The sequence below is a fragment of the Pilimelia columellifera subsp. columellifera genome (genome assembly GCF_039532605.1).
GTDB lineage: Bacteria > Actinomycetota > Actinomycetes > Mycobacteriales > Micromonosporaceae > Pilimelia > Pilimelia columellifera.
This window is the reverse complement of record NZ_BAAARY010000009.1, coordinates 1-56,026: the sequence shown is the minus strand read 5'-3', so window position 1 is coordinate 56,026 and position 56,026 is coordinate 1. Positions and strand designations below refer to the sequence as shown.

General features: G+C 71.4%; 53 protein-coding genes, 4 tRNA genes, 1 other RNA gene and 1 pseudogene (1 of these 59 cut by a window edge). 35 read left to right on the top strand and 24 right to left on the bottom strand.

Annotated features, from left to right (window positions below):
• A protein-coding gene (locus ABD287_RS11355; RefSeq protein ID WP_344172039.1) for a hypothetical protein crosses the window boundary here: on the bottom strand, positions 1-613 show its 5' portion. The gene continues 260 nt to the left of window position 1, outside the view; only the first 613 of its 873 coding nucleotides appear in the window; the start codon lies at positions 611-613; its stop codon lies beyond the left edge, outside the window.
• Between the two features lie 215 nt (positions 614-828).
• On the opposite strand from ABD287_RS11355, the gene pruA reads away from it, so the two are divergent.
• The 9 genes and pseudogenes from pruA to ABD287_RS18540 form a co-directional block, all read left to right on the top strand.
• Positions 829-2,457 carry an L-glutamate gamma-semialdehyde dehydrogenase gene (gene pruA, locus ABD287_RS11350; RefSeq protein ID WP_344172037.1) on the top strand — a complete coding sequence of 543 codons (1,629 nt, stop codon included), beginning with the start codon at positions 829-831 and terminating at the stop codon, positions 2,455-2,457.
• Between the two features lie 119 nt (positions 2,458-2,576).
• Complete coding sequence (locus ABD287_RS11345) at positions 2,577-3,386, top strand: tryptophan 2,3-dioxygenase family protein (RefSeq protein WP_344172035.1); 810 nt, start codon at positions 2,577-2,579, stop codon at positions 3,384-3,386.
• Between the two features lie 162 nt (positions 3,387-3,548).
• Positions 3,549-4,055 carry a PadR family transcriptional regulator gene (locus ABD287_RS11340; protein ID WP_344172033.1) on the top strand — a complete coding sequence of 169 codons (507 nt, stop codon included), beginning with the start codon at positions 3,549-3,551 and terminating at the stop codon, positions 4,053-4,055.
• Positions 4,056-4,128: 73 nt separating this feature from the next.
• On the top strand, positions 4,129-5,250 hold the full coding sequence (gene prfB, locus ABD287_RS11335) for a peptide chain release factor 2 (protein WP_344172031.1): 1,122 nt from the start codon (positions 4,129-4,131) through the stop codon (positions 5,248-5,250).
• Positions 5,251-5,310: 60 nt separating this feature from the next.
• Complete coding sequence (gene ftsE / locus ABD287_RS11330) at positions 5,311-5,991, top strand: cell division ATP-binding protein FtsE (RefSeq protein ID WP_344172029.1); 681 nt, start codon at positions 5,311-5,313, stop codon at positions 5,989-5,991.
• Between the two features lie 111 nt (positions 5,992-6,102).
• Positions 6,103-6,978, top strand: coding sequence for a permease-like cell division protein FtsX (gene ftsX / locus ABD287_RS11325; RefSeq protein ID WP_344172027.1), 876 nt, complete (start codon positions 6,103-6,105; stop codon positions 6,976-6,978).
• A 95-nt stretch (positions 6,979-7,073) separates the two neighbouring features.
• Positions 7,074-8,333, top strand: a complete 1,260-nt coding sequence (locus ABD287_RS11320; protein WP_344172025.1) for a M23 family metallopeptidase — start codon at positions 7,074-7,076, stop codon at positions 8,331-8,333.
• Between the two features lie 100 nt (positions 8,334-8,433).
• Positions 8,434-8,910 carry an SsrA-binding protein SmpB gene (gene smpB, locus ABD287_RS11315; RefSeq protein WP_344172023.1) on the top strand — a complete coding sequence of 159 codons (477 nt, stop codon included), beginning with the start codon at positions 8,434-8,436 and terminating at the stop codon, positions 8,908-8,910.
• Positions 8,911-8,927: 17 nt separating this feature from the next.
• Positions 8,928-9,230 (top strand): annotated as a pseudogene (locus ABD287_RS18540) (SRPBCC domain-containing protein); the annotation flags it as partial.
• A gap of 197 nt (positions 9,231-9,427) precedes the next feature.
• Here ABD287_RS18540 and ABD287_RS11310 read toward each other — a convergent pair.
• Entirely contained in the window at positions 9,428-9,928 is a 501-nt protein-coding gene (locus ABD287_RS11310; protein WP_344172021.1) for a hypothetical protein, read from the bottom strand.
• Between the two features lie 403 nt (positions 9,929-10,331).
• Here ABD287_RS11310 and ssrA point away from each other — a divergent pair.
• From ssrA to ctaD, 5 genes are all read left to right on the top strand, one after another.
• Positions 10,332-10,715: a transfer-messenger RNA gene (gene ssrA, locus ABD287_RS11305) on the top strand.
• A 123-nt stretch (positions 10,716-10,838) separates the two neighbouring features.
• Positions 10,839-11,951, top strand: coding sequence for a hypothetical protein (locus tag ABD287_RS11300; protein WP_344172019.1), 1,113 nt, complete (start codon positions 10,839-10,841; stop codon positions 11,949-11,951).
• Positions 11,952-12,137: 186 nt separating this feature from the next.
• A complete protein-coding gene (locus tag ABD287_RS11295; RefSeq protein WP_344172017.1) occupies positions 12,138-12,692 on the top strand; it encodes a YqgE/AlgH family protein in 555 nt (184 codons plus the stop codon).
• A gap of 116 nt (positions 12,693-12,808) precedes the next feature.
• Positions 12,809-12,881, top strand: a tRNA-Ala gene (locus ABD287_RS11290).
• A gap of 351 nt (positions 12,882-13,232) precedes the next feature.
• Complete coding sequence (gene ctaD / locus ABD287_RS11285; RefSeq protein ID WP_344172015.1) at positions 13,233-14,972, top strand: aa3-type cytochrome oxidase subunit I; 1,740 nt, start codon at positions 13,233-13,235, stop codon at positions 14,970-14,972.
• A 73-nt stretch (positions 14,973-15,045) separates the two neighbouring features.
• Here the strand turns inward: ctaD and ABD287_RS11280 are convergent, their stop codons facing one another.
• From ABD287_RS11280 to ABD287_RS11265, 4 genes are all read right to left on the bottom strand, one after another.
• On the bottom strand, positions 15,046-15,462 hold the full coding sequence (locus ABD287_RS11280; RefSeq protein WP_344172013.1) for a hypothetical protein: 417 nt from the start codon (positions 15,460-15,462) through the stop codon (positions 15,046-15,048).
• Positions 15,463-15,582: 120 nt separating this feature from the next.
• Positions 15,583-17,730, bottom strand: coding sequence for a hypothetical protein (locus ABD287_RS11275; protein ID WP_344172011.1), 2,148 nt, complete (start codon positions 17,728-17,730; stop codon positions 15,583-15,585).
• A gap of 57 nt (positions 17,731-17,787) precedes the next feature.
• On the bottom strand, positions 17,788-18,363 hold the full coding sequence (locus ABD287_RS11270) for an isochorismatase family protein (protein WP_344172009.1): 576 nt from the start codon (positions 18,361-18,363) through the stop codon (positions 17,788-17,790).
• Positions 18,364-18,374: 11 nt separating this feature from the next.
• Entirely contained in the window at positions 18,375-19,649 is a 1,275-nt protein-coding gene (locus ABD287_RS11265) for a nicotinate phosphoribosyltransferase (protein WP_344172007.1), read from the bottom strand.
• An 80-nt stretch (positions 19,650-19,729) separates the two neighbouring features.
• On the opposite strand from ABD287_RS11265, the gene clpS reads away from it, so the two are divergent.
• The 6 genes from clpS (at position 19,730) to rdgB (ending at position 23,562) form a co-directional block, all read left to right on the top strand.
• The gene (gene clpS, locus ABD287_RS11260; RefSeq protein ID WP_344172005.1) at positions 19,730-20,026 is read left to right on the top strand and encodes an ATP-dependent Clp protease adapter ClpS; all 297 of its coding nucleotides are present in this window, start codon (positions 19,730-19,732) and stop codon (positions 20,024-20,026) included.
• Positions 20,002-20,550, top strand: a complete 549-nt coding sequence (locus ABD287_RS11255) for a DUF2017 domain-containing protein (protein WP_344172003.1) — start codon at positions 20,002-20,004, stop codon at positions 20,548-20,550. The genes clpS and ABD287_RS11255 overlap by 25 nt, the downstream gene beginning before the upstream one ends.
• Positions 20,551-20,644: 94 nt before the next feature.
• Positions 20,645-21,457: a glutamate racemase gene (murI, locus tag ABD287_RS11250; RefSeq protein ID WP_344172001.1), complete on the top strand. Its 813-nt coding sequence runs from the start codon at positions 20,645-20,647 to the stop codon at positions 21,455-21,457.
• On the top strand, positions 21,454-22,200 hold the full coding sequence (locus ABD287_RS11245; protein WP_344171999.1) for an MBL fold metallo-hydrolase: 747 nt from the start codon (positions 21,454-21,456) through the stop codon (positions 22,198-22,200). Before murI ends, ABD287_RS11245 begins: the two co-directional genes overlap by 4 nt.
• A 19-nt stretch (positions 22,201-22,219) precedes the next feature.
• Positions 22,220-22,954: a ribonuclease PH gene (gene rph / locus ABD287_RS11240; protein ID WP_344171997.1), complete on the top strand. Its 735-nt coding sequence runs from the start codon at positions 22,220-22,222 to the stop codon at positions 22,952-22,954.
• Positions 22,951-23,562 carry an RdgB/HAM1 family non-canonical purine NTP pyrophosphatase gene (rdgB, locus tag ABD287_RS11235; protein WP_344171995.1) on the top strand — a complete coding sequence of 204 codons (612 nt, stop codon included), beginning with the start codon at positions 22,951-22,953 and terminating at the stop codon, positions 23,560-23,562. Before rph ends, rdgB begins: the two co-directional genes overlap by 4 nt.
• A 1-nt stretch (position 23,563) precedes the next feature.
• Here the strand turns inward: rdgB and ABD287_RS11230 are convergent, their stop codons facing one another.
• Positions 23,564-24,970 carry a nitronate monooxygenase gene (locus ABD287_RS11230; protein ID WP_344172193.1) on the bottom strand — a complete coding sequence of 469 codons (1,407 nt, stop codon included), beginning with the start codon at positions 24,968-24,970 and terminating at the stop codon, positions 23,564-23,566.
• 249 nt (positions 24,971-25,219) lie between these two features.
• Here ABD287_RS11230 and ABD287_RS11225 point away from each other — a divergent pair, with 249 nt between their 5' ends.
• From ABD287_RS11225 to ABD287_RS11215, 3 genes are all read left to right on the top strand, one after another.
• On the top strand, positions 25,220-26,248 hold the full coding sequence (locus ABD287_RS11225) for a M20/M25/M40 family metallo-hydrolase (RefSeq protein ID WP_344171993.1): 1,029 nt from the start codon (positions 25,220-25,222) through the stop codon (positions 26,246-26,248).
• A 194-nt stretch (positions 26,249-26,442) separates the two neighbouring features.
• Positions 26,443-27,369 carry an ABC transporter ATP-binding protein gene (locus ABD287_RS11220; protein WP_425565600.1) on the top strand — a complete coding sequence of 309 codons (927 nt, stop codon included), beginning with the start codon at positions 26,443-26,445 and terminating at the stop codon, positions 27,367-27,369.
• Positions 27,366-28,157: an ABC transporter permease gene (locus ABD287_RS11215; RefSeq protein WP_344171989.1), complete on the top strand. Its 792-nt coding sequence runs from the start codon at positions 27,366-27,368 to the stop codon at positions 28,155-28,157. The genes ABD287_RS11220 and ABD287_RS11215 overlap by 4 nt, the downstream gene beginning before the upstream one ends.
• Before the next feature lie 14 nt (positions 28,158-28,171).
• On the opposite strand, the gene hutH is transcribed toward ABD287_RS11215, so the two are convergent.
• The 6 genes from hutH to ABD287_RS11185 are packed head-to-tail and all read right to left on the bottom strand — an operon-like array spanning position 28,172 to position 36,058.
• On the bottom strand, positions 28,172-29,710 hold the full coding sequence (hutH, locus tag ABD287_RS11210; RefSeq protein WP_344171987.1) for a histidine ammonia-lyase: 1,539 nt from the start codon (positions 29,708-29,710) through the stop codon (positions 28,172-28,174).
• Positions 29,707-30,870, bottom strand: a complete 1,164-nt coding sequence (gene hutI / locus ABD287_RS11205; protein WP_344171985.1) for an imidazolonepropionase — start codon at positions 30,868-30,870, stop codon at positions 29,707-29,709. Before hutI ends, hutH begins: the two co-directional genes overlap by 4 nt.
• Positions 30,867-32,285: a formimidoylglutamate deiminase gene (locus ABD287_RS11200; protein ID WP_344171983.1), complete on the bottom strand. Its 1,419-nt coding sequence runs from the start codon at positions 32,283-32,285 to the stop codon at positions 30,867-30,869. The genes hutI and ABD287_RS11200 overlap by 4 nt, the downstream gene beginning before the upstream one ends.
• Complete coding sequence (locus ABD287_RS11195) at positions 32,282-33,502, bottom strand: allantoate amidohydrolase (protein ID WP_344171981.1); 1,221 nt, start codon at positions 33,500-33,502, stop codon at positions 32,282-32,284. The genes ABD287_RS11200 and ABD287_RS11195 overlap by 4 nt, the downstream gene beginning before the upstream one ends.
• Positions 33,499-35,202, bottom strand: a complete 1,704-nt coding sequence (hutU, locus tag ABD287_RS11190; RefSeq protein WP_344171979.1) for a urocanate hydratase — start codon at positions 35,200-35,202, stop codon at positions 33,499-33,501. The genes ABD287_RS11195 and hutU overlap by 4 nt, the downstream gene beginning before the upstream one ends.
• A 10-nt stretch (positions 35,203-35,212) precedes the next feature.
• A complete protein-coding gene (locus ABD287_RS11185) occupies positions 35,213-36,058 on the bottom strand; it encodes a MurR/RpiR family transcriptional regulator (RefSeq protein ID WP_344171977.1) in 846 nt (281 codons plus the stop codon).
• Positions 36,059-36,115: 57 nt separating this feature from the next.
• Here ABD287_RS11185 and ABD287_RS11180 point away from each other — a divergent pair, with 57 nt between their 5' ends.
• Positions 36,116-36,928 carry an MOSC domain-containing protein gene (locus ABD287_RS11180; RefSeq protein ID WP_344171975.1) on the top strand — a complete coding sequence of 271 codons (813 nt, stop codon included), beginning with the start codon at positions 36,116-36,118 and terminating at the stop codon, positions 36,926-36,928.
• A 44-nt stretch (positions 36,929-36,972) separates the two neighbouring features.
• Here ABD287_RS11180 and ABD287_RS11175 read toward each other — a convergent pair.
• The 3 genes from ABD287_RS11175 to bcp all read right to left on the bottom strand — a co-directional run bounded on the left by ABD287_RS11175 (position 36,973) and on the right by bcp (position 38,452).
• A tRNA-Leu gene (locus ABD287_RS11175) sits at positions 36,973-37,056 on the bottom strand.
• 14 nt (positions 37,057-37,070) lie between these two features.
• Entirely contained in the window at positions 37,071-37,946 is an 876-nt protein-coding gene (locus tag ABD287_RS11170; protein WP_344171973.1) for an HNH endonuclease signature motif containing protein, read from the bottom strand.
• A 29-nt stretch (positions 37,947-37,975) separates the two neighbouring features.
• Positions 37,976-38,452: a thioredoxin-dependent thiol peroxidase gene (gene bcp, locus ABD287_RS11165; RefSeq protein ID WP_344171971.1), complete on the bottom strand. Its 477-nt coding sequence runs from the start codon at positions 38,450-38,452 to the stop codon at positions 37,976-37,978.
• Positions 38,453-38,545: 93 nt separating this feature from the next.
• On the opposite strand from bcp, the gene ABD287_RS11160 reads away from it, so the two are divergent.
• From ABD287_RS11160 to ABD287_RS11145, 4 genes are read left to right on the top strand one after another with little or no spacing between them, the layout of a single operon-like run.
• The gene (locus tag ABD287_RS11160; protein WP_344171970.1) at positions 38,546-39,262 is read left to right on the top strand and encodes an energy-coupling factor ABC transporter permease; all 717 of its coding nucleotides are present in this window, start codon (positions 38,546-38,548) and stop codon (positions 39,260-39,262) included.
• Positions 39,259-39,627 (top strand): PDGLE domain-containing protein, encoded by a 369-nt coding sequence (locus ABD287_RS11155; RefSeq protein ID WP_344171968.1) that lies wholly within the window; start codon positions 39,259-39,261, stop codon positions 39,625-39,627. The genes ABD287_RS11160 and ABD287_RS11155 overlap by 4 nt, the downstream gene beginning before the upstream one ends.
• Positions 39,627-40,388 (top strand): cobalt ECF transporter T component CbiQ, encoded by a 762-nt coding sequence (cbiQ, locus tag ABD287_RS11150; protein ID WP_344171966.1) that lies wholly within the window; start codon positions 39,627-39,629, stop codon positions 40,386-40,388. Before ABD287_RS11155 ends, cbiQ begins: the two co-directional genes overlap by 1 nt.
• 15 nt (positions 40,389-40,403) lie before the next feature.
• The gene (locus ABD287_RS11145) at positions 40,404-41,150 is read left to right on the top strand and encodes an energy-coupling factor ABC transporter ATP-binding protein (RefSeq protein ID WP_344171964.1); all 747 of its coding nucleotides are present in this window, start codon (positions 40,404-40,406) and stop codon (positions 41,148-41,150) included.
• Positions 41,151-41,189: 39 nt separating this feature from the next.
• On the opposite strand, the gene ABD287_RS11140 is transcribed toward ABD287_RS11145, so the two are convergent.
• From ABD287_RS11140 to ABD287_RS11125, 4 genes are all read right to left on the bottom strand, one after another.
• Positions 41,190-42,281, bottom strand: coding sequence for a hypothetical protein (locus ABD287_RS11140; protein ID WP_344171962.1), 1,092 nt, complete (start codon positions 42,279-42,281; stop codon positions 41,190-41,192).
• Positions 42,278-42,985 (bottom strand): DsbA family protein, encoded by a 708-nt coding sequence (locus tag ABD287_RS11135; protein WP_344171960.1) that lies wholly within the window; start codon positions 42,983-42,985, stop codon positions 42,278-42,280. The genes ABD287_RS11140 and ABD287_RS11135 overlap by 4 nt, the downstream gene beginning before the upstream one ends.
• Entirely contained in the window at positions 42,982-43,527 is a 546-nt protein-coding gene (locus ABD287_RS11130; RefSeq protein ID WP_344171958.1) for a DoxX family protein, read from the bottom strand. The genes ABD287_RS11135 and ABD287_RS11130 overlap by 4 nt, the downstream gene beginning before the upstream one ends.
• A 68-nt stretch (positions 43,528-43,595) precedes the next feature.
• A complete protein-coding gene (locus tag ABD287_RS11125) occupies positions 43,596-44,180 on the bottom strand; it encodes a sigma-70 family RNA polymerase sigma factor (RefSeq protein ID WP_425565599.1) in 585 nt (194 codons plus the stop codon).
• 114 nt (positions 44,181-44,294) lie between these two features.
• On the opposite strand from ABD287_RS11125, the gene ABD287_RS11120 reads away from it, so the two are divergent.
• The 6 genes from ABD287_RS11120 (at position 44,295) to ABD287_RS11095 (ending at position 50,693) form a co-directional block, all read left to right on the top strand.
• Entirely contained in the window at positions 44,295-44,930 is a 636-nt protein-coding gene (locus ABD287_RS11120; RefSeq protein ID WP_344171957.1) for a zf-HC2 domain-containing protein, read from the top strand.
• 76 nt (positions 44,931-45,006) lie between these two features.
• Positions 45,007-46,677 (top strand): copper resistance CopC/CopD family protein, encoded by a 1,671-nt coding sequence (locus tag ABD287_RS11115; protein ID WP_344171954.1) that lies wholly within the window; start codon positions 45,007-45,009, stop codon positions 46,675-46,677.
• Between the two features lie 18 nt (positions 46,678-46,695).
• Positions 46,696-47,409, top strand: a complete 714-nt coding sequence (locus ABD287_RS11110; protein ID WP_344171952.1) for a YcnI family protein — start codon at positions 46,696-46,698, stop codon at positions 47,407-47,409.
• Between the two features lie 212 nt (positions 47,410-47,621).
• Positions 47,622-49,799, top strand: coding sequence for a hypothetical protein (locus tag ABD287_RS11105; protein ID WP_344171950.1), 2,178 nt, complete (start codon positions 47,622-47,624; stop codon positions 49,797-49,799).
• Between the two features lie 78 nt (positions 49,800-49,877).
• Positions 49,878-50,474 carry an oligoribonuclease gene (orn, locus tag ABD287_RS11100; RefSeq protein WP_344171948.1) on the top strand — a complete coding sequence of 199 codons (597 nt, stop codon included), beginning with the start codon at positions 49,878-49,880 and terminating at the stop codon, positions 50,472-50,474.
• Between the two features lie 143 nt (positions 50,475-50,617).
• Positions 50,618-50,693 (top strand) — tRNA-His (locus ABD287_RS11095).
• Positions 50,694-50,771: 78 nt separating this feature from the next.
• Here the strand turns inward: ABD287_RS11095 and ABD287_RS11090 are convergent.
• Together ABD287_RS11090 and ABD287_RS11085 are read right to left on the bottom strand one after the other, a co-directional pair.
• The gene (locus tag ABD287_RS11090) at positions 50,772-51,950 is read right to left on the bottom strand and encodes a L,D-transpeptidase (RefSeq protein WP_344172189.1); all 1,179 of its coding nucleotides are present in this window, start codon (positions 51,948-51,950) and stop codon (positions 50,772-50,774) included.
• Positions 51,951-52,165: 215 nt separating this feature from the next.
• Positions 52,166-53,428: a L,D-transpeptidase gene (locus tag ABD287_RS11085; protein ID WP_344171946.1), complete on the bottom strand. Its 1,263-nt coding sequence runs from the start codon at positions 53,426-53,428 to the stop codon at positions 52,166-52,168.
• Positions 53,429-53,628: 200 nt separating this feature from the next.
• On the opposite strand from ABD287_RS11085, the gene ABD287_RS11080 reads away from it, so the two are divergent.
• Positions 53,629-53,701 (top strand) — tRNA-Lys (locus tag ABD287_RS11080).
• A 219-nt stretch (positions 53,702-53,920) separates the two neighbouring features.
• Here the strand turns inward: ABD287_RS11080 and ABD287_RS11075 are convergent.
• Together ABD287_RS11075 and ABD287_RS11070 are read right to left on the bottom strand one after the other, a co-directional pair.
• Positions 53,921-55,399 carry a tyrosine-type recombinase/integrase gene (locus ABD287_RS11075; RefSeq protein WP_344171944.1) on the bottom strand — a complete coding sequence of 493 codons (1,479 nt, stop codon included), beginning with the start codon at positions 55,397-55,399 and terminating at the stop codon, positions 53,921-53,923.
• A gap of 158 nt (positions 55,400-55,557) precedes the next feature.
• A complete protein-coding gene (locus ABD287_RS11070; RefSeq protein ID WP_344171942.1) occupies positions 55,558-55,773 on the bottom strand; it encodes a DNA-binding protein in 216 nt (71 codons plus the stop codon).
• Positions 55,774-56,026: the final 253 nt, after the last annotated feature.

Below are 56,026 nucleotides of genomic sequence, written 5' to 3'. Positions count from 1 at the left end.
GAAGCGCCCTGTACGCCACGACGCCGGCGGCGACACCGCCGATGAGCGCGGTGAGGATCGCGTACCAGGTCTCGGCGTCGACCCGGTCGGCTGCCGACGGCTCGTACAGCCAGTCGAAGACCGGGCCGCGCGCCAACGCCAGGGCGAGTCCGGTGACGAACATCGCCAGCGCGGCGGCCACGACCCCGGCCTGGGTGTGTGGCGCCCGGTTCGCGGCGAGCGCCCCGCCGAGGATCGCCGCCCCGGCGAGCGTGGCGGCCAGGATGAGCCGCTGCGGGTCGCCCCCGGCGACCGCAGCGAACGCCCCGCCGGCAGCCAGGGCGACCGCCAGCCCCGCCCCGAGCGCCGCCACGAACCGGAACCCGACCGGACGGGTCAGCGCCGGGTCGACCCGGCGCAGCGTCAGCAGCCCGGCGCCGAGCCCGGCGACCAGGGCGGCGCCGACCAGCCCGGGGAGGGCGTACGCGGACACCGCGAGCGCCACCACCCCGGTCGTCGCCTCGATCGACCGGTGCGCTGACCACAGCGTCCCCGCCAGCCACAGGAACGCCAGCGCGGCGAGGACGGCCACCCCCCGCTGGGGGCGCGGACGGGCGGGGGGCTGCGTTGACACCCTCGGCTCCTTGGCTCGGCGGCGGCGCCGGCGGCCCGTCCGGGCCGGTCCTGACGCTTTGACCGGCCCAGGCTACGCGGGCTGGCCGCGACCCTGGCCGGGCGGCGCCGCGACCATGGCAGGATGGCGAGGTCGCGGAAAGCCGCCCGCCCGGCCGATGGGTAGCGGCGCTGACCTGCGCTGACCTCATCCCCTTGCCCTTGGAGGAGCATTCGATGGACGCCGTGATCGCGGTTCCGGAGCCCCGGAACGAGCCGGTTCGCAGCTACGCCCCAGACACCGCCGAGCGGGCGAGCCTGCGACGGAGGCTCGGTGAGCTGGCCGGAGAGCGGCTGGAGCTGCCCATGACGATCGACGGCCGGCAGCGGATGGCCGGCGGCGAGGCCCTCGATGTCGTGGCCCCGCACCGGCGTCACCACGTGCTGGGCGTCACGGGCAATGCCACCACCGCCGACGCCGCGGCCGCGGTCGCCGCGGCGAAGGCCGCGGCCCCGATGTGGCGGGCGTTGGCCTACGAGGACCGGGCGGCGATCTTCCTGCGCGCCGCTGAGCTGCTCGCCGGCGGCTGGCGGGACACCCTCAACGCCGCGACGATGCTGGGCCAGTCGAAGACCGCGATCCAGGCCGAGATCGACGCCGCCTGCGAGCTGATCGACTTCCTGCGGTTCAACGTCACCTTCGGTCGCAAGCTGCTGGCCGAGCAGCCGGCGTCCTCGGCCGGGATCTGGAACCGGTTCGACCACCGCCCGCTGGAGGGTTTCGTCTACGCGGTCACCCCGTTCAACTTCACCGCGATCGCGGCGAACCTGCCGGCCGCGCCGGCGCTGATGGGCAACACGGTGGTCTGGAAGCCGTCGGTGACCCAGCAGTTCTCGGCGCACTTCACTATGCGCCTGTTCGAGGCGGCCGGGCTGCCCCCGGGCGTCATCAACATGGTGACCGGCGACGGCATCGCCGTCTCGGACGTGGCCCTGGCGGACGCCGACCTGGCCGGTATCCACTTCACCGGCTCGACCCGCGTGTTCCAGCATCTGTGGCGGACCGTCGGGGAGCGGATCGACTCCTACCGTAGCTACCCGCGGCTGGTCGGCGAGACCGGCGGCAAGGATTTCGTCTTCGCGCACGCCAGCGCCGACGCCGACGCCCTGCACACCGCGCTGATCCGCGGCGCGTTCGAGTACCAGGGGCAGAAGTGCTCGGCGGCGTCGCGTGCCTATGTGCCGCGTTCGCTGTGGGATGCCGGCCTGGGCGACCGGCTGGCCGCCACCGCCGACTCGCTGACGTACGGCGACGTGGCCGACTTCGGCAACTTCGGCGGAGCGGTGATCGACGGTCGGGCGTGGGCCCGGCACAGCGAGGCGCTGGACCGGATCAAGAACTCGTCGTCGTGCACGGTGCTGGCCGGCGGGACCGCGGACGACTCCGAGGGCTGGTTCGTCCGGCCGACCGTGGTCGCCGGCGCGGACGCGACGCACGAGATCTTCACGACCGAGTACTTCGGTCCGATCCTCGGCGTGCACGTCTACGAGGACGCCGCCTGGCGGGAGACGCTGGCCCAGGCCGAGTCGGCCGCCCCGTACGCGCTGACCGGCTCGATCTTCGCCAACGACCGCCGGATCGTGGCCGAGGCGAGCGAGTCGCTGCGCTTCGCGGCCGGCAACTTCTACATCAACGACAAGCCGACCGGCGCTGTCGTCGGGCAGCAGCCTTTCGGCGGCGGGCGCGCCTCGGGCACCAACGACAAGGCTGGCTCCTGGCACAACCTGGCCCGGTGGGTCTCCCCGCGGACCATCAAGGAGACCTTCGAGCCGCCGACCGACCACACCTACCCGCACATGGCCTGACCTTCTCCCGGCCGGCCCGAGAGGCCGGTCACAGCGCCTCCCGACGCCCCGCCAGCGCTCTCGCCTGGCGGGGCGTCGGTCCTTGCCGACCGAGCTGATCATGGCGGTAGCGTCGGGGCATGACCAACAACGAAGGATTCGTGGATTTCGATCCACATTTCGGCGAGCAGGGCGGCCTGCTCACCTACGGCAGCTACCTGCGGGTGGGGGAGTTGCTGGACCAGCAGGTGCTCGAGTCGAACCCGCCGGCCCACGACGAGCTGCTGTTCATCACGATTCACCAGGTGTACGAGCTGTGGTTCAAGCAGCTGCTGCACGAGCTTTCGGACGCCCGGGACCGGATGATGGCCGGCGAGGCGTACCTGCCGCGGGTGCGGCTGAAGCGCTGTCAGGTCATCGGGCGGGTGCTGGTTCACCAGGTCGATGTCATCGACACGATGACGCCACAGGACTTCGTGGCCTTCCGGAGCAAGCTGGCGCCGGCTTCGGGGTTCCAGTCGGCCCAGTTCCGGGAGTTGGAGTTCCTGTCCGGTCTCAAGGACCCGGGCTATCTGAGCCGGTTCAAGGGCCTGTCAGAGGTCGAGCAGGCCCGGCTGAGTCGCCGACTGGCCGAGCCCAGCCTCTGGGACGGGTTCCTGGCCGTGCTGGCCAAGGCCGGGTTCGAGGTGGACTCCAGCGAGCAGCGCTTCGCCTCCTATCTGACGATCGCCCGGGACCGGGAGCGGCACGGCCCGCTGTGGGACCTGGCCGAGGCGCTGGTCGAGCACGATCAGTCGTGGGCCCTGTGGCGATCGCGGCATGTGCTCATGGCGGAGCGCCAGATCGGCACGAAGACGGGGACGGGTGGCTCGTCCGGCAGCGGGTATCTGCGCTCGCGGACCCCGGTGCGGTTCTATCCCGAGTTGTGGGAGCTGCGTTCACGTATGTAACGGGAATAAAGCGGACTAAAAGCCCAGATCGGATCATCGGTGACGGGCGCCGCTAGGCGCCCTGGTGTGGACTGTCGCCGGAAGACAGTCCACTACAGAAGACACAAACTGCAAAAATCGGATATGCTGGACCTACCGGATAAAGCGTGGCAATGTGGAGTCATGGCAGACTCTGCGATCAACCCGACCGCGGCCGCCCTCCTGGGGCTGCTGCACTCCGGTCCGATGACCGGCGGCCAGCTCATGGCCGAAGCCGAGCGGCGCCTCGGCCCGTACTGGTCGATGACCCGCAGCCAGGTCTACCGGGAGCTCCCGGTCCTGGCTGACCTCGGGTACGTCCGGCTGGGCAAGCCCGGCCCGCGCTCGTCCCAGCCGTACGCGATCACCGCGTCCGGCAAGCGGGCATTCAGCAAGTGGCTCGGCGAGGTCCCCGGCCGCGACGCGCTCCGCAACCCGATCGCCCTGCGGATCGCCTTCGCCCCGCAACACAGCGCCAGTCAGCTCAAGGCGCTCAAGGAAGGCGCGCACAGCTACCACACCGAGTCCCTCAGCCAGGTCAAGGAGCAGGCCAAGGAGGCCCGCAAAGAGGGCGACGAGCACGGCGCGGCCGCGCTTGATTTCGCCGCGGCCTACCACAAGGCCGCGCTGGCCTGGCTCAAGAATCTCTGACCGTCGGTGCCGCCTACTGTGACGGTGCGCGTGCGCGAAACGCCCGCGGACCGTCACGGTAGGCTTGTCGGCTGTGACCGCTCCCGAGTTCGCCGACCAGCTCAAGGGCCTCGACGCCACCATGCGCTCCATCGAGGCCGTGCTCGATGTCGACCGCCTCCACCGGGACAAGGCCGCCCTCGAGGAGCAGGCTTCCGCGCCCGATCTGTGGGACGACCAGGCCCGGGCCCAGTCGGTCACCTCGCGCCTCTCCTACGTCAACGGCGAGATCAGCAAGCTGTCCTCGCTGCGTGGCCGGCTCGACGACGCCTACATCATGCTGGAGATGGCCGAGGCCGAGGGCGACGCCGACTCGCTTGCCGAGGTCGGCGCCGAGCTGACCAGCCTCGGCAAGGCGATCGAGGAGCTGGAGGTTCGGACCCTGTTGTCCGGCGAGTACGACTCGCGGGAGGCGCTGGTCGCGATCCGCGCCGGCGCCGGCGGCGTGGACGCCGCGGACTTCGCCGAGATGCTCATGCGGATGTACCTGCGCTGGGCCGAGCGGCACGGATACCCGACAGAGGTCTTCGAGACCTCGTACGCCGAGGAGGCCGGCCTCAAGTCCGCCACCTTCGCCGTCAAGGCCCCGTACGCGTACGGCACCCTCTCAGTCGAGGCCGGCACCCACCGGCTGGTCCGGATCAGCCCGTTCGACAACCAGGGCCGCAGGCAGACCAGCTTCGCCGGCGTGGAGGTCCTGCCGGTGGTGGAGCAGACCGACTCGATCGAGATTCCCGAGAACGAGATCCGGGTCGATGTCTACCGCTCCTCGGGTCCCGGCGGACAGAGCGTCAACACCACCGACTCCGCCGTCCGGCTCACGCACATCCCCACCGGGATCGTCGTGACCTGCCAGAACGAGAAGTCCCAGCTACAGAACAAGGCCTCGGCGATGCGGGTGCTCCAGGCCCGGCTGCTGGAGCGCAAGCGGCAGGAGGAGCAGGCCAAGATGGAGGGCCTCAAGGCTGACGCGGCCGGTTCCTGGGGCGACCAGATGCGTTCATACGTGCTCCATCCCTACCAGATGGTCAAGGACCTACGGACCGAGCACGAGACGGGCAATCCGTCATCGGTCTTCGACGGCGAGCTTGACGGTTTTGTCGAGGCCGGCATCCGCTGGCGCAAACAGCAGCAGATCAGCGCACAGGACGCGTAACTTCTTCGGAGCGACCCGCCGGACTTGGCGTTCTGGGCTCAGCGCGTAGACTCTGCACCCGTGATTCAGCTTGAGCATGTGACGAAGACGTACCCCAAGGCGTCCCGCCCGTCACTGGACGAGGTGAGCGTCGGCATCGAGAAGGGCGAGTTCGTCTTCTTCATCGGACCGTCCGGTTCCGGAAAGTCGACGATCATCAAGCTGCTCCTGCACGAGGTCACCCCGAACAAGGGCAAGGTCATTGTCAACAACAAGGACCTGACCTCGATGCGCTCGTGGCGCATTCCCGCCTTCCGACGCACCATCGGCTGCGTGTTCCAGGACTTCCGGCTGCTGCCGAACCGCACCGCGTACGAGAACGTCGCGTTCGCTCTTGAGGTGATCGGGAAGACCAAGGCGGTGGCCCGGCGGGTGGTTCCCGAGGTGCTGGAGCTGGTCGGCCTCGGGGGCAAGGAGCACCGGTACCCGCACGAGCTGTCCGGCGGCGAGCAGCAGCGTGTGGCCGTGGCCCGCGCGTTCGTGAACCGGCCGCTGATCCTGCTGGCCGACGAGCCCACCGGAAACCTCGACCCGGACACCTCCATCGAGATCATGCGGTTGCTGGACCGGATCAACCGGACCGGCACCACCGTGGTGATGGTGACGCACGACTCCAACATCGTGAACCAGATGCGACGTCGGGTGATCGAGATCGACAGTGGTCGGATCGTGCGAGACCAGGCGCGCGGGGTCTACGGCTGAGTCACCTCCGCCGGGCGCCGCGCCGCGTCGCCGTAGTGATGCCGACCACCAACGACCTGCCGCGCCGGGCGCCAGCCGCTCCGGACGCGGATCGCAACGGAAGGAAACCCGATGCGCGCGAAGTACGTCCTGTCCGAAGTGCTGGTGGGGCTCTGGCGCAACCTGACGATGACCATCGCCATGATCGTGACCATGGCGGTGTCGCTGACCATGGTGGGCGCCAGCTACGTGGGCTTCAAGCAGGTCGGCCAGATGGAGGACTTCTACTACGCCAAGCTTGAGGTCTCGGTCTTCCTCGTCGACACGATCACCGAGGATCAGCGCAGCGGCCTCGACTCCCAGCTCCGCGCCGACCCGCTGATCCGCGAGGTCCTCTACGAGAGCAAAGACCTGGCGTACGCGAACTTCAAGCGCATCTTCAGCGATGCTCCTGACCTGGTGAACAGCGTCAAGCCGGGCGATCTGCCGGAGTCCTTCCGGCTCAAGCTGAAGGATCCGACGCAGTTCGGCGAGGTCTTCACCCGCTACAACGGCACACCGGGCATCGACCAGATCGTCGACCAGCGGAACCTGCTGGACCGGATCTTCAAGATCTTCGACACCTTTCAGCTGATCATCCTGGTGGTGGCCGGCATCATGGCCTTCGCCGCCCTGCTCCTGGTGGGCAACATGATCCAGGTCGCGGCGTTCAACAAGCGGCGTGAGGTCGCGGTGATGAAGCTGGTGGGCGCGTCGAACTGGTTCATCCAGGCGCCGTTCGTGCTGGAGGCGGTCTTCGCCGGGATCGCCGGCGCGCTCATCGCGTTCGGGCTCATGGCGGCCAGCAAGGCGTTCCTCATCGACGGCGACCTGTCGTCGCTGACTGAGTACCTGACGGTCGTCAAGTGGAGCACGATCTTCTGGACGCTGCCGATCATGCTGGGCGTCGGGACGTTCGTCAGCTCCGTGACAGCCTGGGTCACCCTGCGCTTCTACCTGCGGGTCTAGCTGCCGACACTGCTGGGGCAGGAATGACTGAAGTTCCTGAAATGGCAGGTGTGTCTCGGATACGGTGATTCTCACGCTGAGGCGGGAGGTTCACCGTGTTCGCCAGTCGCCGGTTCCGGCCGCGCGCGATGGTTGTGGCCGCCCTGGGGTGTCTGCTCGTCGGCAGCGTTGCCACGCCTGGCCGCTCGTGGGCCGATCCCAGAACCGACGACCAGGCCGCCCGCGCCGCGGTGGCCAGGGCATCGGCGCTTCTGGAAGGCGCGACCACCCAGGCGCAGGCAGCCGCCCAGAGCCTGGCCGCTGTGAACGCCTCGCTGCCGCTGGCTCAGGAGCGCGTCGCCGTCGCGCGGGGAGTCGTCGCGGGGGCGACGGTCGAGGCCGGCACCGCCCGTCGGAAGGCCGACCTGGCCCGGGACGCCGCCGACGCCGCCGACCGCCGCTACGCCGCGAGCGTCACGCGGGTCGAGATCGCCCGCCAGCGGGTCAGCGACTTCATCGCTGCCACCTACCGCGGGGCGGGCCTGGTCACCGTCAACGCTGTGCTGGCAGCCAGGAACCCCGGCGAGCTGACGCTACGCTCGGGCTACGCCAACATCCTGGTCACCCACCGTCAGCAGGCCGTCGACGACCTGGTGGCGCTGCGCCGGGCCACCAAGGACGACGCGAACGCCGCTGAGTCCACGCGTCGGGTCGCCGCGGCGGCGGAGGCCAAAGCGGTCGCGGCCCTTCGGCGGGCCCGGGCCGCCGAGGCCGACGCCCGCCAGGCCGCGGCGCGAGTCACCGCCCTCGTCGCGCAGCGCGCCTCCGCTCTGGCGCTGGCCCGCAGCCAGCGCGTCGCCAGCCTGGCCCGATACCGCCAGGCCCGGGTCGAGCAAGCCAGGATCGCCGCCCAGCTTCGGGCCTGGGAAGGCCGGCGCGGCTCGTCCGGCCGCTCCTGGCGGGCCGGAGCGCTGTTCCTGATGCCGGCTGACGGCTGGAAGAGCAGCGACTTCGGCTCTCGGTTCGACCCTTTCTACGGGGTGTGGCAGCTGCACGCCGGTGTCGACATCGCCGCCGATGCCGGATCGCCGGTCTACGCGGCAGCCGACGGCCAGGTGATCCGCGCCGGGTGGAACGGCGGCTACGGCAACTTCACCTGCCTGTCCCACGGTCGGATGAATGGACGCGGCCTCACCACCTGTTACGCCCACCAGTCCCGGATCGCGGTCCGGGACGGCCAGTGGGTCCGCGCCGGCCAGGTGATCGGACGCGTCGGGACCACCGGCGCCTCCACCGGCTACCACCTGCACTTCGAGGTGCGTGTCGACGGCTACCCCGTGCAGCCCTTGCGCTGGTTGCCTTCCTGCTTCTGCTGAGCCTGCGCCGCGCTGCTGGCCGCGCTCGTATTGGCGACGCCGCCCTCGCGGCCGGGCGGTAGCATGGCGCGACCGTCCAGCGGAGAGAGGGTGAGGGCTGATGCCGCGCGAGCAGGGACGCAAGGTCGTCGCGTCCAACAAGCGGGCCCGGCACGACTACACCATTCTCGACACGTACGAAGCCGGCCTGGTCCTCAGCGGCACCGAGGTCAAGTCATTGCGGGCAGGCCGAGCCTCGCTGGCGGACGCCTTCGCGCAGCCGCGCGGCGACGAGCTTTACCTGTACGGCCTGCACATCGCCGAGTACGCCCAGGGCACCTGGACCAACCATGAGCCCCGACGTACCCGCAAGCTCCTGCTCCACCGGGCGGAGCTGAACAAGATCCTCGGCAAGCTGGATCAGAGCGGCCTCACCCTGGTGCCGCTTCAGCTGTACTTCTCCGATGGCTGGGCCAAGGTCGAGATCGGACTTGCCAAAGGTAAAAAATCCTATGATAAGCGGCAGGATCTCGCCAAGCGGGACGCAGACCGTGAAATCGCCAGGGCGCTCGGCCGACGCGCCAAAGGTATGCGCTGAGCGCCTATGCTTCTCCGATGGCCGAGATTCTCATCGATGTTGATCTCCGGCATCCGGTGGAGCGGGTCTGGCGGGCGCTGACCGACCGGGCCGTCCTCGGGGACTGGCTCATGCCCACCGACCTCGAGCCCTACGAGGGACGGTCGTTCGTTCTCTGTCCGGATGGCCTCGCGGGCTTTGACGGCCCCATCGACGGCGAGTTGGTCGAGGTGGCCGCCCCGCGACGCGTCGTCATGCTCTGGCACGAGGAGCAGGGCCGCTCCCGGGTGAGCTGGGAGCTGACGGCGACCGAGGTCGGCTGCCGGCTGACGATGACCCAGACCGGCTTCTTCGGCGTCCAGGGGACGTTACGCCGCCATCGGCTGCTGCGCGCCTACCAACTCATGCTGAACACCCGGCTTCCGGCGGCCCTCAACCGCCTGGCCACCGGGACCACTCCTCCGTACCGGCCACCGGGTCGGCAGCGCACGCCTCCATCCGCCGGGGCCGGGGCCGGGGCTGAGCTTGCTGAGTCGGCTCAGCCGATCGGACTCAGGCCCGCCGCTCCGCAACCTGCCGCTGACATCTCCGAGGAGTGGTCGTCCGTGGAGCTGCCGTTGCCGTCCGGGGCCGACCACCGGCGACTCCTGCCGTCGACGCTGGAGTCGACGGCGTCACGAAACCTGGCAGCTGACCCGCACACCTCCAGCGCGCGCCAGCGCCGGGCGATGCTCCTGGGGGCTGCCGCGGGGGCGCTGGTCGTGCTGGTGGCCGTGGTGATCGGCGGCTGGCTGGTGGCCCCGCGCGTGTTGCCGGCGCTCGGCATGGGGCCCGGCGGCGGCCAGGACGGCCAGGTTGGCCCCGGGGCGCCGGCCGAGGGCGGCCTGGGCCAGGCCGCCGGCCCGCCGACGGTGGCGGGGGCGACGCCGGCGCCAGCCGCGGCGACGACCCCTGATCCCTCGCCGTCACGTGGCGACGCTCCGGCGCGTCCGGGCCAGCCCGGCGGCCCGCCCGGTCCCGGGAGCGCCCCGACCGCCACGCGGGTGCCGCCGCCGAACCCCGGTGGCCAGCCAACGATCGAGTGGATCGCCGGCTACCGGACGGTCCGGTCGGATGAGAGCCGGGTCGTCACCGAGGTCGTTGTCGGAAATCCGGGCCGGGTCGCCGGCTCAGGCTGGCGGGTCGTGGTCACCGCGCCGAGGGGCGCCGAGCTGGGCCAGGTCCGAGGAGCGGTCGGCCAGTGGCGGTCCGGTCAGGCTGTTTTCACCGCGCTCGACCCGCGTGAGGCGGTGCCGGCGGGCGGGTCGGTGCGGTTCCGGTTCACCCTCCGGGGCGTCGACGCGATCACCGGATGCGCCGTCGGCGGATCGTCATGCGCCGGGCGGGATTTACCGCTGGACAGCACGCGTTACGATTGGGGGGCTACGCACCCGAGCACCCAGGGGGGTGACTGGTTTCGACTTCGTACGGTGAGGCAGGAGAAGCGAGCCGAGGAAGCCGACGTCGTCTCGATAATCGTCGTCGGAAAACAATAAGCGCCGAGAAGAATACTCTTTCGCGCAACGATCTCGCTCTCGTCGCCTGACGAGACTGAGATCCGCTGTCGGTCTAGGAGCGCCTTCGACCTAGTTGCCGGCATCATTGAGAAGGCTGGCCAGTTCGCCCCGGTCGCGGGGGCGGCACGGTGAGATTAAACAGCGGCTGGGCCCGTCACACCAACTCGCTCGCGTGATTGGTGGGGTCAAGTAGAGACACAGCGAGCTGCGCTCGGAGAAGCCCTGGCAAAGCGGCGAAGGACCCGGGTTCAATTCCCGGCACCTCCACCCCCAAGACGCGGCGGGGGCGGACGTCATGTGACGTCCGCCCCCGCCGCGTTTCTTCGTCCGCGCCGGTTCCGGGCCGGGAACCGGCGCGCGTCGGCGCACGTCCCAGCGGGTATGACCGGACGCGTGAAACGACCTGAGATGACCCCCGGCGCGTCGTCGACCCAGACGTCCGTCCCGCCCCGTCCCGCCCGACGCCTCGCCGCGCTCGGCGTGGGCCTCGCCGTCACTGCTGTCGGGGCGTGCGCCCAGCCGACGGACAGCGGCAGCCGCCCCAGCGATCCAGCCGAGACCCGGTTCGGCGTCCGCGCCGAGGCGCTCGCGCAGGCATGGCGGCAGGCCGGTGGCGCCGCCACCTGGACCACTGCTTTCATCCCGCTACAGGGGCTGACCGTGCCGAGCCAGGGCCTGCGGTTTGATCCGGAGACCCGGCAGGCGTTCGAGGCCGGCTGGTACCGCCTGGGAGCCGTGTTGCCGGCGCCCACGCCCGGCAGCGGCAAGATCAATTATCTGGACGGCGCGCAACAGCAGGTTGCGCTGGTCCCCGCCGCGGCCGCGTTCGGCCAGCTCGACGCCGGCGAGCCAGCGGGTTGCCTCGTTCCCCAGCTGGGGCTGCCCGGCGCCGGCGTGGCCTCACCACAGCCGTCCGCGGCCAACCCGACCAAGCCATGCGCGGCGGCGCTGACCGTTGCCGCCGTCCGGCTCGGCACGGTTCCCTTGGCCACCAGCCGCGGCCTGGCCGACGTCCCGGCCTGGTTGTTCACGATTAAGGAGCTTGGCGGCGACGTCGCCCGGGTGGCCGTCGCGCCCACAGCGATCACCGCGGTTCCGCCGCTGCCGACGGATGAGCCCGACGCCGCCGACCCGGCTGTCGCCCCGCCCGCGGCAACGCCCGGGACGTCCCCGCCGGCGGCAACCCCGACGGCGGCGTCGCCGGTGGCGACCCCGAGCGGCGGTCAGCAGAGCGTCGTGCTGCCGGTCGATCGGCTGGCCTCCGTCAACGGCCGGGCCGTCGCCTACGAGGTCGCGGGCAGCGCATGCGACAAGAACGTGCGGCCGGTCTGGCACGAGAGCGGCGATGTCGTCGTCCTCGGCGCTCTCGCCGACCGTGACAGCGGGGTGTGCACCAAGCAACTCGTCCTGCACAAGGTGTCGGCGGAGCTGGACGGCCCGGCGACCGGCCGGACGCTTCTCGATGGTGGCGGCGGCAGGCTGCTCGTGCTCACGACAACGCCGTAGCGCGCACCGTCCATGGCATGCCGTCATCAGCCACGAGGGCAGGCTATGGTGCGTCTCATGGCCCTCGCGCCCCAGCCGGCGACTGTCGACTGTGTCGGCCCGCCCGTGCTGGCCAGGCTCTTGGAAGCAGCCGCCGACCATTAGGAGGCTTGGTTGATGGGCTCGCCACGCGCCGGAGGCCCGCTGATGGCTTCGCTCACCGGACAGCTACTGGTCGCTGCGCCGGTGCTCAAGGACCCCAACTTCGACCGGACCGTGGTGATGCTGGTGGCTCACGAGCCCGGTGGCGCCCTCGGGGTGGTGTTGAACCGGGCGACTGAGGTGCCCGTCGGCGAGGTTTTGGAAGGGTGGCAGGAGTTGGCCGCCGCTCCCGGTGTCCTGTTCGAGGGCGGTCCGATGAAGCCGGAGTCGGCGATCTGCCTGGGCCGGGCCCGTCCGGGCGCGCGGCGTTCGCGTGGGTTCCAGCCGGTGGCCGGTCAGATCGGCACCGTCGATCTGTCGGCGGGACCGGACGCGCTGCGTGACGCGGTCACCGGGATCCGGGTCTTCACCGGGTACTCGGGCTGGTCGGCCGGTCAGTTGGAGGAGGAGATCGAGTCCGGCTCGTGGCTGGTCCTCGACGCCCTGCCCGGCGACCCGCTGGCGCCGCGTCCCGATGACCTGTGGCCAACGGTGCTGCGGCGACAGGGCGGGATGATGGCTGCGGTGGCCCACTTCCCGGCCGATCCCGCCGACAACTGAGCCCCCGGCGGCGTGGGTCCGTCGGAGGTGTGTACTATTTCCACCGTGCCTGCGGGAGCAGGCGTGTCTCAAACCACACAAGTGGGGCGGGAGTCCCGCGAAAGCGGGAGTGTTCTGGGGCCGTGGCGCAGCTGGTAGCGCACCACACTGGCAGTGTGGGGGTCAGGGGTTCGAGTCCCCTCGGCTCCACCGGAACAGCAAGGGCGTAGACGATGTCTGCGCCCTTGACTATTTCTGCGCACGGGTAGGTGGGTCGCCTTGGGCCGGTAGGCCACCTCGAGCGCCCAGGTTGTGGCTTTGCCGGTGCGCCCGGCGTGACCGCGCCGGGTACGGCATGATCGATAACTGGTCCTGGCGTCGGCCCGCCTTGTGTGGCCTGGCCGGGCCACCCCGTGGGCGGGGGACCCCGTCCCGGGAGCTATTCTGCGTCCTCAGGTACGCCCTTGGTCGACTTTGACCATCGAGAGCCCGCTACAGCGGACCTCCGGTCGAAAGCGTCGGGCCGTGCCGGAGCGGGATAACGACCAGACCGGAGGCCTCGTGACCACCGTCGCACCGAAGCCCATCGTCACGCGGGCTTACCCGGTTCGCAAACCGGCCAACGGCTCGGCGTTCGCGCGCCTGCTGCGGACCACGGACGCGAAGCAGATCGGGATCATGTACATGGTCACGGCCTTCGGGTTCTTCCTAATCGGCGGCGTGATGGCCCTGTTCATGCGGGCTGAGTTGGCGCGGCCGGGCGGGCAGTTCCTGTCGCCTGAGCAGTTCAACCAGCTGTTCACCATGCACGGCACGATCATGCTGCTGTTCTTCGCGACGCCGATCGTGTTCGCGTTCGCGAACTTCATCACGCCGATCCAGATCGGCGCCCCGGACGTCGCGTTCCCGCGGTTGAACTCCTTCGCCTACTGGCTGTACCTGTTCGGCGGGCTCATCACCATGGGCGGGGCGCTCACCCCGGGCGGCATGGCCGATTTCGGCTGGTTCGCCTACACGCCGCTGAGCAGCGTCGAGCACTCGCCGGGCATGGGCGCGAGTCTGTGGATCGCCGGTCTGGCCCTGTCTGGTCTGGGCACCATCCTCGGCGCGGTCAACATGATCACGACGATCCTGACGCTGCGCGCCCCCGGCATGACGATGTTCCGGATGCCGATCTTCACCTGGAACATCCTCATCACCAGCCTGCTCGTCATCCTCATCTTCCCGTTGCTGGCGGCCGCGCTCTTCGCTTTGCTGGCCGACCGTAACCTCGGCGCGCACGTCTACGACGTGGAGCACGGTGGGCCGATGCTCTGGCAGCACCTGTTCTGGTTCTTCGGCCACCCCGAGGTCTACGTCATCGCGCTGCCCTTCTTCGGCATCGTCAGCGAGATCTTCCCGGTGTTCAGCCGCAAGCCGATGTTCGGCTACACCGGGCTGGTCGGCGCCACCATCGCCATCGCCGCCCTGTCGATGAGCGTGTGGGCGCACCACATGTTCGCCACCGGCCAGGTCCTGCTGCCCTTCTTCAGCTTCCTCAGCTTCATGATCGCGGTGCCGACCGGCGTGAAGTTCTTCAACTGGATCGGCACGATGTGGCGCGGGCAGATCACCTTCGAGTCGCCGATGCTGTTCTCGCTCGGCTTCCTGGTGACCTTCCTGTTCGGTGGCCTCTCCGGCGTCCTGCTGGCCAGCCCGCCGATCGACTTCCACGTCTCCGACTCGTACTTCGTGGTGGCGCACTTCCACTACGTGCTGTTCGGAACGATCGTGTTCGCCGTGTACGCCGGCATCTACTTCTGGTTCCCGAAGATGACCGGCCGGATGCTCGACGAGCGACTGGGCAAGGTTCACTTCTGGCTGACGATGATCGGCTTCCACACGACGTTCCTGGTGCAGCACTGGCTGGGCACCCAGGGAATGCCGCGTCGGTACTACGACTACCTGCAGTCGGATGGCTTCACGACGCTCAATACCATCTCGACGATCGGGTCGTTCGTGCTGGGCCTGTCAACGCTGCCGTTCCTCTATAACGTGTGGAAGTCTTACAAGGCCGGGCAGACCGTCAACGTCGATGACCCGTGGGGCTACGGCAACTCCCTGGAGTGGGCGACCAGCTGCCCGCCGCCGTTGCGAAACTTCGACCGGATGCCGCGCATCCGCTCGGAGCGGCCGGCGTTCGACCTCAAGTTCCCGCACCTGGCCCCCGGGTCCATAGAGCGTTCCGCGGACATCGCCCCGGAGGTCGAGCCGGGCGAGCACGAGACCGAGCCGGGCGAGTTCCGGATCACGGGCAAGTAGACCCGAACCGCACAGCCGCGAACTCGACAGCGGGAGGGCGTGGGACCGTTTCTGGTCCCGCGCCCTCCCGCTGTCAGCGGCGCCCGCCCGATGGCCGGCTGCTGCCGCTGGCCGAGCCGCCGCGCGTTGTAGAGCCGCCGCCGGCGCGGGGGCCGCCCTTGGTGGACGCTCCACCCTTACCGGCGCCCGCCCTGGGAGCTGATCCGAGATCATCGCAGTCGTCCTCGACGTCGGCGCCGCAGTCGTCGGTGAGGTCGGCGGCCGGATCCTCGTCGGATCCGGCCGTGTCGTCCGCACCGTCGCCCCCGTTGGCGCCGCCGCCGTCGTCGTCGACCCCACCGCTGTCGTCGTAGCCGGCGTCCGCGGTGTCCACCTTCTCGAACCCGCTGTCGGTCGAGCCCGGCGCGTCACCGTAGGAGATGGCGCAGCCGCTGGCCGCCGTGAACAGCACCAGGCCCAGCAGGCTCGACGCCGCGCGTCGTCCGTTCATCGCAAGCCTCCACTGTCGAGCGACCGAAGTGCCCTCAACATAGGCGCCCGGGGCGCTCAAACGAGCCGTTGTGTCGGAGGCCCGACAGATCTCGGCGCCGGCCGTCGCCGCACCGGGCGGTCAGTCGGCGGCCACCGCCACCATCGCGTCCCGGAGCAGTCCGGCCGACGGCTTGAGCCGCTCCCGGTGTCGCACCCGCTGCCACGGCTCCCACCGCAGGACGCCGGCGTCAGCGACACCGCCCCCGACGCTGTCGACGCTGAACCGGATGCCCTCGGTGGGCGCCGTTGCCCCCACGCCCCACGACGGCGTGAGCACCTGCAACGACGACGGGTCGGCAAAGCCCGCCAACGCCCACGGCAGACGCATTGTCAACGTGCCGCCGTCGAGGCGCCACAACGCCCGGCTGTCGGCGCCGGCGCCGGGGCCCCACGACCCGTGGCGCAGGCGTCCGACGTTGAGGTACTCGGCGGGCAGCGACTCGCCGGTGGTCGGCACGACCACGGCCCGGTTGAGCACCAGCTCGTAGGGGCGCCAGCCGCCGACGGCCGGCAACCGACCCGAGGCGTCGCCGCGGTAGTCCAGCTGGACCGGGTCCAGCTCCTGCCGGGTCCACACCTGCGCGTCCCGCCCGGTCAAGTCCACCGCCACGGCGATGTCGGCGCCGCGCGACGCGCCGCCGGGCGGCGGCGGCCCGGAGACTGTGGGCAGGGTGTCCAGTCCGATCGTCAGCGTCGGCGGGCGCGGCGTGTCCAGGGTGATCCGCAGCTGCACCTGGGCCTCGTCGAACGTCGCTTCCACCCGGCGTGCCACCTGGCCGGCGGGGCCCTCCCACAGGGTGTGCCAGCCGACGTCCGCCGGGCCGAGCGGGTCGGTGGCGATCACGCCGAAGTGCTGCTCGTTGGTGAGGGCGTCGTGCCACAGCGCCCGCCGGTGCGCCGGCGCCTGGCGGTTGATGGTGTTCCAGGTGAACTTGAACCACTCGTCCGCCCAGGCGAACACCATGCCACCGGCCAGGCCCTGATCCTTGATGGCGTGGAGCAGTTCGGCGTCGATCGCCATGGCGGCGTCCTCCGCATGCCCGCCCTGGTGCCGGCCGAGCGGTCCCAGGTGGGCGCTGCCGACGCTCGACGGAACCCCGAACTCGGTGATCATGACGGGGATGGCGCCGTGGTGCGACCGGAGCGCGGCCAGGTACGTCACGTACGGGTCAAGCTGGCCCCGGTAGCGCAGCAGGCTCGCTGCCGGCAGGTGGCGCTGGAAGTCCGGGTAGTACGGATAGGCGTGGTAGCTGGCGAACGTCCCGCCGGGCCACGCCTGCGTCGGCAACACCCGGTTGGCGTCGATTCCCACCACGTCCTCGCGTGGGTTCGGCTCCTCGGGATGGCGTAGCGGGTCGGTCGTTGGCCAGTTCACGAACGCCATCGGCGCCGACCGCCCCCGGCCCACCTCGGCGGTGGCCAGGTCGTCCATCCGGGCGGCCAGCCACCGTTCGGTGGGGGTGGCGCCGTTCCCGCTGACGAAGTAGCGGCCCCGGTGCGCGGCCGCACGGGCGTTTCGACGGTCGGACGCCGCCGTGGCCACCGGGTCCCACTCCACGCCCACGATCCACAGCGCCAGCCATCGGCTGACGTCCGTGGTCCACCGTCCGCTCGCCCGGCCCGGCGTCGGCGCCCGCGCGAGCGCCCCGCTGACCGCCGCCGAGGCGTCCCGCAGCTCGTTGACGAACGCGGTGGTGTGCGCCGGCTCGAATAGGTTCCCGGTCGTGACGTACCCGTGCTCGTCGGGCAGGTAGACGCCCTGGGCGAGGTAGAGGGGCGCGTGCGGGCGCCGGTCGTTGTGCGCGGCCAGCTCGGTGTAGAAGGCGGGCGGGTGGATGGTGTAGACGCGGACCACCCGCACGCCGAGGCGACGCATCGCGTCGAACCACGCGCGGTAGTCGTCCGCGGTCATCGCCAGCTGACCCGGTTCGGTTCCCGGGGTGGTGCTGCCCAGGTTGACCCCGGGCAGGAAACGCTGTGGACCCGACGCGGTGTGCAGGGAGAAACCGTCCGGCCCGGAGGACGCCACCATCCGTAGCCCGTTGCTTTCGACCGGCCGGGCCGCCCACGACTCGCCGCCGACGTCGGCTGGCAAAGCGCCCACCCCGACGATCCGGCTGGGCGCCCCGGAACGGGCCAGCGGGGCGTCCGCCGCGACCAGGGCGAGCGCCGCGACGACGGCCGCCGCGCCTGCGCGTCGACCGACCCGCCCCCGCGCTCCGTCCACGGGGTCATTGTGGGTCCCCGCGGGCCACCGCGGGGCGGAACGGCCGTGGCCGGGCGCTCAGCCGGGCGTCGTCGGGGCGCCGGCGAGGGTGACCCCGGCGGCGCGCAGCGCGTCGAGGGCGGCTTCGGTCGTGGCATGGGCGACGCCGGCGGTGAGGTCGAGAAGGACGGTGGCGGCGAAGCCCTCGCGCGCGGCGTCCAGGGCGGTGGCCCGCACGCAGTGGTCGGTGGCGATGCCGACGATGTCGACGGCGGTAACGCCGCGCATCCGTAGCCAGGCGGCCAGGCCGATGCCGGCGGCGTCGCCCTCGAAGCCTGAGTAGGCGGCCGCGTGCGCGCCCTTGTGGAACACCGCCTCGATCCGGTCGGTGTCCAGGTCCGGGTGGAAGTCGGCGCCGGGGGAGCCGGCGACGCAGTGCGCCGGCCAGGTCGTCGCGAAGTCCGGGGTCTGGCTGAAGTGGTCGCCGGGGTCGATGTGGTGGTCCTGGGTGGCCACGATGTGATCCCAGCGGTCCGGGCCGGCGGCCAGCGCGGCGGAGAGTCGCCGCGCCACCTGCGCGCCGCCGGCTACGGCGAGCGACCCGCCTTCGCAGAAGTCCCGCTGCACGTCCACGATGATCAATGCGTTGGTCATGGCCGACTCCCTCACTGCGCGGTGATGGCGGTGACCGGAACGGCCGGGTCGCCTGCGGACAGTTTGAGCCCCTCCCACGGGATCGAGATAAGGCATTGGCGCAGATGCTCGCGGGACTCCGCCAGCGTGGGCCGTCCGACGGGCTCGCCGCCGACGAGGTGGGCCCGTTGCAGCAGCCGGTCGTTCGGCTGGTGGTCGGGCACCCCACGGGAGACCACGATCTCCTCGGTGGCGGTGCCGGTCGGCTTGTGCCGACGGACGGCGGCCTTGCGCCCGCCGACCGTCGCCTTGTTCTCGGAACGCTTGACCACCGGCCGGCCGTCCACCTCGACGAGTTTGTAGACCAGCCCGGCGGTGGGGGCGCCGGAGCCGGTGACCACCGAGGTGCCAGCCCCATACATGTCGACGGGCTCGGCGGCGAGGGCCGCGATCGCGTACTCGTCCAGATCGCCCGAGACGATGATCTTCGTGTCCGGCGCGCCCAGCGAGTCGAGCAGCTCGCGGGACTGATGGGCCAGCACCGACAGGTCGCCGGAGTCGATCCGGATCGCCCGCAGGCCGGGACCGGCCACGGAGATCGCGTTGCGGATGCCCTGGGTGATGTCGTAGGTGTCGACCAGCAGCGTCGTCTCCGACCCCAGGGTGGCGACCTGGGCGGCGAAGGCCGCCGGCTCGTCGTCGTGGAGCAGGGTGTAGGCGTGCGCGGCGGTTCCGGCGGTCGGGATGCCGTGCCGGGCCCCGGCGGCCAGGTTCGAGGTGTACGCGAATCCGGCAAGGTAGGCGGCCCGGGCGGCGGCCACCGCCGCCTCCTCGTGGGTGCGGCGGGCGCCCATCTCGATGAGCCCCCGGCCCCGGGCGGCGGTGACCATGCGGGCGGCCGCTGCGGCGACGGCGCTGTCGTGGTTGAGCACCGACAGGATGAGCGTCTCCAGCACCACGCACTCGGCGAACGTGCCGGTGACCGTGAGGATCGGGGAGCCGGGGAAGAACAGCTCCCCTTCGGCGTAGCCGTCGATGTCGCCGGTGAATCGGTAGTCGGCCAGCCAGCGGGCGGTGTCGGCGTCGACGATGCGGCGTCCGCTCAGGTACGCGATCTCGTCCGGGCGGAAGCGGAAGCCGGCGATGCGGTCGACGAGCCGCCCGACCCCGGCGACGACGCCGTAGCGGCGTCCGGTGGGCAGCCGCCGGGCGAACACCTCGAACACGCAGCGTCGACCGGCGGTGCCGTCGGCCAGGGCCGCGTTCACCATGGTCAATTCGTAATGGTCGGTCAGCAAGGCCGTCACCCGTTCAGCCTATTTGACGCTCCGGGTCCGGTTCGACCGGCCGGGGGTGGCGGCCGGGCGGTCGTGGCACGATGGAGGGCATGGCAGCGGACATACGCCAGGGCGGAGTGGCCGAGCAGGTGCGGCCCAGCGAGGAGGCCGCGCTCGCCGGCCCCTGGCAGGTGGTGGTCTGGGACGACCCGATCAACCTAATGACCTACGTGACGTGGGTCTTCCAGAAACTCTTCGGCTACAGCCGTGAGGAGGCGGAGAAACTCATGCTCGACGTCCACGAGCAGGGCCGGGCGGTGGTGGCCAGCGGTCCGCGGGAGCGGATGGAGCTGGACGCCAGCCAGCTGCACGGCCATGGGCTGTGGGCGACGGTGGACCGGGTGTGAGCGCCGACGGCGCCGCCACCCTGTTCGTCCGCCGGGGTGAGCGCTACGTGGCCTGGCTCGCCGAGGACGAGGTGCGGGTGCTGCGGAAGGTCTCCGCGGAGATGGTGGGTCTGCTGACCGACGGCTTCGGCCACGACGATCCGGTGGTGCGGCGGCTGTTCCCCGACGTCTACCCGGACGCCCCGGACGACTCCGCCGAGTTCCGCCGGTTCACCGAGGGTGAGCTGAAGACCGGCAAGGTCGACCAGGCCGGGGCGGTGCTGGCCGGGCTGCCTGAGCGGGAGGGCGAGGTCAGCCTCGATCCGGAGGCCGCCGACGCCTGGCTCCGGGCGCTCACCGACGCCCGGCTCGCCATGGGCGTGCGGCTCGGCCTCGACGCCGACACCGACCTACGGGTCGAGCTTGATCTCGCGGTGGACGACGACCCCGGATCGTCGCGGGTGTTCCAGCTCTCGGTCTACGCATACCTGGGCTTCCTGCAGGAGAGCCTGTTGGAAGCGGTCATGGGGGCGCCGGTCCGGTGAACACGCCGGCGCTGTGACCGGCGAAGATCACCTGTTGCGGACAACACGGTCCCGTCCCTAGGTCCCGTCAGCGACGCCGCGTAGGCTGCGCTCCGTGACGGATGCGCCCATCGGGATCTTCGACTCGGGAGTCGGGGGTCTCACCGTCGCTCGCGCGGTGCTCGACCAGCTGCCGCACGAGCAGGTCATCTACCTTGGTGACACCGCGCACGTTCCGTACGGCCCCAAGCCGCTGGCGGACGTGCGCCGACATGCGTTGACCTGCCTCGACCACCTCGTCGAGCAGGGCGTCAAGGCGCTCGTCATCGCCTGCAACAGCGCCTCCGCGGCGTGCCTGCACGATGCCCGGGAACGCTACTGCGTCCCGGTGATCGAGGTGGTGCGCCCCGCGGTGCGCCGCGCCGCCGCAGCGACCCGCAACGGACGGGTCGGTGTGATCGGCACCGCCGCCACCATCAGCAGTCGGGCGTACGTGGACGCTTTCGCCGCCGCCCCGCAGGTGCGGGTGAGTGGCGTCGCCTGCCCGCAGTTGGTGGACTTCGTCGAACGCGGCGTCACCTCGGGACGCGCCCTGCTTGGCCTGGTCAGTGGTTACCTGGAGCCGCTGCAACGCGCCGACGTGGACACCCTGATCCTCGGCTGCACCCACTACCCGCTGCTCGCTGGTGTGATCAGTCTGGTGATGGGCGATCAGGTGACGTTGGTGTCCAGCGCCGACGAGACCGCCAAGGACCTCTACCGGGTGCTCACCGACAGCAACCTGCTCCGTCCGGACGGTGCGCCGGCCCCGGGGCACCGTCTCATCACCACCGGCGACGCTGCCCCGTTCGGGCGCCTGGCCCGCCGGTTCCTCGGCGCCGACTTCCTCGACGGAGTCCCGGTGGCGAGCCTGAGGGCCGCGGCATGAGACTGACCGTCCTGGGCTGCGCGGGCAGCTTCCCCGGCCCCGACTCGGCCTGTTCGGCGTACCTGGTCAGCGCTGGCGGATTCCGGCTCCTGGTGGACTTCGGCACGGGCGCCATGTCGGCGTTGCAGCGGTACGCCGGCCTGCACTCGGTCGACGCGATCCTGCTCACCCACCTGCACTGCGACCACATGCTCGATGCCTGCTCGTACGTGGTGGTGCGCCGGTACGCCCCGGAGGGCAAGTACCCGCCGCTGCCCCTGTACGGGCCGGTCGGCGCCGCCGAGCGGATCGTCAACGCCTACGGCGCCGCCGAGGGCCCCGTCGACGACGTCTACACCTTCCACGATCTGAAGCCGGGCACGTTCGAGATCGGGCCGTTCGCGGTCACCGTCGACCAGGTGGAGCACCCGGTGCCCACGTTCGGGGTGCGGATCGAGCACGAGGGCAAAGTCCTGGCCTACTCGTCGGACACCGCGCCGTGCGACAGTCTCACCGCGTTGGCCCGGGACGCCGACCTGTTCCTCTGCGAGGCCAGCTACCTGGACGATCGGGACAACCCCGCCGGTCTGCACCTGACCGGCGGCGAGGCTGGCGCGGTCGCCCGGGAGGCGGGCGTCGGCCGGCTGGTCCTCACCCATCTGGTCGCCGCGTGGGGTCGCGAGGGGGCCACCGTGCTGGCGGCCGAGGGGGTGTATGACGGCCCGGTCGAGGTCGCCCGACCGGGCGCCCGTTACGACCTGTGACCGGAATAGGCTGACCGGCATGACGCGCCCCGACGGACGAGCCTGTGACCAGTTGCGCCCTGTGACGCTGACGCGTCGGTGGAGCATTCACCCGGAAGGGTCGGTGCTGGTCGAGTTCGGCGACACCCGGGTGCTGTGCACGGCCAGCGTCACCGAGGGCGTGCCGCGGTGGCGTAAGGGCTCCGGCCTGGGCTGGGTGACCGCCGAGTACGCGATGCTGCCCCGGGCCACCACGACCCGTTCGGACCGCGAGAGCGTCCGCGGGAAGGTCGGCGGCCGTACCCATGAGATCTCCCGCCTCATCGGACGGGCGCTGCGGGCCTGTGTGGATCTCAAGGCCCTCGGCGAGAACTCTATCGTCCTGGACTGCGACGTGCTCCAGGCCGACGGCGGCACCCGCACCGCCGCCATCACCGGCGCGTACGTGGCGCTGCACGACGCGGTGACGCACCTGGCGGACCGGAAGCTGCTCAAGGGCGGCGTCGACAAGGCCCTGCCGCGCTCGGTGTCGGCGGTCAGCGTCGGCGTCATCGACGGGCAGGCCCGCCTGGACCTGTGCTATCTGGAGGACGTCCGGGCCGAGGTCGACATGAACATCATCTGCACCGACGCCGGGGATTTCGTCGAGGTGCAGGGCACCGGTGAGGACGGCGTCTTCAACCGCGACCAGCTCAACGCCCTCCTCGACCTGGGTCTGGCCGGCTGCGCCTCGCTCACCGCCGCCCAGCGCGCCGTCCTGGAGGCCACCGCGTGACGCTGCTGCTGGCCACCCGCAACGCCAAGAAGCTCACCGAGCTGCGGCGCATCCTCGACGCCGCCCTCGGCGCCGGCGCCGTCGAGCTGGTCGGGCTCGCCGACGTGCCCGCGTACCCGGAGGCGCCGGAAACCGGGCTCACCTTCGCCGAGAACGCGCTGCTCAAGGCCCGCGAGGCCGTCCGCCACACTGGCCTGGCCACCGTCGCCGACGACTCCGGCCTCACCGTCGACGCCCTCAACGGAATGCCCGGGGTGTTCTCCGCCCGCTGGGCTGGCCGGCACGGCGACGACCTGGCCAACCTCCAACTCGTGCTCGGCCAGACCGGCGACATCCCCGACGAGCACCGGGGCGCGGCGTTCGCCTGCGCGGCCGCGCTGGTCCTGCCCTCGGGCGTCGAGCACGTCGTCACCGGCGAGCAGCGCGGGCGGCTGCTGCGCGCCCCGCGCGGCGAGGGCGGGTTCGGCTACGACCCGATCTTCCTCGGCGACGGCCAGCACCTGACAAACGCCGAGCTGAGCCCGGCCGCCAAGGACGCCATCAGCCACCGGGGGCAGGCGTTCCGGGGGCTCGCCGAGCTGCTGCGGACCGTGACGCCGACCAGCTGAGTCAGCCGGTGGTGACGTCCGCCCGGTCCAGCAGGTGCGCGATGACATCGGCCGCCGAGTACTCCCGGCCGGCCCGTCCGGTCAACGTGGCCAGAAAGCCCAGGTCCTGGCCGAGGGTGAGCAGCGGCGGCTCGACGTAGCCGTCGGCGCGGGTCTGCGGCAGCCCGATCGTGGCCACCAGGCCGTTGCACAGGCAGCGCCGGTCGGCGGCCTCGGACTCCCGTCCGCCCTTGCGGACGTGCTCGTCGACCGGCTCTGCCGGGCAGCGGTAACCCACCCCGCCACCCTCGCGGGCGTACACGGTGCGCAGGTAGCCCAGGTCGCACAGTCGGGGGCGGGCCGCGAACGTGGCCTCGTCGGCGGCCGTCCCCGGCAGGTCGACGACCTTGAACGGGAAGCCGGTCGGCGAGGCGGCGGCGCTGTTGCGCACCGGCAGCGTCCCGGCCAACGCCTGGTCGATGAGCTGGCGGCGCAGCTCCGGGCGCATCCCCGACTCGGCGGATAGCGCGAACGCGGTGCCGACCTGGATACCGGCGGCGCCCGCCGCCCGGGCCTGGGCGAGCGCCTCGGCGGTGGCGTAGCCGCCGGCCAGCCAGAACGGCAGGCCTACCGCGCGCACCTTCGCCAGGTCCAGCTCGTCGCGCGGGCCGTACACCGGCTCGCCGTCGTCGGTGAGGCGCAGCGGGCCGCGCGGGCGGGCGCTGTGACCGCCGGCGACCGGGGTCTCCAGCACGAAACCGTCCGGGCGGGTGGCCTTGTTGCGGGCCAGGAACGTCACCAGCGACGCCGAGGCGACGATCGCGAACAGCCGCGGCGGGGTCAGCGGCGCCGGGTCGGGTCCGGCCAGGCCGGCCGGGTCGAAGGCGATGACGTGCCGCTCGTGGGCGGCTGCCCCGTCAACGGCCACCGGGAGGGTGGTGGGCCGATGCGCGGCCAGGTCGGCCCGCAGGCGGGGGATCTCGCTGGGCAGTCCGGCGCCCATGAGCACCACGTCGACGCCGGCGAGCATCGCCCCGTAGAGGGACGACGGGGTCGCCATCTGCACCTTCTCCAGATAGTTGACGCCCACCTGGCCGTCGTGGCCTTCCTTGGCCAGCCACACCTCGACGAAGTTGGCGACCACGGCCAGCTCCTCGGCGTCCCGGCGTGGGCGCAGCGCCAGCCGTGACGTGGGCCGGTAGGTGACGCCGGTGGCGGGCCCCGCCGGTCGGTAGTGGCGGCCTATAACCCGCTGCGCCACCTGCGGCTCGGGGAAGGCGGCGAGCGCGCGCCGCAGCTCCCCGCCGGGGTCGCCAAGGCTCAGGCGGCGGGCCAGCAGGGTGTCCAGGGCCACCCCGGAGACGACGCCGAGCTGGCCGGCGCTCGCGACCGCCCGCGCCAGGCGCCAGCCGGAGACGCCGACGCCCATGCCGCCCTGAATGATCGCCGGGTTCGTCCGGTTGGCTGTCTTCGCCACTGCGGGGCCTCCTGAAGTGCCGCTTCCTGCCCGCAGCATCGCCGGACCGATCCCGGTCGGTAAGTGCCGAAAGTCCCGTTATCTGGGTCAGCCGGCCAGCTGAGAACCCGCGAAGTAGTGAACTTTCCGTCGACGGCCGGCGTGCATTCGGGCGCGGGGCCCGGCCAGGCGTCCGCATCCCACGACCCTGAGGAGCATCCGTTGAGACGAAAGGCCATCTGGTCGGCTGGCGCCGCGCTCGTCGTCACCGCCGCCCTCGCCATTTCCGCGCCGACTGTCTTCGCCGCCGGCAAGGAATCGGCCGCGGACCCGACGCCAGACCCCTCCGCGACGGCCGCCCCGGCGGTGGTACCCACCATCGACGTCGCGAAAGTCAAGGAACACCTGGCCAAGTTCCAGCAGTTCGCCGACGAGAACGGCGGCAACCGGCGCTCCGGCCGGGCCGGCTACTCCGCGTCCCAGAACTACGTCGTCGACAAGCTCGAAGCGGCCGGCTTCACCGTCGCGATCGAGGCCTGCCCGACCAGTTCGTGCACCGGCGGCTCGAACATCATCGCGGACTGGAAGGGCGGCTCGGACAGCGAGGTCTTCGTCCTCGGCGCTCACCTCGACGGCGTCACCGCCGGCCCCGGAATCAATGACAACGGCTCCGGCTCGGCGACCATCCTGGAGACCGCGCTCACCCTCGCCCAGCAGAACCCCACCATGGCCAAGCAGGTCCGGTTCGCGTGGTGGGCCGACGAGGAGCAGGGCCTCAACGGCTCCGCATTCCACGTCCAACAGCTCGCCGCGGCCGACAAGGCGAAGATCAAGGGCTACCTCAACTTCGACATGGTCGGCTCGCCCAACGGCGGATACTTCGTCAACAACATCACCACGCCGCTGGCGGCCACCTTGAAGTCCTACTACGACAAGGTCGGCATCGCCACCGAGGAGAACACCGAAGGCCGCAACCGTTCCGACGACGCGTCGTTCACCCGGGGCGGCATCCCCGCCTCCGGCGTCGCCGCCGGCGCCAGCGCCCGGATGACCGCCGCCCAGGCCGGCAAGTGGGGCGGGTCCGCCAACCAGCCGTACGACTCCTGCTACCACGCCGCCTGCGACACCATCAGGAACATCAACGACACGATCCTCGGGCACGCCGTGAACGCTCAGATCACCGCGGTGTACGCGCTGGCTGTCAGCGCCGACGGTGGTCCGGGCCCGACGCCGTCCGGCCCGCCGGCTTGATGACGGTCGTCGACCGCGCGTCGCCCTGTGGCCGTGCCGGGACCGCCGAACTGTCGTATTCTGGACAGTGACGTGGCGCCGGCACGGCCCGGTGCGATGCTTGGGTCGTCGATCCTCGGGTCGTCGATCCTGGGGTGGCAGCAGGCAATGGCGTACACCGGCCATGTCGGCGGCGCGATCAGCGCGGACGTGGGGTGGCTGGGAGAGCTGTGTCGGACAACAGAATCGTGGTTTCCGGGCTGAGCAAGAATTTCGGCTCGGTGCGGGCGGTGCAGGATCTTTCGTTCACTGTCGAGCCGGGCCGGGTCACCGGGTTCCTCGGCCCCAACGGCGCGGGCAAGACGACCACCCTGCGGATGATCCTCGGTCTGGTGCGTCCCACCGCGGGCACGGCCACGATCGGCGGGCAGCGCTACCTCGACCTTCACGACCCGCTCCGTCGGGTTGGCGCCCTGCTCGACGCCAGCGCCGCGCACGGCGGTCGGACGGGGCGTAACCACCTGCGCGTGCTGTGCGCCGCGGCCGGGCTGCCGCGACGCCGGGCTGACGAGACGCTGGAGCTGGTGGGCCTGGTCGCTGCCGCTGACCGCCCGATCAAGGGCTACTCGCTGGGCATGCGGCAGCGGCTCGGCGTCGCCGCGGCGTTCCTGGGCGAACCGCCCGTCCTGGTCTTCGACGAGCCCGCCAACGGGCTGGACCCGGAAGGCATCCACTGGTTGCGGCAGTTCGTCAGGTCGCTGGCCGCCGCCGGTCGCACCGTGTTGGTCTCCAGCCACCTGCTCGCCGAGATGCAGCTCATGGCCGACGACGTGGTGATCGTCGCGGGCGGTCGCACGGTCCGCCAGGGGTCGGTCGCCGACGTGCTCGCCTCGGTGACCACCAGCACCGTCGTCCACGTCCGCACGCCGGACGCCGACCGTCTGCACCGGGCGCTCGCCGACGCCGGGGCGGCCGTCGCCCGACCCGGGGGCGACCGTCTCACCGTGACCGGGATGAGCGCCGCCGAGACCGGCGGGGTCGCGCTTCGCGCCGGCGTCGAGCTGCACGAGCTACGTCCCGAAGCGGCCGACCTTGAACGCGCCTTCCTGGACCTGACGGCAGGGAAGGCGGAGATCCGATGAGGCTGCTGCACACCGAGCTACTGAAGATCCGCACCACCAGCATGGCCTGGATCATGCTCGCGCTCGGCGTGCTGATGTGGATCCCGGCCCTACTGGTCGCCCGTCACAACGTCAGCGCGATCGGCCTGGCCGATCCGTCGACGGAGACGAACCTCAGCGCTGAGTCCGCCGCGCAGGACCTCTACACCGCCGGGACCGTTCCGTCGCTGATTCTGGTCATGCTCCTGGGTGTGCTGGTGATGACCGGCGAGTTCCAGCACCGCACAGCGACGTTGACCTTCCTGGCACACCCGCACCGGGTGTCGGTGGTGCTGGCGAAGACGGCAACCGTCGCGTTGCTCGGCATCTGCTGGTCGCTGCTCCTCCTCGTCCTGAACCTGCTTGTCGGGGTCCTGCCGCTGCGTGAGCGCCTCGGTGGCCTGTGGCTCGCCGACCCGGACACCGTGGGATCGGTGCTCGTCAGCATGCTCGGCTACCCGCTGTGGGCGGCCATCGGCATCGGTTTCGGCGTGCTGGTGCGGAGCCAGGTCGTCGCGGTGATCATCGCGTTGGCGGTGACGTTCGGCGGGACCATCGCGATGCTCGTGGTCTTCGCCCTGAGCCAGTACCTCGGCGCCTGGGTCGAGGACGCGGTGATTGGTTTCCCCACGGTGGCTACGCTCGTGATGATCAGCGGTTCCGCCCCTGGCGAGCCGCCGGCCTGGGTGGGCGCGGCGGTGTTGGCCGGCTGGGGCGTCCTCACCGCGGCGCTCGGCAGCGTCCGCATGAACCGGCGCGACATCACCTGACCCGTTTCCGGCCGCTACTGCAGCGGTCCGACCCGCGTCTCGATCCGCTCGCGCAGCTCGCGTCCCGCGACCAGCCCCCGGCACGCCTCCATCACCGGCGCCATGAAGACGTCCGGCCCAGGCTCCCCGCCGACCGCCGCGACGGCTTCGACGGCGGCCCGGCCGGCCGGCGACGGCGTCAGCGGCGCCCGCAGTCGCAGCCCGCGCGCCCCGGCGAGCAGCTCGACGGCGAGCACGCTGGTGAGGTTGTCGAGCACCCTGCGTAGCTTCACCGCCGCCGCCCAGCCCATCGACACGTGGTCCTCCTGCATGCCGGAGGTCGGGACCGAGTCGACGGACGCCGGCGAGGCCAGTCGCCGGTTCTCGGCGACGACTCCGGCGGCCGTGTACTGGGCGATCATGAGTCCGGAGTTGACGCCGGCGTCCGGGGCCAGGAACGGCGGCAGGTCGCGGGAGCGGGTGACGTCCAGCAGCCGGTCCACCCGTCGTTCGGCGATGGCCCCGACCTCGGCGGCGGCGATGGCCAGGAAGTCGGCGGCGAAGCCCAGCGGGGCGCCGTGGAAGTTGCCGGTGGACTCCACCCGCCCGTCGGGCAGGACGACGGGGTTGTCGACGACGCTGACCAACTCCCGGGCCGCGGTCGTCGCCGCGAAGTCCAGGGTGTCGCGGGCGGCGCCGGCGACCTGCGGGGCGCACCGCATCGAGTAGGCGTCCTGGACGGCGTGGTCGATGTCGTCGCGGTGCGAGTCCATCACCGCCGAGCCCTGCAACAGTCGGTGGATGTTCGCCGCCGACACGCCCTGGCCAGGGTGCGGGCGGATAGCATGGATCTCCGGCTGGAACGGCCGGTCGCTGCCGAGCATCGCCTCGATGGCCAGCGCCGCGGTCACGTCGGCCATGGTGAACAGGTGCGCGGCGTCGTCGAGGGCCAGCAGCAGCATGCCGAGCATGCCGTCGGTGCCGTTGATGAGCGCCAGACCCTCCTTGGCGGCCAGCTCCACCGGCCGCAGCCCCGCGTCGGCCAGCGCCTTCGCCCCGTCGACGCGGGTTCCGTCGGCGCCCAGCACCCAGCCTTCGCCCATGAGCACCAGCGCGCAGTGCGCCAACGGCGCCAGATCCCCGGACGCCCCCAACGACCCGTGCTCCGGTGTCCACGGGGTGATCCCGGCGTTGAGCAGGTCCACCAACGACTGCGCGATCAGCGGCCGCACCCCGGAGCGGCCCAGCGCCAGCGAGCGCGCCCGCAGCAGCATCATCGCCCGCACCACCTCGCGTGGCATCGGCGCGCCGACGCCCGCGGCGTGGGAGCGGATCAGCGAGTGCTGTAGCTCAGCCCGCCGGTCGGGGCTGACGAACGTGTTGGCGAGCGCCCCGAACCCGGTGGACACCCCGTAGACAGGGCGGCCCTCGCGTTCGATGTTGTCCACGATGGCCCGGCTGGCGGTCATCGCCGCTAGAGCGTCCGCGGAGATCTGGACCTTGGCGTCGCGTCGGGCGACGGCGAGGACGTCGGCTGGGGTGACGCCGGCGGCGGTGATGGTGACGGTGCTCATTGTGGCTCTCCGAGACGCAGAACGTGCCTGACCAATGGGACTCCCGGCCGGTAGGCCAGGTGCAGGTGGGACGGGGCATCGAGGACGACCAGATCGGCGCGGGCCCCGACCCGGACGACGCCGATGTCGTCGCGGCGCAGCGCCCGCGCCCCACCGGCGGTCGCCGCCCACACCGCCTCTGCCGGGGTCATCCGCATCTCGCGGACGGCCAACGCGACGCAGAACGGCATCGACGACGTGTACGACGAGCCCGGGTTGCAGTCGGTGGCCAACGCCACGGTGACGCCGGCGTCGAGCAGCCGACGGGCGTCCGGGTACGGCGACCGGGTGGAGAACTCGGCCCCCGGCAGCAGGGTGGCGACGGTGTCGGAGCCGGCCAGGGCGGTCACGTCGTCGTCGGTGAGGTGGGTGCAGTGGTCGGCGCTCGCCGCGCCCAGCTCCACCGCGAGTCGGACGCCCGGACCGGGCCCGAGCTGGTTGGCGTGCACCCGCAGGCCCAGGCCAGCCTGCCTGCCGGCAGTGAGGACCGTTCTGGCCTGGTCGGCGTCGAAGGCGCCGCGCTCGCAGAACACGTCAACCCACTGGGCGTGCGGGGCTGCCGCGGCGAGCATCTGGCCAGCGACTAGGGCCACGTAGTCGTCGGTTCGTCGGGCGTGTTCGGCCGGGACGGTGTGCGCGCCCAGGAACGTCGTCTCGTCGGTCAGTTCGGCGGCGATGCGCAGGCTTCGGACCTCGTCGGCGACGGTGAGGCCGTACCCGCTCTTGATCTCGACGGTGGTGGTGCCCTGGCGCAGCGCCTCGTCGACGAGGCGCCGGGCGTTGGCGCGCAGTTGCTCGTCGGTGGCGGCCCGGGTGGCGGCGACGGTGGTGCGGATGCCGCCGCCGGTGTATGGCTCGCCGGCCATCCGGGCGGCGAACTCGGCGGCTCGGTCGCCGGCGAACACCAGGTGGGCGTGGCTGTCGACGAATCCGGGCAGGACCGCGCCGCCCTCGGCGTCGATGAAGGTGTCCGCCGCCGGGGAGCCGCCGGCCGACCCCACCCACACCACGGTGTCGTCCTCGATGATCACCGCCGCGTCCCGTCTGGTCCCCAGCAACCCGCGCCCGTGTGTCGGGTCGTTGGTCACCAGCTCCCCGATGTTGTCCACCAGCAGGCTCACCGCTCCGCCCTCCCGGCCCCGGCATTGTTGATCATGACGCTGGCGGGGCCCGGGAGCGCTCCCGCCACCCTGTGGTCATGGTCGACCCTGTGGTCATGGTCGACGCCGAATGGCGGGACCGGCAGCGGCGGGCGCAACGGGCTGGCGGTCTGGTGCCAGCCGGCCTCGACGATGTGCTGGCCGGCGCTGATCACGTCGGTGACGTCGGCGGCGGTGGCGGCGAAGACGATCGCCGACGGGTCCACGCCGGCGGTGCGGGGGCTGTCCAACCGGACCGCCACCAGATCGGCCGGGGCGCCCACGACCAACCGTCCCGCCCCGGGCCAGCCGGCGGCGGCGTGACCGGCGGCGGTGGCCGCCCACAGCAGCTCGGCCGGCGTGAACACGCCACGGCGGCGGGACGCCAGCCGCTCGTGCTCCTCGACGCCGCGCGCCTCGGCGAACAGGTCGATGACGGCGTGGCTGTCCGAGCCGACGCTCAGCGGCGACCCCGCCTCGGCGAGCGCCCGGCCTGGCCCGATGCCGTCGGCCAGCTCCCGTTCGGTCGTCGGGCACAGGCAGACGCCGGTCCCGCTGCCGCCGAGCAGGACGATGTCTCGCCCGCTCAGATTGGTGGCGTGGACGGCGACCACGTCCGGGCCCAGCAGGTCGTGCCGTTCGAGCAGCTCAGTGGGGGAGCAGCCGTGCCGGGCCTGGCACGCCTCGTTCTCGGCCGGCTGTTCGGACAGGTGCACATGGATCGGGCCGGCCGGGGCGGCGGCGCGGAACCCGGCCAGGGCCGCCTTGGGCACGGCCCGCACCGAGTGCGCCGCCGCCCCGAGCCGGGCGTGCGGCTGCCCCCGCAGCGTGAACGCGCTGACCCGCCGCGCCCACCCGTCGAGGTCGCCGTCGCCGAACCGCAGCTGTGTGCCGGCCAGCGGGGCGCCGTCGACCGACGCGGTCAGGTACAGGGTGTCCAGCAAGGTGATGCGGATGCCGGCCCGCCTGGCCGCCTCCACGAGCGCGTGGCCCATGGCGTTCGGGTCGTCGTAGCGGACGCCGCCGGGGGCGTGATGCAGGTAGTGGAACTCCGCCACGGTCGTGATCCCGGCCAACGCCATCTCCGCGTACACGGCGGTGGCCAGCTCCAGGTAGGAATCCGGGTCCAGGGTTGCCGCGACGGCGTACATCTGTTCCCGCCAGGTCCAGAAGTCGCCGGCGCCCCGCTGGGTGCGTCCGCGCAGGGCCCGGTGGAAGGCGTGCGAGTGCGCGTTGGCCAACCCCGGCAGGACCAGCCCCGTGAGCCGCGTCGCCCCCGTCGGGGCCGGCAGGCCGGGCGTCACCGCGACGAACCGGCCATCGGCCACCGCGAACAGCACGTCCCGGGTCGGGCCGTCGGGGAGCCAGGCCAGCTCGGCGTGGAAGAGTCGGGTCACCGGGTCAGCTCCGTCAGCACGTCGGCGAGCGCGTCGGCGCCGGCGGCGCAGTCGGCGTCGCTGGCCGTCTCGGCCGGTGAGTGCGACACCCCGGTCGGGTTCCGCACGAACAGCATCGCCGTCGGCAGGAACCCGCTGAGCACCCCGGCGTCGTGGCCGGCGCCGGTGGGCAGCACCGGGGCCCCGCCGAGCGTCTCGGAGATCCGCCGCGCCAGGTCGGTGTCGAAACGCACCTCCCCGGTGATCGACTCGGCGGTCAGCGCGACGCTCGTGCCGTCCCGTCCGGCCCGCTCCACCGCCCGCTTGTGGACCGCCTCCACCAACGACGACAACGTCGCCTCGTCGCCGGCGCGAGCGTCCAGCCAGCCCGAGACCCGGGCCGGGACGGCGTTCGTGGCGTTCGGCGACGCCTCGACCCGGCCCACGGTGGCGTGGCAGCCGTGCAGCCGGGCCTCCTTGTTGGCGGCCAGGACCGTGTACGCGAACGTCAGCATCGGGTCGCGGCGGTCAGCCATCGCGGTCGTGCCGGCGTGGTTGCCCTCCCCGGCGAAGTCCATCCGCCACCGGCCGTGCGGCCAGATCGCGCTCGCCACCCCCACCGGGGCGTCGAGGTCGACCAACGCTTTGCCCTGCTCGATGTGCAGCTCCACAAACGCCCCGAACCTGGCCAGCAGGTCCGGCCGGGCGCCGGCCGGCAGGCCGCCGGTCACCTGGGCGAGGGTGCGCCCGTCGGCGTCGGTCAACCGGGCCGCCTGGGCCGGGTCCAGCGCCCCGGTGAGCAGCCGGGACCCCAGGCAGGGCAGCCCGAACCGGCCACCTTCCTCCTCGACGAACGCCGCCACCACGACCGGCCGGGCCGGCGCCACCCCACGCTCGCGCAGCAGGTCGACGGCCAGGAACGCGCAGACGATGCCCAGCGGCCCGTCGTACGCGCCGCCGTGCGGTACGGAGTCGAAGTGGCTCCCCGTCACCACCGCGCTGGCCGTCGCGGCGCCGCCCGGCGGGTCCCACCAGGCGAACAGGTTGCCGTTGCCGTCCTCGGTGACGACCATCCCGCGGGTGGCGGCCTGCGCTTCGAACCAGCCCCGGCAGGCCCGCTCGGCGTCCGACCACGCGTAGCGCAGATAGCCGCCGTCGGCGTCCCGGCCGATGGGGGCCAGTTGGTCCCACAGCAGCCGGAACTGTTCCGGCGCGCACCGGGCCCTCACGTCGCTCACGCCGCGCCCGCTTCGCCCGCGGCCGCCGCTTCCGCCATCGGAATACGCACGCCGGTGACCGAAGCCACCTCGACCGCCCGGTCGTAGCCGGCGTCCACATGCCGGATGACGCCCATGCCCGGGTCGTTGGTCAACACCCGGGAGATCTTCTCCCCGGCCAGCGCCGTCCCGTCCGCCACACACACCTGACCGGCATGCAGCGACCGTCCGATGCCGACGCCGCCGCCGTGGTGCAGCGACACCCACGACGCGCCCGAGGCGGTGTTGAGCAGGGCGTTGAGCAGCGGCCAGTCGGCGATCGCGTCCGATCCGTCCAGCATCGACTCGGTCTCCCGGTACGGGGAGGCGACGCTGCCGCAGTCCAGGTGGTCCCGGCCGATCACCACCGGCGCCGACAACTCCCCGGACGCCACCATGTCGTTGAAACGGACCCCGGCCAGGTCCCGCTCGCCGTAGCCCAGCCAGCAGATCCGGGCCGGCAGGCCCTGGAACGCCACCCGCTCGCCGGCCAGCCGAATCCACCGGGCCAGCGGCTCATTGTCCGGGAACAGCTCCAGCACCGCCCGGTCGGTGGCGGCGATGTCCGCCGGGTCCCCGGACAGGGCCGCCCACCGGAACGGGCCGCGACCCTCACAGAACAGCGGACGGATGTACGCCGGCACGAACCCCGGGAACGCGAACGCCCGGTCGAACCCGCCCAGCCGGGCCTCGTCCCGGATGGAGTTGCCGTAGTCGAACACCTCCGCGCCGGCGTCCATGAACCCGACCATCGCCCCGACGTGCCGGGCCATCGCGTTTCGCGCCCGGTCGGTGAACTCCTCCGGCTTGGCCTCCGCATACTCGGCGGCGTCGGCCAGGTCGACGCCCTCGGGCAGGTACGACAGCGGGTCGTGGGCGCTGGTCTGGTCGGTCACGATGTCGATCTCGACGCCGCGGCGCAGCAGCTCCGGGAAGGCGGTCGCCGCGTTGCCGACCACTCCGACCGACCAGGCGCGGCGCTCGCGCCGGGCGGCCGTCGCCTTCGCCACCGCCTCGTCGAGCGAGTCGGCGATCTCGTCCAGGTAGCGGTTCTCCAGCCGGCGGCGTAGCCGGGAGGCGTCCACGTCGACGATGAGACACGCGCCGCCGTTCATCGTCACCGCCAGGGGTTGCGCGCCGCCCATCCCGCCGCAGCCGGCGGTCAGCGTCAACGTCCCCGCTAGCGACGCCCCGGCGGCGTTCTCCTGGCCGACGCCGCGGGCGGCGGCGAGCTTGGCGGCGACCGCCGCGAACGTCTCATACGTGCCCTGAAGGATGCCCTGGGTGCCGATGTAGATCCACGAACCGGCGGTCATCTGTCCGTACATGGTCAGGCCCAGGTGCTCCAGCCGACGGAACTCCGGCCAGGTGGCCCAGTCGCCGACCAGGTTGCTGTTGGCGATGAGCACCCGCGGCGCCCACTCGTGGGTGCGGAACACCCCCACCGGACGCCCCGACTGCACCAGCAGCGTCTCGTCGTCGGCCAGCCTGGTCAGCTCCCGGACGATCGCGTGGTACGACGGCCAGTCCCGGGCGGCTTTGCCGGTGCCCCCGTAGACGACCAGGTCCTGCGGGCGCTCGGCGACCGCCGGGTCCAGGTTGTTCATGAGCATCCGCATCGCCGCCTCCTGCGGCCACGCGCGCGCGGTGAGGGTGCTGCCACGGGGTGCGGTGATCGACATCGGGTCTCCTTCAGAGGGTGAAGAGCTGGCGGCGGGCGGCGGAGGCGTCGAACGCCTCCAACCGGTCCTGGGTCTGGCCGGGGTCGGCGTCGCAGATGGCCTGCAACAGCACCGTGGCCAGGCTGAGCGGTCCGGCGTGCAGATCGAAGACGAGGTCGGCGCCGACCGGGGCGACCAAGCTCACCGCGCAGCGCCCGTCCACCGGACTCACCGGCGAGTCGGTGAGCCCGACCACGCCGAGGCCGATGGCGGTGGCCGCGGCGACAGCCTCCACCGACTCGCGCGGGTAACGGGGGAGCACGATCGCCAGCATGGCGCTCGCGCCGGCCGCGTGGGCCTGTTCCAGCTGATCGCCCAGCGAGCTGCCGCCGTCGGTGATGGTGCGCACGTCCGGCAGGATCTTGCGAGCGAAGTAGCTGAAGTGCGCGGCCAGCGGCGCGGCGGCGCGTAGCCCGAGCACCACCAGCGGACGGGACGCGGCCAGCAACCGCGCGGCCCGGTCGACGGCGGTGAGGTCGGCGAGGCTGTCGGCGAGCCGGATGAGGCCAGCTGCTTCGGCGCGCAGGGCAGCCTGCGCGCGGTTCGCGCCCTCGCGCTGGTCGTGTTGTCCTTGGCCAAGGTTCTCGGCCGCGGCGATGTCGCGGAGTTGGCGGCGTAGGCCCAGGTAGCCGTCGTGTCCCAGCGCGGTGGCGAACCGGGTGACTGACGGCTGGCTCACTCCGGCGCGGTCAGCAAGCTCGGCGGCCGACAGGTAGCCGGCGGTGGCGGCGTTGACGCTCAGATAGTGGGCGATCCGGCGTTGGGTGGGCGTCAGCCGGACGCCGTGCCACAACGCGGTGATCGCTTCGTCATTCACAGAAGCACTGTATGCATGAAAAATTTCAGGACGCAACCTGCTGGCACAATCAACCGGATGCGCGTGGTCTCCCTGCACAGCTACCCGGTCAAAGGCTGCCACCGGCTCGACCACGAACGGGTCGAGGTCGAGCCCTGGGGCCTGGCCGGCGACCGCCGGTGGCTCATCGTCGCCCCCGACGGCGCCTTCGTCTCCCAACGGACCACCCCCGAGCTGGCCCTGCTACGACCCGCCCCGGTCGACGGCGGCCTGCGGCTGAACGCCCCCGGCCAGCCGGCGCTCGTCCTGGCCACCCCCGACCCCGACGCCGGCCCGCTCCGGCAGGTGACGGTCTGGCGATCCACCATCGCGACGACGCCCGTCAGCCCTGCCGCCGACGCCTGGCTGACCGCGCTGCTCCGACGCCCCGTCCAACTCGTCTGGCTCGACGACCCCACCCGGCGGAGGATCAACCCCGAACACTCCCGGCCCGAGGACCGGGTCAGCTTCGCCGACGGCTACCCGGTCACCATCGCCAACACCGCGTCACTGGACGCGCTCAACACCTGGCTGGCAGCCGACGGCGCCCCGTCCGTGCCGATGAGCCGTTTCCGACCCAACATCGTCATCGACGGCGCCCCGGCATGGGCCGAGGACAGCTGGACAGGCGCCAGGACCCGCGTCGGGGACGTCGTCTTCCGCGTCGCCAAGCCAGCCGGCCGCTGTCAGGTCGTCAACATCGACCAGGAGACGGGGGAACGGCGCGGGCAGGTGCTCAAAGCGCTCGGCCAGCACCGCCGCCGCGGGGACAACCTGCTGTTCGCCGTCCACCTGATCCCCGACGCCACCGGCGTCGTCGCCGTCGGCGACGCGCTCGCCGTCGTCCGCTGAGCGACACTGCCGATGGCAGGGCGATGTTGGTGGCACGGCGACTCTGGTGCGGAAGGGGGGACTCGAACCCCCACGCCTCTCGGCACAGGTTCCTAAGACCTGCGTGTCTACCATTCCACCACTCCCGCGCGGCCGACCCATTCTAGTGGCGCCGCGCGGCATCGTCGCCCCCGCCCACGTTGTCCTCATCGCCCTGGCCGAATCTGGTGGGGCCTCCGTCGGGCGACCGCCTTCGGGCGGCCAACACCTTCGCCACGGTGTCGTGGGAGACCCGGATTCCGCGCTGGCGCAATTCGACAGCCAGCGGCTTCGGCCCTCGGCCGGGGCTGGCGGCTGCCGCCGCGGTAATCGCCTGATGCCGCTGGTCGATCCTGGCGGCGCGAGCCACCGCAGGGTCGACGACCACGCCCGCCTCGGCCAACCGTCGCCGGATCCTGTCGAAGCGGGTTGTCGACCATCCAAGCTGTTGTGACGCGTCGCGAGCGCTGATCGCAGCAGTTTCGACCCGTGCGATCAGCGCGATCAGCGAATCCAGGGGCTCCGGAAGGCCGGCCCGCCAGCGGTTGCCCCCGGCGTAGGTCTCGGTCTGGCTGTGACAGTTGGGGCACAGGATCCGCAGGTTGGTGGGCCGATTATCGAGGTGGTTGCCGTCGATGTGGTCGACCTGGAGGGTGAGCGGCCGGCGCTGCCACTCGGCGCCGATTCCACACAGCGCGCATCGCTCGGGTACGCCGCTGTCCACCAACGCGCGCCGGAGTCGCTGTCCGGGAACGCGTCGCGCGTCGGCGGGTAGCTGTACGAGCAGCTCCGCCGCCGACTTCCGCGGAACGTTGACCTTGCCCCGGTTGTGCCCCTGGCCGGTGAAGTGGGAGGTGTCGATGCCGAAATGCTTGAGCCGCCGGCTGATGTGCGCGTGTGATCCGCCACTCCACCGCACGCCGAGCCGGCGCAGCACCTCGGCGATGCTGGCCGACTCGGCCGCCGCGGCGGCAAGAACGTCCTTTGTGTACTTAGCCACCCGGCCACGTTAGGACATTCGTACGACAGTCAGTCGAGCCCGAGTTCCCGGCGCAGCTTGGCGACGTGCCCGGTGGCCTTGACGTTGTAGTGCGCCCGAGCGATCCGACCCTCGGCGTCGATGACGAAGGTGGAGCGGATCACCCCGGTGACAGTCTTGCCGTAGAGCTTCTTCTCCCCGTACGCCCCGTACGCGGTGAGGACCGCCTTGTCGACGTCGGCGACGAGCGGGAACGTCAGGGCGTCCCGGTCGCGGAACTTCGCGAGCGCATCGGGTTTGTCCGGCGAGATTCCGACAACCTCGTAGCCGGCGGCCTGGAGCGAGGCGAGCGAGTCGCGGAAATCGCAGGCCTGGGTGGTGCAGCCGGGCGTCATGGCCGCGGGGTAGGCGTAGAGGATGACCTGCCGTCCGCGCAGGTCCTTGAGGGCGAGCTTCTGGCCGCTTTCGGTGGGCAGGGTGAAGTCGGGGGCGGCATCGCCTGGCGTGAGGCGCACGTTGTCCGTCATACCGGCACCCTACCGAGCCGTTGTTGCCAGAAATTGGCAACAACGGCAGGTCGGCCCTAGTCTTGGCGTTGGTCGACCGTCGGAAGGGGCGCCATGCGCAACGAGGCGTTACACATCGCCAACGGCATCATCAACGCGCAGGTCTCGCTGGCATTCGCGGTGCTGGCCGGGCTGGCTGTGGCCTTGTGTCTGACCCGCGCCCGGCGGGATCTGGACGACCGGTTGATTCCGATGGCCGGCCTGGTCGCCGCGTTCGTCTTTGCCGCCCAGATGCTCAACTTCCCCGTCGGGCCCGGAGTCAGCGGCCACCTTCTCGGCGGGGCGCTGGCGGCGATTCTGGTCGGCCCCTGGGTGGGCGCGCTGTGCGTCACTGTCGTCCTGGTCGTCCAGGCTCTGATCTTCAGCGACGGCGGCCTGTCGGCGCTGGGGCTCAACGTGACGAACATGGCGCTGGTGGGGACGGCGGCGGCCTACTTCGTCGTCGCGGGGCTGCTGCGGGTTCTGCCCCGCACCCCCGGGGGGCTGGCGGTGGCCGCTTTCCTCGGCTCGGTGATCGCCACCGTGGCCGCCTCTCAGGCGTTCATGTTCCAGTTCTTCCTCGGCGGCGACGTGGCCCTCTCCGGGACGACGTTCGGCGCGATGGCGCTGAGCATGGCCGGGATCCATCTGCTCATCGGGGTCGGCGAGGGCGTCATCGCGGCGCTGACCGTCGGCGCGGTGGCGAAGGCGCGCCCGGATCTGGTCTTCGCGCTGCGTGGTCTGCGTCGGCCGCCGGCGGCGGCGCCGGCGATGGCGGGAGGGGTGGCATGAAACGCACGAGCTGGTTCATCGCCGGCGGGCTGCTGGTGTCGTTGCTGCTCGCGGGGGTGCTGAGCAACTTCGCTTCGGCGTCGCCGGACGGGTTGGAGTCGGCTCTGCACGAGGGTTGCGTCCTGGCCGAGGACGGCACGATCGTCGGCGGTGACTGTGTCGCCCGGCGGGCCGGGGAGCACGAGCTGGCCGGGCCGTTCGCCGACTACTCGGTGACGGGTGTCGAGAGTCCGTTCCTGGGCACCGCGGTCGCTGGCGGCGTCGGCGTGCTGCTCACGTTCGCGGTCGGCGGTGGCCTGTTCTGGCTGGTGCGCCGGCCGTCGCGGCGGACGCCGGCCGGGCCGGCGGGTCAGCCCGAGAGCTGATGGGCGCCGGGCACGGGCTGTACCGGGATCAGTCGAGCCCTGCGCACCGCCTCGCGCCCGAGGTGAAGATCGCCGCGACGGTGGCGTTCACCCTCGCGGTGGTGGCCACCCCGCGCGAGGAGCTGTGGGCGTTCGCCGTCTACGCGGGGTTGGTGGCGGTCGCCGCGGTCGCCGCACGCACCCCGCCAGGTTGGCTCGCGAGCCGGGCGTTGATCGAGTTGCCGTTCGTGCTGTTCGCGTTCGCGTTGCCGTTCCTGGCCACCGGGCCCACCGTCGAGTGGGGCCCGCTGAGCCTGTCGGTGGAGGGGCTCTACGGGGCGTGGAACATTCTGGCCAAGGGCACCTTGGGGGTGCTGGCGTCGTTGCTGCTGGCGGCGACGACCCCGGCCGAGCAGTTGCTGGTGGGGCTCGACCGGCTGCGTTGCCCTTCGGCGCTCACCCAGATCGCCACGTTCATGATCCGTTACCTACAGGTGCTCGTGGACGAGGCCCGGCGGATGCGGGTCGCCCGGATCAGCCGCGGCGACGACCCTCGGTTCCTGTGGCAGCTGCGGGGTTTCGCCGCCGGCATCGGCGGACTGTTCCTGCGCGCCTACGAGCGGGGCGAACGCGTCTACCTGGCGATGGTGTCCCGAGGTTACTCGGGCCGGCTGCCCGATCTGGGCACCGGCGGCCCGGCGGCCACCACCGCCCAGTGGCTGCGGGTCGCCCCGCTGCCAGCCCTTGCCGCGGTCACAGCCGTGACCGCCGCGATCGGGTGAGGCTAGGTTTCTGCTGTGACTGACATCCCGGCCTTGCAGGTCAGCGGCCTCGCCTTCGCCTACCCGGACGGCCATCAGGCGCTGCACGGAGTCGACCTGAGCATCGCCGACGGCGAGCGGGTGGCGTTGCTGGGCCCCAACGGGGCCGGCAAGACGACCCTGGTGCTGCACCTCAACGGCGTTCTCGCCGCCGCCGCCGGCGAGGTGCGCGTCGGCGGCCTGGCCGTCAGGCAGGACCGCGCCGTGCTCATGGAGATCCGGCGTCGGGTCGGCATCGTCTTCCAGGACCCCGATGACCAGCTGTTCCTGCCGACCGTTGCCCAGGACGTGGCGTTCGGGCCCGCGAACCTGGGCCTGCGCGGCGACGAGCTGGCCGTCCGGGTCGATGAGGCGTTGGACGCGGTGGGGATGCGCCAACACCGGGACCGGGCGCCGCACCACCTGTCCTTCGGCCAGCGCCGCCGCGTCGCGGTGGCGACGGTGTTGGCGATGCGCCCCCAGATCCTGGTGCTGGACGAGCCGTCGTCGAATCTGGACCCTGCCGCCAGGAGGGAGCTGGCGGCGATCCTGCGGGATCTGCCGGTGACGATCCTCATGGTCACCCACGACCTTCCGTACGCGTGGGAGCTGTGCGGGCGTTCGCTCATCCTCGACGGTGGACGGGTGGTGGTGGACGCCCCGACGCCGCGGCTGCTCGCCGACGCCGACCTGTTGGCCCGGCATCGGCTTGAGCTGCCGTTCGGCTTCACCGTGCCGGCTTGATCCCCGGCGGACGGGGCGGGCGGCGCGAACGGAGCGCAGTCAGCGGGTCAGGGCGATGGCGGCGCGCAGTCGGAGCACCCCGGCGACGGCGAGCCCGAGGCCGATCGCCGCGACCGCCGACACGACGAGTCGGGCGGCCGGGCCGTCCCAGACGACCGGCGGGACGGCCCGGCCGAGCACCGCAGCGTTGGTGAGGCCGGGAAAGAGCCCGAGGCAGGCGCCGGCCAGCGCGAGCGCGAAGTCGCCGGTGGGCCTACCGAGCGCCGCGTAGGCCCCGGCGGCGATGGCCCCGAGGCCGGTGAGCACCGGCCACACCTGCCCGATTCCGATTCCGATCAGGACCTGCCCGACGCCGGTGGCGCCGGTGTCGAGGACCCGGGCGACGGCGTAGGCGATGGCGAGCCCGCCTCCGACCACTGCCAGGGCCGACATGGTCAGCAGGACGACCCGCCCGACGGGCCCGGTGGCGGCCGTGGTGCCTGGGGCGGCGAGGACGCCGAGCAGGCTGACCAGCGCGATGCCGACGAGGATGCCCAGCCAACCTTCGCTTGCTGCCGGCGGCGGCGACCAGTCGAGCACGCCGGTGATCGCGGCGGCGGCGGGCCCGCCCGGGACCGCCTCGACGGTGACCGGGATGGCCCACTCCCGCACCCGGTGGACCCGGGCGGGATCGGCGGCGACGACGGCTGGCGGTTGGTCGGCTGCCCACTGGGCGCGCGGGTCGTGCCAGCGGGCGACGGGGTCGCGGTTGACCCGCCGCCACTGTGGCGCTGCGGTGGGGTCGGCGCTGGCCGGGGCGGCGGCGCTGAGGAGGGTGACGTTGCGATGAGTGGCCGGCGAGCGGGTGTTCTCGTACGCGCCGTCGGGCCGGATCCGTAGGTAGGGCTCGCCGGAGTCACCGAGGACGGTGACGGTCTGGGCGCTGTCGTTGGTGAGCATGAGCCGGGTCCCGGCGTCGATGACCTGGACCCGCACCCCCGGCAGCGGCTGTGGCGTGGTGACGGTGACCGTGTAGTCGGACCCGCCGGGGGCTTCGTCGCCGTGCGCGAGCGCCGGGGCGGGCGCCAGGGCGAGCGCGGCGCCGGCGAGCGCGCTCAGCGAGCGCGCCCACCAGCGGGCGGGTCGGGTCACTTGGTCGCGGCCGTCACAGCTTCGGTGATCTTCTCCGGGCTCGGCGTTTCGAGCTGCTTGCCGTTGACGGTGACGGTCGGGGTCAAACGGAAGCCGCGTTCGGACATGGTGTTGGTGATCTCCCGCACCCAGTTGCCGTACTTCTTGTCTTCGGCGCACTTGACGAAGTCGTCGCCGAGGCCGACGCCGCGGCCCATGTCGATCATTTGTTCGTTCGTGAGGCCGGCGGTGCCCTGGGCGGGCTGCTGGGCGTACATGGCGGCGTTGAACTCGTTGAACTTGCCTGAATCGGCCGCGCAGGCGCTGATGGCGGCCGCCCGGGTGGAGAACTTGCTGCCCTGGCTGCTGTGGTCGAGGATCGCCACCGGGTGGTAGACGACCGTGATCTTGTTCTCGCGGATCATCGTCTCCAGGGCGGGCCACGACGCGTCCTTGAAGTTCTTGCAGCCCGGGCACATGAAGTCGGTGTAGACATCGACCTTCACCGGGCCGGCGCCCAGGGCGAAGCCGGTGTTGTCGCCCGGGGCTGTCGCCTTCGGGTAGGTGATGTCGTCGGCCCGCTGGGTGGCGTACGTCGCGTAGCCGACGATGCCGGCGATGAGCAGCACAGCCAACGTGACGATCGACGTCCAGACGGTGCGCTGCCGGCGTTTCTCCGCCACCAGGTACGACGGTGGGGCCTTGGGGGCCGGTCGCTTGCTCATCGTGCTGACTCCTCGGTCTCGGTCTCGGTGGACGCCACGCGTCGGCGTGGCAGTTGCGGGTCGTCACTTAACCAGTTGTCCAGGGCAAGCCAGCCCCGGGGGAACACGATCAGGAAGGCCGCCATCGCCAGGAATCCGGTGTCTTCGAGCAGCCGGCCCAGGTACTCCGGCTCTTGGCCGGTGGCGAGTGCCCCGCCGCCGCCGAAGCAGCCGCAGTCGATGGCCAGCCCCCGCGCCCAGGCGGAGATGATGCCGCCGACGAACAGCACGAGCACCACGGCGGAGACCCCACCGACCAGCCGCGTCGCCAGCCCGACGATGAGCAGCAACCCGAGCGCGATCTCCAGGAACGGCAGCACGGCGCCGAGGATCTGCGCCGCCGCGAACGGCATAAGATCGTAGGCGTGGACGGCCCGTGCCGAGGCGTCCAGGTCACCGACCTTGTTGCCGCCGGCGATGATCCAGACGGCGGCGAGGCCGAGCCGTACGGCGACGGTCAACCACGGCTGGATCACGCTCCAGCGCGATAAGAGGGAGTTCATGTCACGTCCTGTCGGGGGAAGGTGTTCTGACCTCTTTCTAGCGGCATCAGCTGAAAGCCCGCTGTATGTCACCCTGTCATTGCCTGTGCGTGGGCTGTGATGAGGTCGCTGCGGGCCCGGGCGACCCGGGAGCGGATGGTCCCGACGGCCACCTCCTCGATCTCGGCGGCCTCGGCGTAGGACAGCCCGAGCACCTGGGTCAACGCGAAGGCGGACCGCCGTTCCTCGGTGAGCCGCCCGAGCAGATCGGCGGCGCTGAGATGACCGGACGGGTCGGGCCCGTCGGCGCCGACGGCAGCCTCGGCCGTCAGCCTGTCGGCCAGCCGTCGGCTGCGGGCCAGGGCGCGGACGTGGTCGGCGCAGGCGTGGCGGGCGATGCTCAGGAGCCAGGTGCGGGCCGACGACCGGGCCTCGAAGGCGGGCAGTGAGCGGAACGCCCGAAGGTAGGTGTCCTGGGTGAGGTCGTCGGCGGCGCTCCGGTCGACCAGAGCGGCGGTGAAGCGCCACACCTCGGTCTGGGTGGCGCGCACGAACGCGGCCTGGGCTACCGGGTCGCCGTTCGCGGCGGCAAGGGCCCATCGGGTGACGTCGTCATCGACCGGCATCGGGCTGGACTGCGCCGACGCCCCGGCTTCGCGTCGGCGCGGGAACATGCCTCCAGCGTACGGGCGCGCCGCGCCGGGCCGACTCGGGCGTATGGGGTCGCGAGGCGTGACCGAGTCCCTGCACAGTGGGAACTTTCCCAGCCCGAATGGCGACTACCCGGTATGACCTGCGAGCGGATCCAGATCGCGCTGTCGGCGCGGCTCGACGGCGAAACCACCGGCGACGCCCACCGGCTGGACGGACACCTGGCCGGATGCGCCGGCTGCCGTGAATGGCAGTCGGCGGCGCAACGGGTGACTAGGCTGATCCGGGTGCAGTCGGTGGCGGTGCCTGACCTCACCGAGCCGGTTCTGGCGGCGGTGGCCGCTGAGGCCCCGCGGTCGGCCGCCAGTCGGGCGCACCTGCTGCTCGGCTGGCAGACGGTCCTGCGGCTGGCGCTGGCCGCGGCGGCGTTGGGCCAGATCGTCGTGGCCCTGCCGGCGTTGCTGGCCGGCGTGAACGTGACCGGCGACCCGCATCTGAACCGGGAGATGGCCTCGTTCGACGTCGCCCTGGCGGTGGGCTTCGCGCTGGCAGCCTGGCGGCCACAGCGGGTCCGGGCGGTGCTGCCGGTGGCGCTGGTGCTCGCCGGGCTGCTGGCGGCGACCAGCGCGATGGACATCGTGCAGGCCCGGGCACTGCCGTGGAACGAGATGGGTCACCTGGCGACCGTCATCCAGGCCGGCCTGCTGTGGGCGTTGAGCCGCACCGTGCGCGGTGACGCCGCCGTCCCGGCGACACGGGCCGCCCCCGCGTGAGCCAGCACACGGCCCCGCGAGATCGCCTGATCAGGCGCCGGTACCAGCTCGCGCCAGGATCGGAGATCATGGCGGCATGACCGAATCCCTCGACCGGCGGGCGCCGGCGGGCTTGGCCGCGCGGCTAACGGCCGTCGCCGTCGCGCTGCTCGCCTTGTTCGCGACCGTTCTCCTGCCGGCTGCCCCGGCGAGCGCCCACGCGGTGCTCGTGTCGTCCACCCCGCGCGTGGGCGCGGTGCTGCCGACTGCCCCGTCACAGGTGCTGCTGGAGTTCAGCGAGCCGGTGTCGCTGGTTGCTGACAAAGTCCGGGTGCTCGGACCGGACGGCAAGCGGGCCGACGCCGGGAACTCCCGCAGCGACGGGGCCCGGGTGGCGATCCCGCTCAATCCCAACGGGCCGCAGGGCACCTACCTGGTCAGCTTCCGGATCATCTCCGCGGACGGCCATCCGGTGCCGGGCGGCTTCGTGTACAGCGTGGGGGCGCCGTCGGCGAACCCGCCGACCCTGGCTGATGTTGAGGACCCGGTCGATCCGGTGGCGCAGGGCGTCATGTCGGCAATCAAGTTTCTCGGTTACGCCGGCCTGTTGGTGGTCGTCGGCGCGGTGATGGTGCTGGGGATGTTGTGGCCGCGGCGCCTCGATCGGCGCCCGGTCGTCCGGCTCGCGTGGGTCGGACTGGGCGTCATTGCGTTGAGCGCCGTCCTGGCACTGCTCGCGCAGGCACCGTACAGCGCCGGCCGTGGGATGTTGAACATCACCGCCACCGACCTGCGACAGGTCCTCGCCAGCGACATGGGCACTGGCCACCTCATCCGGCTGGGGGTGCTGGCGGCGTGCGCCTTCCTGCTGCCGCCGGTGTTGGCGGGGCGGGCCGGCAAGTTGGACGTGATCCCGTTGGCGTTGTTAGCGACCGTCGGGGTGGCGACCTGGCCGCTGGCCGGTCATCCGGTCGCCTCGCCGGTGCCGGCGCTGTCGGTGGTCGTCGACGCGTTCCACGTCGTCGGTATGGCGGTGTGGCTGGGCGGCCTGTTCATGCTGCTGGTGTTCCTGCTGCCGCGGGCCAACGACGAGGAGTTGGGCGCGATCCTGCCGGTGTGGTCCCGGTGGGCGGTGCTGGCGGTGGCGGCGATCCTGCTGTCGGGCACGGTGCAGGTGCTCGTCGAGGTTGGCACCGTCGACGGGCTGCTCACCACCCGGTACGGCGCCCTCGTGCTCGTCAAGATCGGTCTGCTGGCGGTGGTGGTGGCCGCCGCCACCTACGCCCGCAAGCTCACTGAGCGGCCCGAGACGACGACCAGGCCCGGCCGGCTTCGCCAGGTCGTGGCCGTCGAGTTGGCGGTGACCACGGTCATCCTGGCGGTCTCCGCGGTGCTGGGTCAGACGCCGCCGGCGCGGAGCGCCACCGCCGCGGCGCAGCAGGCGTCCGGACCGTTCAGCACGACGGTGACGACGTCGTTGTATACGTTGCAGGTGGAGCTGTCGCCCGGGGGCATCGGGATGAACGAGATGCACGCGTACGCCTACACCCCCGCCGGCCGCCCGCAGCCGGTGGTGGAGTGGCGCGCCTCGGCGACGTTGGCCGCGGCCGGCGTTGAGGCTGTGACGATTCCGCTGGTGAAGTTGGCCGACAACCACGCGACAGGCCAGTTCGTGGCGCCGACGGCGGGGCAGTGGCAGTTGCGCTTCGGGGTCCGTACCTCCGATGTCGACGAGGCGTCCGTGACGGTCACGGTGCCAATCTCGTAAGTTCTGGAAAGGTTCCTCATGCTTCGTCTCCGTTCCGCGCTCACCGCGGCGCTGGTCACCGTCGGCGCAGGCATCGGCGGCGCCCTCGCTGTAGCGGCGCCGGCCGCCGCGCATGTCACGGCCAACGCTGACGAGGCCGTCCAGGGCGGTTACGCCCGGGTGGCGTTCCGGGTGCCCAATGAGAGCCCGACGGCGAGCACCACCAGGCTGGAGGTGACGATGCCGGCGGACGCCCCGCTGCCGAGCGTGTCCACCCAGCCGGTTCCGGGCTGGACGGTGGCGGTGGTGCGCCAGGCCCCGGCGACGCCGCTGACCTCACACGGTCGGGAGATCAAGGAGATCGTTTCCAAGATCACCTGGACAGCGACGCCAGCGGCCGTGGTCCGGCCTGGCCAGTTCCAGGAGTTCCCGGTGTCGATGGGACAGCTCCCGGAGGTGGAGCGGCTCGTGTTCAAGGCCCTACAGACCTACTCCGACGGCAATATCGTTCGGTGGATCGAGGTCGACCAAGGGGACGGGCAGGAGCTGGAGCGTCCGGCGCCGGTGCTCGAACTCACTCCGAAGGACGCGGAGACGGGCGCCGGCACAGCCAAGCCTGCGGCCGCTGAGGCCGACAACGCCGGGCCTTCGTCCGGGCTGGCTGTCGCCGGCTTAGTCGCCGGCCTTGCGGGCCTGGGGCTGGGCGCGGCGGCGTTCGTGCGCTCCGGTCGGTCCACCAAGACGGCCGCCTGATCCGGCGTCACGGGTCCACCAGCGCGCCGGGAAGACGCAGCACGCCAACTCGGAGGGTGGCCTGCGCCGAAAGCTGGCCGGTTTCGCTCCTCGGCGGTCCATGGGCGTTGTCGTTGTGCTGTTTCGGGGCATGATGTCTGGCGGAATGGCAATTGGATGCTTTTTGACCCGGTATGTTCCCACCTGGTAGGTCATGACAGGGGGAACGGCAGATGCGGTTACTACGCACCATTCTCGGGACGCTGGCGGTGGTCGTCGGGCTGCCCACGCTGCTAGGCGGCGCGCTGCTCATCACGGCCGGTGGCTACCGGGACGACAGCGGCGCCTATGCCGCCCAGGTCCAACCGGTCGCGACCAGCGGATACGCCGTCGTCGTTCCAGATCTCGACGCGCTGCTCGGCGCCCAGGCATCGCTACTGAGGGTCGACCGCACCAGCGTGCGGGTCAGCGCCTCGACCCGGTCCGGCCCCGCTTTCGTGGGCCTCACCACCACCGCCCAGTCTGAGGCGTATCTGCGCAACGTGCGGCACGCCCGTGTCGCCGAGATCCGGCTGTCGCGCGGACTTCTCCCGGCCCGCGCCACCGACCGGGGCGGCGCCGCCGTGCCGGCCGCCCCGGCATCTCCAGCGTTGGACAAGCTCTGGCTGCGCAGCGGTGTCGGCGGCATCGACATCAACCCCGCCGCGGTCCGCGGCCAGCGACTGGCCATGGTCGTCATGTCACCCGACGCCACCGCCCCGGGCGCCGTCCGGATGTCTGTTCAGGTCCGGGCGGCCTGGCTGGACCCGACCGCCTGGGGCCTGACCGTCCTCGGCGCCGTGCTCTTCGCACTCGGCCTCGTCCTGATCTTCTGGCCATCGCGACCGCGCGAGATCGTCTACGTGGTCGAGCCATCCCAGGTGCCCGACATCGCCGAACGCCTCGGCGTTGCCCTGCCGCCGGCTGAGGCGCTACGCCAGGCGGTCTCCGCCCCGCAGATCCCAACCAGCCGGCAGACCCGCGACGACGCCCGGCCGGCGTCGCCCAGGGTTGGTCCGACGATCGCAGCGTCGCAGGCCGGCGACGCTGCGTCCGGAGCCGGAGCCGATGTGCCGCCCGCAACGGCGCCCGCATCGCCCGTTGGATCCCCCCAGCCGGCGCCGGTGGCCCGGACCGCATCCACATCGCGAGCCAACTGGCCCACGAAGTCGGGGCTCGGCGGCGACACAGGCCCTCGTCAGTCCCCGACGCCCTCGACGCGCGGTGGTGACACTGGCCCTCGTCAACTCCCGACACCCTCGGCCGACCGCGTGGCCTCCCCGCAGCCTCGCGCGACGAAACCGTCGACGCCGCCTGCGGCGTCGCCAGGGCAGGTGGGACGCCGTCCGGGGCTGACCCAGGACCGGCCCTACGCCGTGCCGGTGAGCGCTGACGACCCGCCGTTGGCGACCGCCGCGCTCAACGCTGTCGGGTCCGGACGTCCGGCGGCGGAAAGTGGCACGGCCGAGGGGCCGCGGCCGGCGTCATCGGGAGCCACGTCGGGTTCCGCCGCTGCCACCAGCCCGATCCCTGGCGCCACAGCCACCGCTGCTCTGGTCGCCACGGCGTCCGCCGGCAAGCCCACAGCCGTACCAGCGCCCGCCACTGCCCCGGCGCCGTCCACTACTGCGAAGCCTGCCGCGTCTGCGATTGCGAAGCCTGCCGCGCCCACTACTGCGAAGCCTGCCGCGTCTGCGATTGCGAAGCCGGGCGCGGTGGGCGCTGCTGCAGCAGCGGTCCCGGTGCCCGATACAGCCAGTAACGCCTCCACGCCCAAGCCCAAGCCCACGGCCACCAGCCCATTGGCTGGGGCGACATCCTCCAACTCGATCAAGGCCGCCAGCGCGGCGACCGGACCTGATCCCGCGGTAGCGCGAACCGTGACCCCGTCCACCGGGCCGACCGCCGACTCACCTGCCGCGTCGCCGGCGCCGTCCACCGCGTCGAACGCGAAGCCGGCGCCGGCGACAGGGAGCGGCGCCGCGGCCGAAGCGTCAACGCCCATCGGTCCGGCGAGGACGGACGCGACGCCGAGCGTCTCACCGAAGACCGACGCCGCCAGGGAACCGGCGCCCACGGTAGCGGCGCCCCGCCGCGGCGGTGGCGGCGCCACCGAGCGCGCCGGCGCCAAGCCGTCGGCCGCGCCCCGGCGGCCGGACGAATCCGCAGCGGTCACCTCGACGCCAAAGCCTGCCAAGACCGTGTCGAAGACCGCGCCAAAGCGGCGTTCTGGTGCTGGCCTGCAGGCCGACACGGCGGCCGCGCTCGCCGCGGTAGCCGAGGTGATGGGCACGCCGAAGCCCGAGCCGCGGTCGCGCCGAACCGCGGTGGCCGGTCGCAAATCGAGGACGTCCGACCAGGCGTCGGAGTAGAAGGGGGCGAATGGGCCGGCACGACGTGCCAATCTGGCTGATGACCGTCCGGCGTTGTGTCGCCGCCTGAGTAGGCTGGTGAACGTGGCTGATCTTCTTGTCTGGATCGATTGTGAGATGACCGGGCTCGACCTCGGTAAGGACGCCCTGATCGAGGTCGCCGTCCTGGTGACCGATGCCGACCTCAACGTGCTGGGCGACGGCGTTGACATCGTCATCTCGGCGGGTGAGGCGGCGCTCGTCGGCATGCCAGACGTGGTGCGCGACATGCATGCCAAGTCGGGGCTCACCGAGGAGGTACGCCGTTCCACGATCTCGGTCGCCGAGGCCGAGGACCGGGTGCTGGGGTACATCACCGCCCACGTCCCCGATCCGAGGACCGCGCCGCTGTGCGGGAACTCCATCGCCACCGACCGAGGGTTCATCGCCCGTGACATGCCCCGGCTCGACGCCCACCTGCACTACCGGATGATCGATGTCTCGTCGATCAAGGAACTGTGCCGACGCTGGTACCCCAGGGTCTATTTCGGGCAGCCAGCCAAAGGGTTGGAGCACCGGGCGCTGGCCGACATCCGGGAGAGCATCCGCGAGTTGGAGTACTACCGGCGCACCCTGTTCGTCCCGCAGCCCGGTCCTGACGTGACCACGGCGAAGGCGATCGCAGCGGAGCTCTGACATGGGTGGACGCGCGGCGCCAACCCGCTCGTCGGATTGTGGCGTAGGACAGTTATCATGGATCAGCGTCCGGGCTCAGCGCCTGGATGCTCACGCGGATTCCAAGTCCGCAGATCCTTCGGGCGGGCGCCTGAATGGTCATGGTGGTCGTAGCTCAGTTGGCAGAGCACCGGGTTGTGGTCCCGGGGGTCGCGGGTTCAAGTCCCGTCGATCACCCCAAGAGAACGAACAAGCCGGTCCCCGGATTCGGGACCGGCTTGTTCGTTCGACGCGTGCGGCTGGGCCGAGGGGCCCCGACTACCCGCTGACCGGGAGCGCGCTGCCCTTGACGTACTGGTCCCAGCTCAGGTTCCAGTCGGTCCAGCCATTGCCTTGGCGGAGGCTCACCTCGGTGCCCTTGACCGTGACCACGTCACCGAGCTTCGTCTGCTTGAACAGCCACTCGGCGTTCTCCGGGGACATGTTGACGCAGCCGTGCGAGACGTTGGCCCGCCCCTGCGACGCCACCGACCACGGCGCGGAGTGGATGAACTCGCCACCCCACGTCAGCCGCTGCGCGTACTCGATCTTGGTTCGGTAGCCCTCCTCCGGACCCAACTCCTCGACCGTGTCGAAAACGGTCTTCCGTAGCCGCTCCATCACCAGCATGGTGCCGCTGGAAGACGGGGTCTTCGGCTTGCCGAGGCTGACCGGGATGGTCCGGACGACGGCGCCGTCGCGCCGCACGACCATCGACTTGGCCTTGTTGTCAACAGTCATGATCAGGGACGGGCCGATGTTGAAGTTCACGCTGAGGTCCGCGCCGCCGAACCAGCCGTCACCCATCGGGATGCCACGCGCGGCGATCCGGACGGAAACCTTGCTGCCCGCACGCCAGAAGGTCTTCGGACGGTAGTGGACGGTGTCGCCGTCGACCCAGTGCCACGCCCCGACCTGGCGCGGGGTGCTCACGACCGCCATTCGGCGCTGCACGTCGTCACGGAGCTTCGGCGGAACCTCCCGACCAAAATTGACCATGACGGGCATGCCGACGCCGACAGTCTGCCCGTCGCCGAGGAAGCTGCTCACATTGACCAGCTTGTCGGGGCGTTCCATCGTCGTGAAGGAACTCGCGGTCGTCGCGGTCTTGCCGTCGGCGCCGGTCACCGTGACGGTGGCGGTGTACGTGACGCCCCACCGCAGCGGGTCCCTCGGCTTCCAGCGGCCCTCGTCGGCCTCAAGCGTTCCCGCGACCGGACGACCGTCCGCGTCGACAACGGCCAACTCGGTCGAGGCGGCTTCCTGCGTGGTGAAGGTCAGCACCGGCGACGGAGCGACGCCGGTGGCGTTCGCGGCAGGGCTGGTGACGGCCGCGCCCAGCCGCGGGCCGGCGGCGTCCTCGCCGGCGCCGGCGCCGCCGTTGGTCCAGCGGGCGGGCCCCTCGTCACCGCTGCACGCGGCCGACAATGCCAGGATGCCGATGAGCCCTGCGGCCAGCAAGCCGCGTCGCAACCGTGCATGGGACGATGCCGGGCGCGCGTCGCCAATCGGCGCGTGCCCGGCGATGTCGTTGCCCGCAGCCGACCCGGTGTTGTTGAACCTGGCGCGCATCGTCCCCTCACTGATCAGTCCCACACCCATGGTGCCTCACCGTGACGACAACGGCCCACCCACGGTTGGAGCCATATGGAGCCCGATCAGTAGAAACCGGCTCACAGACGCGAGGTAACGACCCTTTGTGCTACCTGTACATCGGCCGTTTGGCCAGCAGATCTGAGCGGTTCCGGCACCGGAAGCGCGCTCGAGCGGATGTGCTCCTGCCACGGCATCGCCCAAGCGGTCCAACCGTTGCCGTCAGTGATCTTCGTTTCGGTGCCGCGCACCACCACCGGGTCGCCGATGAGGGTCTGCCGGAATAGCCAGGCGGCATGGCCGGGGGCGATGTTGACGCAACCGTGCGACACGTTGCGTCGGCCCTGGTCGCCCACCGACCACGGGGCCGAGTGGATGAACTCGCCGCCCCAGGTCAGCCTCTGCGCGTAGGAGATGCGGGTCCGGTACCCCTCAGCCGGACCAAGCTCCGCGCGGGTGTCGAAGATCGTCGAGGTGGCTTTCTCCATCACCACCAACGTGCCGCTTGACGACGGCGTGCTTCGCTTGCCCAGGCTCACCGGAATGCGGCGCGCGACCTTGCCGTCGCGGGTCACCGTCATCATCTTGGTTCGGTTGTCGACCAACATCGACAACGGACGACCGATGGTTATGCTGGCCGACCGGTCACGCGTCCCCTGCCGCCCGTTGCTGAGCCGCAGACCAGCCAACCCCAACCGGACGGCGATCCTCGTGCCCGGGCGCCAGTAGGCCGGTGGCCGGTAGAACGCCTGGGCGCCGCTTGCCGTCCAGTGCCACACCCCCGGCTGCGACGGCGCGCTCTGCACGAACAGCCTCCGCTGCACCGCAGCCCGGTCCCGCGCCGGAACCCCCGGCACGAACTCCGCCACCACCGGCATCGCCACCCCGTAGGTGTTACCGGTGAACAGGTACAGCCCCGAGCCCAGCTCCGGGACCGATCGGCGAGCGGCCGTCGTGAACGTCGTCCGGCGCGTCTCGCGGCGGCCGTCCGTCGCAGCCGCCACGACCGTCGCCGTGTAGGTCCGCCCGAACTCGAGCGGACGCGACGGCACCCATGACGTGCCGTCCGCACGCATCGTCCCGGCCAACGGCCGGCCCGTCCCGTCGACAACGGTCACGGAGCTGACCGACCCGCCGGCGACCTTCGTCGTCACCTCAGCGCTGATCGGAACACCGTGGGCATTCGTTACCGGTGTCACCGCCAACGTCAACGGGACGGTCGGCGCTGCGCTCGTCGCAGCCAGTCCAGCGACCGACGACGTCCCCCCGCGATCGCATCCCGCGCCCGCTAGCACTACGGCCAAAGCCAGCCCAGTCGTCGTCCAACGGCCCTCGTACGTCATCCCCCGAGCCTTTCCACGGTCCCCGCTCAATCCAACGTATCCGCAGGTCACGGCACATCGGTGAGTGCCGTGATTCGATCACACGGGGAAGAGGTTCGGGACGATCGCCCCACCGGCGCGCCCGATCGATGTCAAGCGGTGACCAGAGGGCTTTCTTGGGCGCCCGGCCTCCGTGCTAAGGTTCTCCCCGTTGTCAGTGAGCGCCGCTAGCTCAACTGGCAGAGCAGCGGACTCTTAATCCGCGGGTTCGGGGTTCGAGTCCCTGGCGGCGCACAGACGTAAACAGGCCCTGACCTGGGAAAACTCCCGTGGTCAGGGCCTGTTTTTTGTCGCATGTGGATCTTTGTGTGATCGACGTGTGATCGACGGTCGGGGACACCCCTGTCCGGGCCGGATGACCGGTGTCGGCGGGTGGGTGGCGGCGTGATCTGCCCGTCAGCGGCCTGTGGGCCGTGGCCCGGGGTTCTGCTGTGGGTTGGGGGTGTGAGGCCGTCAGCCGGCTATGCGGCCCTCTGCCACGGGTAGGACTCGGCGGGGGATGATCGCGGCGGTTTTCTCGGCGGCGGCGGTGGCGATCTCGGGTAGGACGCTGGCGTAGGTGTCAGCGGTGACTTTGTATGAGGAGTGCCGCAGCATCTCCTGCACGGTCTTCATGTCCACCCCGGCGGCCAGCGCCAACGTCGCGGCGCCGTGGCGCAGGTCGTGCAGCCGGATCGGCGGCAGCCCCGCCTGTCGGCCCAGGTGTTGAAAGTGACCGGTCACGTCCGCCGGGTGCAGCGCCGCCCCGATCGCCGTAGTGAACACCAGCCCGGTGTCGGTCCAGGCTTGACCGGCGGCGAGCCGGTGCTTGCGCTGACGAAGCCGATGCGCTCGCAGGACGGCGATGGTGCCGGCGTCGATGGCGATGCTGTGCTCACTGCTCGCGGTCTTGGGGGTCCGAAGTTGGGTGGCCCAGCCGAGTTGGGTGATCTGCCACCGCACCGTGACTTGCCCGGCGTCGAGGTCGAGGTCCGCCCAGTGCAGCCCGCAAGCTTCCCCGCGCCGCAAACCGATGTGCGCAACCAGGTGGTAGAGGGCATAAAGCGGGTCGTCGGCTGCGGCGGCGTGGTCGAGGAACGCCCCGGTCTGGGCGGGTGTCCACACCATGACCGGCGACGCGACCGTCCCGGTGTTCTTCCACCGTTTGACCCGCTCGGCGGTCCACACCAGCGCCTTGGGGGAGCGGGCGGAGGGCAGTTCGACGTGGCTGGCCGCGTTGAAGTCGATGAGCCGCTGCTTGATCGCGGTGTTCAACGCCACCCGCAGCGTGGCCCGGATCCGCTGCATCGTCGCCGGTCCCACCGGCCGCATCCCGCGCACCAGAGCCCGCTTGGCCTCGTCCCTGCTTGCTCGGAAGGTGGTGATCTGGTCGTTGCGTTCGGTGATGGCGTCGAACATGGCGTCGAGGTGCCCGACCCGCAGCTTGTCCAGCCGCACCGTGCCGAGGTGGGGGACCAGGTAGAGCCGCAGGTGACCTTCGTAGGAGCGGGCCGTGCCCGGCTCTAAGCCCTTGCGTCCGGCTAGCCATTCGGCGAGCCACTGCCCGGTGGTGGGCATGGAGGCGCTGTCGCGGCCGAGGAACAGCATCCGCCGGACCTGCTCGGTGGTGGGTGCTTTCTGGCCGGTCCGTACTGACGCTTCGATCAGGTCTCCGACTGCCGCCAGTTCTGCCGGGTCGCTGGCGTCGGCCAGGGCGAGGGCGTCGCGGACCCGGTTCAGCTCGACTTCGGCCTCGGTCTGGTTGGCGAAGCTGCCGGCCCGCAAGGGGCGGCGCTTGCCGGTGGTGGTGGCCGGTAGTTCGATCTGGTAGTGCCAGGCGCCGTGGTGGGGGCTCCAGTCACCACGACCGCGCCGCAGCTTGGGGCAGGCTTTCCCGAGTGCTTTCCCGGTGGTGTCGCGGCATCCGCATCGCTTGTAGGTGCTGCCTTTCACGGATTGTCCCTTTCCTGGTACGGGACCGGCCAGCGGATTTCAGGAATGTGGAATCCGCTGGCCGGTGGTGTCAGTTGTGCATCCATGCCGGGAACCCGACCGCGATCAAGTCCACCTCGAAACAACCCGAACGCCGTATCGGCGGCGGGCTGGCCTCGCTACTTTTCCGCGCCGATGGCGTCCAGCAGATGGGCGACGGCGACCAGATACTTGTTCCCCGCCCGCAACACCGGAACGGGAAAAGCGCCAGTGCGGGCGAGTTGGTACGCAGTTGTCCGGCCGATCCCGAGGATCGATCCGGCGGTCACCACATCGGTAGTGACACCGAGGCCCCGCATCCGTTCGATAGTCCACACGCTGTGATTGTTGGTCATTAGGTCCTCCCGAACAGGATCAGGTCTTCGGCGGATACCAGCCATTGCGGGTCGCCTGCGGTGCGGGCGGCTCGGATGTTGCGGAGTTGGAAGAACGAACCCCGCGGCACGACCGCACCCGCACGGACACCGGCTATCAGCGGATAGCAGCGGTCTAGTACGACAGCCGTACTTCAGGGTCTGACCTGCGGGTTCGGGGCTGGACGTGGGGCGGCCACCGCGTGATCGTCTGTATGTTGTGGACAAACTTTCA

What these genes read in the sequence shown, in the direction of transcription:
- pruA (WP_344172037.1), top strand. Translation starts at nt 829, where the DNA reads ATGGACGCCGTGATCGCGGTTCCGGAGCCCCGGAACGAGCCGGTTCGC.
- ABD287_RS11345 (WP_344172035.1), top strand. Translation starts at nt 2,577, where the DNA reads ATGACCAACAACGAAGGATTCGTGGATTTCGATCCACATTTCGGCGAG.
- ABD287_RS11340 (WP_344172033.1), top strand. Translation starts at nt 3,549, where the DNA reads ATGGCAGACTCTGCGATCAACCCGACCGCGGCCGCCCTCCTGGGGCTG.
- ftsX (WP_344172027.1), top strand. Translation starts at nt 6,103, where the DNA reads ATGCGCGCGAAGTACGTCCTGTCCGAAGTGCTGGTGGGGCTCTGGCGC.
- smpB (WP_344172023.1), top strand. Translation starts at nt 8,434, where the DNA reads ATGCCGCGCGAGCAGGGACGCAAGGTCGTCGCGTCCAACAAGCGGGCC.
- ABD287_RS11295 (WP_344172017.1), top strand. Translation starts at nt 12,138, where the DNA reads ATGGCTTCGCTCACCGGACAGCTACTGGTCGCTGCGCCGGTGCTCAAG.
- ABD287_RS11280 (WP_344172013.1), bottom strand. Translation starts at nt 15,462, where the DNA reads ATGAACGGACGACGCGCGGCGTCGAGCCTGCTGGGCCTGGTGCTGTTC.
- ABD287_RS11270 (WP_344172009.1), bottom strand. Translation starts at nt 18,363, where the DNA reads ATGACCAACGCATTGATCATCGTGGACGTGCAGCGGGACTTCTGCGAA.
- clpS (WP_344172005.1), top strand. Translation starts at nt 19,730, where the DNA reads ATGGCAGCGGACATACGCCAGGGCGGAGTGGCCGAGCAGGTGCGGCCC.
- ABD287_RS11245 (WP_344171999.1), top strand. Translation starts at nt 21,454, where the DNA reads ATGAGACTGACCGTCCTGGGCTGCGCGGGCAGCTTCCCCGGCCCCGAC.
- rph (WP_344171997.1), top strand. Translation starts at nt 22,220, where the DNA reads ATGACGCGCCCCGACGGACGAGCCTGTGACCAGTTGCGCCCTGTGACG.
- ABD287_RS11230 (WP_344172193.1), bottom strand. Translation starts at nt 24,970, where the DNA reads ATGGGCGTCGGCGTCTCCGGCTGGCGCCTGGCGCGGGCGGTCGCGAGC.
- ABD287_RS11215 (WP_344171989.1), top strand. Translation starts at nt 27,366, where the DNA reads ATGAGGCTGCTGCACACCGAGCTACTGAAGATCCGCACCACCAGCATG.
- hutH (WP_344171987.1), bottom strand. Translation starts at nt 29,710, where the DNA reads ATGAGCACCGTCACCATCACCGCCGCCGGCGTCACCCCAGCCGACGTC.
- hutU (WP_344171979.1), bottom strand. Translation starts at nt 35,202, where the DNA reads ATGTCGATCACCGCACCCCGTGGCAGCACCCTCACCGCGCGCGCGTGG.
- ABD287_RS11180 (WP_344171975.1), top strand. Translation starts at nt 36,116, where the DNA reads ATGCGCGTGGTCTCCCTGCACAGCTACCCGGTCAAAGGCTGCCACCGG.
- bcp (WP_344171971.1), bottom strand. Translation starts at nt 38,452, where the DNA reads ATGACGGACAACGTGCGCCTCACGCCAGGCGATGCCGCCCCCGACTTC.
- ABD287_RS11160 (WP_344171970.1), top strand. Translation starts at nt 38,546, where the DNA reads ATGCGCAACGAGGCGTTACACATCGCCAACGGCATCATCAACGCGCAG.
- ABD287_RS11155 (WP_344171968.1), top strand. Translation starts at nt 39,259, where the DNA reads ATGAAACGCACGAGCTGGTTCATCGCCGGCGGGCTGCTGGTGTCGTTG.
- cbiQ (WP_344171966.1), top strand. Translation starts at nt 39,627, where the DNA reads ATGGGCGCCGGGCACGGGCTGTACCGGGATCAGTCGAGCCCTGCGCAC.
- ABD287_RS11135 (WP_344171960.1), bottom strand. Translation starts at nt 42,985, where the DNA reads ATGAGCAAGCGACCGGCCCCCAAGGCCCCACCGTCGTACCTGGTGGCG.
- ABD287_RS11130 (WP_344171958.1), bottom strand. Translation starts at nt 43,527, where the DNA reads ATGAACTCCCTCTTATCGCGCTGGAGCGTGATCCAGCCGTGGTTGACC.
- ABD287_RS11125 (WP_425565599.1), bottom strand. Translation starts at nt 44,180, where the DNA reads ATGTTCCCGCGCCGACGCGAAGCCGGGGCGTCGGCGCAGTCCAGCCCG.
- ABD287_RS11120 (WP_344171957.1), top strand. Translation starts at nt 44,295, where the DNA reads ATGACCTGCGAGCGGATCCAGATCGCGCTGTCGGCGCGGCTCGACGGC.
- ABD287_RS11115 (WP_344171954.1), top strand. Translation starts at nt 45,007, where the DNA reads ATGACCGAATCCCTCGACCGGCGGGCGCCGGCGGGCTTGGCCGCGCGG.
- ABD287_RS11110 (WP_344171952.1), top strand. Translation starts at nt 46,696, where the DNA reads ATGCTTCGTCTCCGTTCCGCGCTCACCGCGGCGCTGGTCACCGTCGGC.
- ABD287_RS11105 (WP_344171950.1), top strand. Translation starts at nt 47,622, where the DNA reads ATGCGGTTACTACGCACCATTCTCGGGACGCTGGCGGTGGTCGTCGGG.
- ABD287_RS11085 (WP_344171946.1), bottom strand. Translation starts at nt 53,428, where the DNA reads ATGACGTACGAGGGCCGTTGGACGACGACTGGGCTGGCTTTGGCCGTA.
- ABD287_RS11070 (WP_344171942.1), bottom strand. Translation starts at nt 55,773, where the DNA reads ATGACCAACAATCACAGCGTGTGGACTATCGAACGGATGCGGGGCCTC.